Origin of the sequence: Thermosynechococcus vestitus BP-1, from assembly GCF_000011345.1 — a bacterium.
Classification (GTDB): domain Bacteria; phylum Cyanobacteriota; class Cyanobacteriia; order Thermosynechococcales; family Thermosynechococcaceae; genus Thermosynechococcus; species Thermosynechococcus vestitus.
Genome location: NC_004113.1, coordinates 908,337 through 966,007 on the forward strand (window position 1 = coordinate 908,337; position 57,671 = coordinate 966,007).

Annotated in this window: 49 protein-coding genes and 2 pseudogenes (2 of these 51 cut by a window edge); 27 read left to right on the forward strand and 24 right to left on the reverse strand. The window is 54.6% G+C overall.

Going from position 1 to position 57,671, the window contains the following annotated elements; genetic code table 11:
• Positions 1 to 423, forward strand: partial view of a hypothetical protein gene (locus tag TLL_RS04530; RefSeq protein WP_164920776.1) — the final stretch only. Its footprint begins 762 nt before the window's first position; only the last 423 of its 1,185 coding nucleotides appear in the window; its start codon lies beyond the left edge, outside the window; the stop codon is at positions 421 to 423.
• 9 nt (positions 424 to 432) lie between these two features.
• Here the strand turns inward: TLL_RS04530 and TLL_RS04535 are convergent, their stop codons facing one another.
• A complete protein-coding gene (locus tag TLL_RS04535) occupies positions 433 to 1,338 on the reverse strand; it encodes a 7-carboxy-7-deazaguanine synthase QueE (RefSeq protein ID WP_011056739.1) in 906 nt (301 codons plus the stop codon).
• Between TLL_RS04535 and TLL_RS04540 the strand changes: the two genes are divergently transcribed.
• The 3 genes from TLL_RS04540 to coaE all read left to right on the forward strand — a co-directional run bounded on the left by TLL_RS04540 (position 1,327) and on the right by coaE (position 3,515).
• A complete protein-coding gene (locus TLL_RS04540; protein ID WP_011056740.1) occupies positions 1,327 to 2,247 on the forward strand; it encodes a DUF928 domain-containing protein in 921 nt (306 codons plus the stop codon). The two genes, TLL_RS04535 and TLL_RS04540, sit on opposite strands and share 12 nt — an antisense overlap.
• A 100-nt stretch (positions 2,248 to 2,347) precedes the next feature.
• Positions 2,348 to 2,911 (forward strand): FxLYD domain-containing protein, encoded by a 564-nt coding sequence (locus TLL_RS04545; RefSeq protein WP_011056741.1) that lies wholly within the window; start codon positions 2,348 to 2,350, stop codon positions 2,909 to 2,911.
• On the forward strand, positions 2,904 to 3,515 hold the full coding sequence (gene coaE, locus TLL_RS04550; protein WP_011056742.1) for a dephospho-CoA kinase: 612 nt from the start codon (positions 2,904 to 2,906) through the stop codon (positions 3,513 to 3,515). The genes TLL_RS04545 and coaE overlap by 8 nt, the downstream gene beginning before the upstream one ends.
• Here coaE and TLL_RS04555 read toward each other — a convergent pair.
• The gene (locus TLL_RS04555; RefSeq protein WP_011056743.1) at positions 3,486 to 5,675 is read right to left on the reverse strand and encodes a hybrid sensor histidine kinase/response regulator; all 2,190 of its coding nucleotides are present in this window, start codon (positions 5,673 to 5,675) and stop codon (positions 3,486 to 3,488) included. The genes coaE and TLL_RS04555 overlap by 30 nt on opposite strands.
• Before the next feature lie 158 nt (positions 5,676 to 5,833).
• On the opposite strand from TLL_RS04555, the gene cobN reads away from it, so the two are divergent.
• Positions 5,834 to 9,517 (forward strand): cobaltochelatase subunit CobN, encoded by a 3,684-nt coding sequence (gene cobN, locus TLL_RS04560; RefSeq protein WP_011056744.1) that lies wholly within the window; start codon positions 5,834 to 5,836, stop codon positions 9,515 to 9,517.
• Here the strand turns inward: cobN and TLL_RS04565 are convergent.
• Positions 9,514 to 10,122: a biotin transporter BioY gene (locus TLL_RS04565; protein WP_231833829.1), complete on the reverse strand. Its 609-nt coding sequence runs from the start codon at positions 10,120 to 10,122 to the stop codon at positions 9,514 to 9,516. The genes cobN and TLL_RS04565 overlap by 4 nt on opposite strands.
• An 8-nt stretch (positions 10,123 to 10,130) precedes the next feature.
• Positions 10,131 to 10,505 carry an FHA domain-containing protein gene (locus TLL_RS04570; protein WP_011056746.1) on the reverse strand — a complete coding sequence of 125 codons (375 nt, stop codon included), beginning with the start codon at positions 10,503 to 10,505 and terminating at the stop codon, positions 10,131 to 10,133.
• 343 nt (positions 10,506 to 10,848) lie between these two features.
• On the opposite strand from TLL_RS04570, the gene TLL_RS04575 reads away from it, so the two are divergent.
• From TLL_RS04575 to TLL_RS04615, 9 genes are all read left to right on the forward strand, one after another.
• A complete protein-coding gene (locus TLL_RS04575; protein WP_164920777.1) occupies positions 10,849 to 12,129 on the forward strand; it encodes an HlyD family secretion protein in 1,281 nt (426 codons plus the stop codon).
• Between the two features lie 163 nt (positions 12,130 to 12,292).
• The gene (locus TLL_RS04580) at positions 12,293 to 14,128 is read left to right on the forward strand and encodes an NAD(P)H-quinone oxidoreductase subunit F (protein ID WP_011056748.1); all 1,836 of its coding nucleotides are present in this window, start codon (positions 12,293 to 12,295) and stop codon (positions 14,126 to 14,128) included.
• A 26-nt stretch (positions 14,129 to 14,154) separates the two neighbouring features.
• Positions 14,155 to 15,633, forward strand: coding sequence for an NADH-quinone oxidoreductase subunit M (locus TLL_RS04585; protein WP_164920778.1), 1,479 nt, complete (start codon positions 14,155 to 14,157; stop codon positions 15,631 to 15,633).
• A gap of 11 nt (positions 15,634 to 15,644) precedes the next feature.
• Positions 15,645 to 16,958, forward strand: coding sequence for a CO2 hydration protein (locus TLL_RS04590; protein WP_011056750.1), 1,314 nt, complete (start codon positions 15,645 to 15,647; stop codon positions 16,956 to 16,958).
• A 98-nt stretch (positions 16,959 to 17,056) separates the two neighbouring features.
• The gene (grxC, locus tag TLL_RS04595) at positions 17,057 to 17,320 is read left to right on the forward strand and encodes a glutaredoxin 3 (RefSeq protein ID WP_011056751.1); all 264 of its coding nucleotides are present in this window, start codon (positions 17,057 to 17,059) and stop codon (positions 17,318 to 17,320) included.
• Positions 17,320 to 18,276 carry a glutathione synthase gene (gene gshB / locus TLL_RS04600; protein ID WP_011056752.1) on the forward strand — a complete coding sequence of 319 codons (957 nt, stop codon included), beginning with the start codon at positions 17,320 to 17,322 and terminating at the stop codon, positions 18,274 to 18,276. The genes grxC and gshB overlap by 1 nt, the downstream gene beginning before the upstream one ends.
• Positions 18,277 to 18,710: 434 nt before the next feature.
• Positions 18,711 to 20,114 carry a 3-isopropylmalate dehydratase large subunit gene (gene leuC / locus TLL_RS04605; RefSeq protein ID WP_164920779.1) on the forward strand — a complete coding sequence of 468 codons (1,404 nt, stop codon included), beginning with the start codon at positions 18,711 to 18,713 and terminating at the stop codon, positions 20,112 to 20,114.
• Positions 20,115 to 20,257: 143 nt separating this feature from the next.
• Positions 20,258 to 20,659 carry a hypothetical protein gene (locus TLL_RS04610; protein ID WP_011056754.1) on the forward strand — a complete coding sequence of 134 codons (402 nt, stop codon included), beginning with the start codon at positions 20,258 to 20,260 and terminating at the stop codon, positions 20,657 to 20,659.
• A gap of 132 nt (positions 20,660 to 20,791) precedes the next feature.
• Positions 20,792 to 24,514 (forward strand): sensor domain-containing protein, encoded by a 3,723-nt coding sequence (locus TLL_RS04615; RefSeq protein WP_011056755.1) that lies wholly within the window; start codon positions 20,792 to 20,794, stop codon positions 24,512 to 24,514.
• Here the strand turns inward: TLL_RS04615 and TLL_RS04620 are convergent.
• The 5 genes and pseudogenes from TLL_RS04620 to TLL_RS04640 form a co-directional block, all read right to left on the reverse strand.
• Positions 24,511 to 24,960: a hypothetical protein gene (locus TLL_RS04620; protein WP_011056756.1), complete on the reverse strand. Its 450-nt coding sequence runs from the start codon at positions 24,958 to 24,960 to the stop codon at positions 24,511 to 24,513. The genes TLL_RS04615 and TLL_RS04620 overlap by 4 nt on opposite strands.
• Positions 24,961 to 24,968: 8 nt before the next feature.
• Complete coding sequence (locus tag TLL_RS04625) at positions 24,969 to 26,138, reverse strand: cysteine desulfurase family protein (RefSeq protein WP_011056757.1); 1,170 nt, start codon at positions 26,136 to 26,138, stop codon at positions 24,969 to 24,971.
• Positions 26,139 to 26,184: 46 nt separating this feature from the next.
• Positions 26,185 to 26,436: pseudogene (locus TLL_RS13500) on the reverse strand (winged helix-turn-helix domain-containing protein); the annotation flags it as partial.
• Positions 26,437 to 26,941: 505 nt separating this feature from the next.
• The gene (locus tag TLL_RS04635) at positions 26,942 to 28,165 is read right to left on the reverse strand and encodes a ribonuclease Z (protein ID WP_011056759.1); all 1,224 of its coding nucleotides are present in this window, start codon (positions 28,163 to 28,165) and stop codon (positions 26,942 to 26,944) included.
• Between the two features lie 2 nt (positions 28,166 to 28,167).
• Entirely contained in the window at positions 28,168 to 28,815 is a 648-nt protein-coding gene (locus tag TLL_RS04640; protein WP_011056760.1) for a DUF3386 domain-containing protein, read from the reverse strand.
• A gap of 162 nt (positions 28,816 to 28,977) precedes the next feature.
• Here TLL_RS04640 and TLL_RS04645 point away from each other — a divergent pair, with 162 nt between their 5' ends.
• Positions 28,978 to 29,511, forward strand: a complete 534-nt coding sequence (locus tag TLL_RS04645; RefSeq protein WP_011056761.1) for a P-loop NTPase family protein — start codon at positions 28,978 to 28,980, stop codon at positions 29,509 to 29,511.
• A 2-nt stretch (positions 29,512 to 29,513) separates the two neighbouring features.
• Here TLL_RS04645 and TLL_RS04650 read toward each other — a convergent pair whose 3' ends face one another.
• The 4 genes from TLL_RS04650 to TLL_RS04665 form a co-directional block, all read right to left on the reverse strand.
• Positions 29,514 to 30,380, reverse strand: coding sequence for an alpha/beta fold hydrolase (locus TLL_RS04650; protein WP_164920780.1), 867 nt, complete (start codon positions 30,378 to 30,380; stop codon positions 29,514 to 29,516).
• Positions 30,381 to 30,565: 185 nt separating this feature from the next.
• Positions 30,566 to 30,763, reverse strand: coding sequence for a hypothetical protein (locus TLL_RS04655; RefSeq protein WP_011056763.1), 198 nt, complete (start codon positions 30,761 to 30,763; stop codon positions 30,566 to 30,568).
• A 120-nt stretch (positions 30,764 to 30,883) separates the two neighbouring features.
• Positions 30,884 to 31,696, reverse strand: a complete 813-nt coding sequence (locus tag TLL_RS04660) for a carbon-nitrogen hydrolase family protein (RefSeq protein ID WP_011056764.1) — start codon at positions 31,694 to 31,696, stop codon at positions 30,884 to 30,886.
• Between the two features lie 60 nt (positions 31,697 to 31,756).
• Positions 31,757 to 31,942: a hypothetical protein gene (locus TLL_RS04665; protein ID WP_011056765.1), complete on the reverse strand. Its 186-nt coding sequence runs from the start codon at positions 31,940 to 31,942 to the stop codon at positions 31,757 to 31,759.
• Positions 31,943 to 32,231: 289 nt separating this feature from the next.
• Between TLL_RS04665 and TLL_RS13020 the strand changes: the two genes are divergently transcribed.
• The gene (locus TLL_RS13020; protein ID WP_269441368.1) at positions 32,232 to 32,354 is read left to right on the forward strand and encodes a hypothetical protein; all 123 of its coding nucleotides are present in this window, start codon (positions 32,232 to 32,234) and stop codon (positions 32,352 to 32,354) included.
• 32 nt (positions 32,355 to 32,386) lie between these two features.
• Here the strand turns inward: TLL_RS13020 and queA are convergent, their stop codons facing one another.
• Together queA and TLL_RS04675 are read right to left on the reverse strand one after the other, a co-directional pair.
• Complete coding sequence (queA, locus tag TLL_RS04670) at positions 32,387 to 33,451, reverse strand: tRNA preQ1(34) S-adenosylmethionine ribosyltransferase-isomerase QueA (protein WP_011056766.1); 1,065 nt, start codon at positions 33,449 to 33,451, stop codon at positions 32,387 to 32,389.
• Complete coding sequence (locus tag TLL_RS04675) at positions 33,451 to 35,391, reverse strand: PP2C family protein-serine/threonine phosphatase (protein ID WP_011056767.1); 1,941 nt, start codon at positions 35,389 to 35,391, stop codon at positions 33,451 to 33,453. The genes queA and TLL_RS04675 overlap by 1 nt, the downstream gene beginning before the upstream one ends.
• Before the next feature lie 283 nt (positions 35,392 to 35,674).
• Here TLL_RS04675 and TLL_RS04680 point away from each other — a divergent pair, with 283 nt between their 5' ends.
• A complete protein-coding gene (locus tag TLL_RS04680) occupies positions 35,675 to 37,996 on the forward strand; it encodes a diguanylate cyclase domain-containing protein (RefSeq protein ID WP_011056768.1) in 2,322 nt (773 codons plus the stop codon).
• On the opposite strand, the gene TLL_RS04685 is transcribed toward TLL_RS04680, so the two are convergent.
• Positions 37,980 to 39,251, reverse strand: a complete 1,272-nt coding sequence (locus tag TLL_RS04685) for an ATP-binding protein (RefSeq protein WP_011056769.1) — start codon at positions 39,249 to 39,251, stop codon at positions 37,980 to 37,982. The two genes, TLL_RS04680 and TLL_RS04685, sit on opposite strands and share 17 nt — an antisense overlap.
• A 57-nt stretch (positions 39,252 to 39,308) precedes the next feature.
• On the opposite strand from TLL_RS04685, the gene TLL_RS04690 reads away from it, so the two are divergent.
• Genes TLL_RS04690 through ftsY form a run of 3 tightly spaced genes read left to right on the forward strand, consistent with a single transcriptional unit; the run spans position 39,309 to position 43,305 of the window.
• Complete coding sequence (locus tag TLL_RS04690) at positions 39,309 to 41,039, forward strand: ABC transporter ATP-binding protein (protein ID WP_164920781.1); 1,731 nt, start codon at positions 39,309 to 39,311, stop codon at positions 41,037 to 41,039.
• Entirely contained in the window at positions 41,040 to 41,900 is an 861-nt protein-coding gene (locus tag TLL_RS04695; protein WP_011056771.1) for a 3'(2'),5'-bisphosphate nucleotidase CysQ, read from the forward strand.
• A 28-nt stretch (positions 41,901 to 41,928) separates the two neighbouring features.
• Positions 41,929 to 43,305 carry a signal recognition particle-docking protein FtsY gene (gene ftsY / locus TLL_RS04700; RefSeq protein ID WP_011056772.1) on the forward strand — a complete coding sequence of 459 codons (1,377 nt, stop codon included), beginning with the start codon at positions 41,929 to 41,931 and terminating at the stop codon, positions 43,303 to 43,305.
• 184 nt (positions 43,306 to 43,489) lie between these two features.
• On the opposite strand, the gene TLL_RS04705 is transcribed toward ftsY, so the two are convergent.
• Complete coding sequence (locus tag TLL_RS04705) at positions 43,490 to 44,482, reverse strand: IS481-like element ISTel1 family transposase (protein ID WP_165442179.1); 993 nt, start codon at positions 44,480 to 44,482, stop codon at positions 43,490 to 43,492.
• Between the two features lie 97 nt (positions 44,483 to 44,579).
• On the opposite strand from TLL_RS04705, the pseudogene TLL_RS04710 reads away from it, so the two are divergent.
• Positions 44,580 to 45,590 (forward strand): annotated as a pseudogene (locus tag TLL_RS04710) (LL-diaminopimelate aminotransferase); the annotation flags it as partial.
• A gap of 4 nt (positions 45,591 to 45,594) precedes the next feature.
• Here the strand turns inward: TLL_RS04710 and TLL_RS04715 are convergent.
• From TLL_RS04715 to TLL_RS04730, 4 genes are read right to left on the reverse strand one after another with little or no spacing between them, the layout of a single operon-like run.
• The gene (locus TLL_RS04715) at positions 45,595 to 45,756 is read right to left on the reverse strand and encodes a hypothetical protein (protein WP_164920782.1); all 162 of its coding nucleotides are present in this window, start codon (positions 45,754 to 45,756) and stop codon (positions 45,595 to 45,597) included.
• Positions 45,757 to 45,767: 11 nt separating this feature from the next.
• The gene (gene fabG / locus TLL_RS04720; protein ID WP_011056775.1) at positions 45,768 to 46,484 is read right to left on the reverse strand and encodes a 3-oxoacyl-ACP reductase FabG; all 717 of its coding nucleotides are present in this window, start codon (positions 46,482 to 46,484) and stop codon (positions 45,768 to 45,770) included.
• Positions 46,481 to 47,203, reverse strand: a complete 723-nt coding sequence (locus TLL_RS04725; RefSeq protein ID WP_011056776.1) for a M15 family metallopeptidase — start codon at positions 47,201 to 47,203, stop codon at positions 46,481 to 46,483. Before TLL_RS04725 ends, fabG begins: the two co-directional genes overlap by 4 nt.
• Positions 47,204 to 47,243: 40 nt before the next feature.
• A complete protein-coding gene (locus TLL_RS04730) occupies positions 47,244 to 49,295 on the reverse strand; it encodes a transglycosylase SLT domain-containing protein (RefSeq protein WP_164920783.1) in 2,052 nt (683 codons plus the stop codon).
• Between the two features lie 670 nt (positions 49,296 to 49,965).
• On the opposite strand from TLL_RS04730, the gene TLL_RS04735 reads away from it, so the two are divergent.
• From TLL_RS04735 to mreD, 5 genes are all read left to right on the forward strand, one after another.
• A complete protein-coding gene (locus TLL_RS04735; protein ID WP_164920784.1) occupies positions 49,966 to 50,556 on the forward strand; it encodes a hypothetical protein in 591 nt (196 codons plus the stop codon).
• Positions 50,553 to 50,912: a YtxH domain-containing protein gene (locus TLL_RS04740; RefSeq protein WP_164920785.1), complete on the forward strand. Its 360-nt coding sequence runs from the start codon at positions 50,553 to 50,555 to the stop codon at positions 50,910 to 50,912. Before TLL_RS04735 ends, TLL_RS04740 begins: the two co-directional genes overlap by 4 nt.
• Positions 50,913 to 51,100: 188 nt before the next feature.
• Positions 51,101 to 52,141, forward strand: a complete 1,041-nt coding sequence (locus TLL_RS04745) for a rod shape-determining protein (protein WP_011056782.1) — start codon at positions 51,101 to 51,103, stop codon at positions 52,139 to 52,141.
• 13 nt (positions 52,142 to 52,154) lie between these two features.
• A complete protein-coding gene (mreC, locus tag TLL_RS04750) occupies positions 52,155 to 52,919 on the forward strand; it encodes a rod shape-determining protein MreC (RefSeq protein ID WP_011056783.1) in 765 nt (254 codons plus the stop codon).
• Positions 52,885 to 53,412, forward strand: a complete 528-nt coding sequence (gene mreD, locus TLL_RS04755; protein ID WP_011056784.1) for a rod shape-determining protein MreD — start codon at positions 52,885 to 52,887, stop codon at positions 53,410 to 53,412. Before mreC ends, mreD begins: the two co-directional genes overlap by 35 nt.
• 326 nt (positions 53,413 to 53,738) lie before the next feature.
• Here the strand turns inward: mreD and TLL_RS04760 are convergent, their stop codons facing one another.
• A complete protein-coding gene (locus TLL_RS04760) occupies positions 53,739 to 54,263 on the reverse strand; it encodes an alpha/beta hydrolase (protein WP_011056785.1) in 525 nt (174 codons plus the stop codon).
• A gap of 129 nt (positions 54,264 to 54,392) precedes the next feature.
• Between TLL_RS04760 and rlmD the strand changes: the two genes are divergently transcribed.
• Positions 54,393 to 55,742 (forward strand): 23S rRNA (uracil(1939)-C(5))-methyltransferase RlmD, encoded by a 1,350-nt coding sequence (gene rlmD, locus TLL_RS04765; protein ID WP_011056786.1) that lies wholly within the window; start codon positions 54,393 to 54,395, stop codon positions 55,740 to 55,742.
• Here the strand turns inward: rlmD and TLL_RS04770 are convergent.
• Positions 55,725 to 56,387 (reverse strand): carbon dioxide concentrating mechanism protein, encoded by a 663-nt coding sequence (locus tag TLL_RS04770; RefSeq protein WP_011056787.1) that lies wholly within the window; start codon positions 56,385 to 56,387, stop codon positions 55,725 to 55,727. The genes rlmD and TLL_RS04770 overlap by 18 nt on opposite strands.
• 21 nt (positions 56,388 to 56,408) lie before the next feature.
• Positions 56,409 to 57,671, reverse strand: the 3' portion of a protein-coding gene (locus TLL_RS04775; RefSeq protein WP_011056788.1) for a ribulose bisphosphate carboxylase small subunit. 696 nt of this gene lie beyond the right edge of the window; the window shows 1,263 of its 1,959 coding nt (coding positions 697–1,959); the start codon falls outside the window, past its right edge; it ends in the stop codon at positions 56,409 to 56,411.

Below are 57,671 nucleotides of genomic sequence, written 5' to 3' on the forward strand. Positions count from 1 at the left end.
GATGGCAGTCGCGCCTTTTTTAATGTGGATCGCAACAATGGTCTGCCCTTTGTTAAGGGGGTTTCTCCCTATGAGCAGCAACGCTACTGGTATTTTCGGCAAGTGGCTGCCATTAAGGGCTACGGCAGCACCATTGAGAACAAAATTAATATTGAACCTGAGGTGACGTTTGCTGGAGATGTTTGGAATATCGGTCTTGGGCGAGTGGTGGTGATTGAAGATCGACGGGGTAAACCGCCCCAACTGCGCCTCGGGGTTATTGCCGATACAGGAGGGGCCTTTGCTCCCAATCTCTATCAGTTGGACTTTTTGGCAGGGATTTTTCGCGATCGCCCCACCTACCAAGCAGTTGCCCGGCAATTACCCAATTATGTCCGTGCCTACATTTTGATTAAAAAGCCTGTAAAAAGCAGGAATCAATAAAAAATTATCCTAGCGCTGGCCAAGAAATTTATGGGTTTGGGGGACAACCCGCACATGGGTTAGCCTTGTTTTGAGTTGCCCTTGCCACTTGAGGACTTGGTCAGGGGTGGGTGGGGGAGTACAGCGACCGGTACCTACGGGTGTCACCGGTTGGAGAAAGATGGGGATATGGGGGTTGACACTAGCGACAAGGGCACTGAGCCGATCCAGATCGGCGGGATCAGTAGTGCGGGAAACAATCACTTTGCAAAAGACCTCAACAGGGGCGCGATCGCACAGGCGCAAAAAGACCCCATGGGCTGACCAATGGCATTCACCGCTGACACTGGGGAGCTTGATGTCCATGCCAACACTATCGAGATAGGGAAGAATGAGTTGCAGCGCCTCTGGATGATGTCCGCCAGTCTCAAGGTAGAGGGGCAGGGAGCTATGGGCCTTGAGGAGGGGCAAAAATCGTGCTAGCGTTGCAGCATGGAGCAGGGGCTCGCCGCCGGTGAGGCTAATACTGTCGTGGATTGGCGGAGTATTGAGCCGCTGTACGGCTTCGAGAATATGGGCGGCAGAGACGGGGTTGGGGACGGTTTGAAAGTGGCGATCGCCAGTCTGCTTTTCAATCAGGGCATGGGAGGGAACAAACCATGTATGAGCACTGTCACAATAGGTGCAGCGTAGATCACAGCCTGCCAAGCGAATAAATATCTGCCGACAACCGACATTGGCGCCTTCCCCTTGAATGGCTGAAAAGATCTCCACCAAGGGAAGCGCAATTGCCCCAAGGGAGGAATGATCCTTCGTTTGGTACTCTTTTGCAGAAATCACAGGGGGTAAGCAAGCCTGATCACAATGGAGCCCTCTTCCCGATAGTACCTTAAAGATAGTTAGCGTGTTCAGTAGGTCAATGCTATGTCTGCCCATCGTTTTAGCCTTGCGTGGCTACTCCTCGGTACCTGGGCAATGGGGATAGGTGCCCTGCCAGTCATGCCATCGTTACCTGCTGTTGCCCAAAATTCCTCTAACCCAGCCAGTGAGTTCGATCGCTACATGCAGCGGGGGTATGAACTCACCGCCAAGCGTGACTATCAATCAGCCTTGGTGAATTTCCGCCGTGCCCTCAGTTTGCGTCCTAATAACCGTTATGCCCTCATGGCCATTAGTAATGTCGAGGCCTATCTTGCTCGCGATCGCTACGCTGCCCAATCGAGTCATCGTCTCACCTTTGTGCCCACAAATCGTGGGATGCCCGGGCAACGGATTGCCGGCGCCACTCGCTTTGGTGAATGTACCCAGGGTTCCATGACAAAAATTATTGCTCTTGTTCCCGATAACAACTTGGGTATGACCGCTGTGGCCAATCCCAGTCTCTTTTTCTTTGTCCCCCAAAGCACGGCCACATCTGCGGAACTGATACTCCTTTCAGAAGCTGGAGATCTGCTCCTCAGCCAGCAAGTCCCCCTGAAGGGTAAAGCCGGGATTTTGCCCGTAACTATTGATGCCAGTCAGGCGAAGCTACAACCGGGACAAAAATACCAGTGGATCTTCTCCCTCACCTGTAAGCCCAATGAACCGGATGCCAATCCCTTTGTGACGGGCTGGATTGAGCGGGCTGAGCTAGATAGTAACCTTGCTCGAGTGATGACCACCATGGCACCGGCGGATCGCCTCCCCCTTTTGGTCACCAGTCAACTCTGGAACGATACCTTGGCCACCCTTGTGGAGTTGCAGCAAAGGAATCCTAATAACCCTGTCATCAAACAGCAGTGGCAGGATCTGCTCAAGAGTGCGGGTATTGATCCACAAATTGCCAACATGCCGTTGTTGCAATAAGATCCCCCTGTGGCGGTATTGAGGGCGGCGGGCTGAGGGCAATCCTTAGATCAATGTTGCACTAGGATAGAAGGTAGGCTGCATTATAGGAGCGTGCGCCATGCTAAAGAGATATCGATCGCCATTTCCCCTTTGGCTAACCAGTATTGTGCTCCTTGGAGCGATCGCCCCTCTGCCGGCCTTGGCCCAACGGGCTGCGGGCGACATTGTCATTATTGGCAACTCCCCCTCTGAGTGGGGGCGCAACCAGCGCTACTGGAACCACTTGCTCAACCTGTCGGGAGCCGCCGCAGCCGCTTCTGCACCCACAACACCAGGAGCTCCCCAAGAAGTTGATCCCAAAGTTCTAGAACAACAGCTCCTAGGCAACATTCGCGTCAGTCAACCCCAGCTGGAGCCGGTCATTCGATTACCGGGGTCTTCAGTGGTGAAAGGCACAGTTACAAACAATAACCGCCAACCGGTAACCATCCAATCCATTAACTATGAGGTGGTGGGGCCCGACGGCCAAGTTCTGCAAACAGGTGCCGTGACGCCGGAACCCGCAACGGTAGGTCCTGGTCAGACGGTGACGTATCAACAAATGCTGCCTACGGTGCCAGCGGATATTGGGGCCCAGGTGCGCCTGATGCAGCCAGCAGTGCAGCTTCAAGGGGGTGTCTAGACTTCTTCGCCTCGGTATCACCGGGGGGATTGCCTGCGGTAAATCCGTGGTGGCGGGTTATTTGCAGCGGCAGTATGGGGTGCCCATTGTCGATGCTGATGTATTAGCGCGGCAGGTGGTTGCCGTGGGCACACCCATTTATCAAGCCATTGTCGATCGCTATGGGGATGGGATTTGCCGTAGGGATGGTACCCTGGATCGCTCCCGTTTAGGGGAAATTGTCTTTGCTCAGCCGCAGGAGCGCCAATGGCTAGAGGCGCAAATTCACCCTGCGGTGGTTGCCGAGATGGAGCAAGCGATGGCTACCTGTGATCAACCCCTGATGGCCTTGGTTATTCCCCTACTGTTTGAAGCCCATCTTGAAGGCTTGGTGGATCACATTTGGGTAGTCGCCACTCCCCCTGAGCAACAGTTAGCTCGTCTGCAGCAGCGCGATCGCCTCTCTGCCCATGCCGCTGGCCAACGCCTAGCCAGTCAACTGCCCCTAGAGGAAAAAATTCGGCGGGCAGATACAGTGCTCTGGAATACAGGTTCCCTTGAGGAGCTTTACCGTCAGGTGGATCAGGCCTTTTCCTTACTGGGCAGAGGTGGCAAGGGAGGTTAGCCCCATCGTGACCTGCTGTAGGAAACTTTCTGGATGGATGGGCAAGGGAATGTAGCGATCGACCCCTTGGTAATTGCCCTTTGATCCCAAGATGAAAATCTTGAGTTGCTCAGGGGTACAGCGTTGTCGCAACTGATCCACTAGCTCCTGCACATCGCCATAGCTAAAGGGCTCCGCCAAGAGAACGGCAATTGGTGTCAGTGCCAGCAAGCGTTCCACTTCACCATCCACCAGCCAAATGACTTGATAGCCTGCGGTGGTCAAAATCGAGCAGATCAGGGTGGATGTGGCTTCATCCTCACTCACAAGAACAATTCGCCCTTCAGGTTCAACCAACACCTCCGTTGTTGCCAGAGGCGGGACATCCAGCTTGGGTTTAGGGGGATCTGGCAGCGGGTCTGAAATTGCCGGCAGCCCCACTGTGAAGGTACTGCCTTTGCCTTCGGTGGAGTCAACATCAATCCAGCCATGGTGCAGATCCACCCACTGCTTGGTGAGGGCTAACCCCAAACCTGCTCCGGTATAGGCGCGGCCAAAGGAGCTATCCAATTGTTGAAATTTTTGAAATAGTAAGGATTGCAGGTGAGCAGGGATGCCAATACCAGTGTCTTGTACTTGGAAAATCAGCTCATCCTCTTTCCACCAAGCCCGTAGGATCACTTCCCCCATGGCAGGGGTGAACTTGATGGCGTTGCTGAGGAGGTTAATGAGAATTTGCTGGATGCGGCGATAGTCTCCCCAAAAGCGATCGCGAGTAGGGGGAATCATCAGTTGGTGGCGCAGGTTCACCTGATGGCGGTGGGCTTGGGGTTTGACGACTTCAAGGCAGTCCGCACACAGTTGCCGAATCGAAAAGGCGCTGCGATGGAGCTGCGATCGCCCCAATTCTGCCTCCGAGAGATCGAGAATGCTGTTGATTAACTCCAGCAGGTGGGTGCCACTCTCATGGATAATTTCCAGATATTCCCGCTGTTTTGCTGTCAATGGGCCAAGGGGCCAGCGCAGTAGGGTGGCAGAAACGCCAATGACACAGGTGAGGGGCGTGCGCAGTTCATGACTCATGGTCGCCAAAAAGTCGTTTTTAATGCGGTGGGCGGCTTCCATAGCACTTAGGGCTTCCCGCAGCGCTTGGGTGCGTTCATTCACCCGCTGTTCCAGGGTGGCCTTTTGCTGTTGTAATTCGCTGTAGAGTTGCGCTTGGTAAATGGCAATGCTCAGGTGTTGACTGAGGTGGGTGAGAAATTCAACCTCCTGGGGTTGCCACTGGCGGGGGCGATCGCACTGGTGGGCAATGAGCACTCCCCAGAGCCGATCTTGAACAATAATCGGCACAATTAGCCATGACTTGATCTGCCAGTGGGCGGCAAAGGACTGGAGGCAGGGCACCGCCCCATAGAACTGTTGAATGTCACTGACCACAATCGCCTCACCCTGACTCAGGCGCTGATAGCTACTGCTAGGTAACCCTGACCACTGCCAACAGTCATCCCATATCCCCAAGACCGAGGGAATTTCGCTATTGCGGCAGGATTCATAGGTGATTTGGCCGCGCAGTTCCCCTTCGGTCTGAGCGAATTGCCCCACCAGCAACCGATCCACATCCAAAAACTCGCGAATGCGATCCACGGCTATTTTCAGGAGTTCAGGCAACTCCAGGCTCTGGCGAATTTGGGTTGTCACCTGATGCAGCAGCCGTTCTTGGGCTTGGCGTTCATTGAGGGCCGCCGTGACTAGGGGTTGGCAACTTTGGCACTGGGCAGTCGTTTCTTCACCGAGGACTGCCATGAGGGCGATCGCCAGATCAGCGGGCAACATCTGTTCCTTGGCATTTAAGGGACTCAGTTGCTGCAAAACAGCACGGATCAGGGGGCGACGGTTCACAGGAACTTGGCTGCGGATTTTGCGCAAAAAGCGGGCGATCGCCCTAGGGTTAGTGAGAATTGCTACCCGATAGGTACTCATCTGCGGCACGGGTTCTGCCTGCAATAGCAGCGCAAAGCTCTCTGCCACGACAATGAGAAAGGGAGCATCAGTAGAGGCGATCACCTCTTCACGGGTGAGGACAGTTGCCCCGCGACGGCTTGCTTGTGCGAGGAGGACTGTGGCGATTCGCTCGTAGAGAAATGCTGGTAGAATTCGATCAAAGATGGGCTGGGGCATCGTTTCTTAAGTTCAATCCTTGATCGCTTCGTTGCAGGAAAGGGCATTGCCATGGGGCTTGCGATCGCTAGCGGCTTTTTCCATTAATTTCTGTTGTAGTGACTCAGGGGGTATAAGGGGGAAAGCCCACCAGTTTTTTTAATGATTGCTGTCAACCTATGCATCGAATTCTTACATTGAATGATCTCACTGTTGCTACAGATAACAGCAATGTTGCATTTCTACAGCAAAGCAGTGCTCCCATCGTTATTTTAACGGGAGCGGATACGGATATTGCTCTGCTGGCCCAAGCCTACCACCAACTGCCAAAGGACTTTCCCCCTTTGCGTCTTGCTAACTTACTTCATTTACAAGCGGCAGCGGCGATTGATGACTATGGCGATCGCGTTCTAGCCAAGGCCGATGTTGTGGTGATTCGCCTCTTGGGAGGACGGGGCTATTGGAGCTATGGCCTCGAGGTGGCGCAGCAAATGGTCAGCGATCGCGGCGGCCAGTTGATTTTGCTGCCGGGGGACGATCGCCCTGATCTAGAACTGATGAGCCTCTCCAGTTGGCCACTGGCGCAAGTTGATCGCCTCTGGCAATACTTTTGCGAGGGAGGACAGGAAAATATTCAGTGGGCCCTAGAGTTTATTGGTCACTACGGCTGCGGTTGGGGGGCTCCTCCCCGTCCCCCCCAAAGGATTCCCCGCTGGGGCACCTATCCAATTTCGGGGCAGATCCCCAAGGACTGGCCGCAGGTGGGGATTCTCTTTTACCGTGCCCATTACTTGGCGGGTAACACTGCTGTGATTGAGGCCCTTGCTCAGGCCTTGATGCAGCGGCAATTGGCACCTGTTGCCGTGTTTGTCTCCTCGCTCCAAGACCCAGAAATTCAACGGGGACTGCTGGCAGCGTGGCAGGGCAAGGTGGAACTGATTCTGAATACGACGGGGTTTGCGATCGCTAAAGCCAGCGAGGTTGATCTTTGGCAGCAGTTGGATGTTCCGGTGTTACAGGTCATTCTCAGCAGCAGCACCTACGAGACTTGGCAACAGCAGCCCCAAGGACTGACGCCCCGTGACCTGGCAATGCACGTGGTTTTGCCGGAGGTGGATGGCCGCATCATTACCCGTGCCGTCTCCTTTAAGGCGGTCTCCCAAATTCAACCAGAGGTGGAAACCGCCGTGACCACTTATGCCCCAGTGGGCGATCGCCTAGACTGGGTCAGTGATTTGGCGGCCAACTGGCTGAAACTCCGCCGCAAAGCCCCTGCGGAACGCCGCATTGCCCTGATTTTAGCCAACTACCCCTGCCGGGATGGTCGTCTTGCCAATGGCGTGGGCCTTGACACCCCCAACAGTACCGTGGAACTGCTCAAAGCACTTCAGGCCGCTGGCTACGATCTGGGTCCTGACCCTCTGCCTAGGGATGGCGATGCCCTAATCCAACACCTCAGCCGTTACCGCACCAACGACCCTGAAGGCAATCACTGGCGGCTGCCCCGCTATACCCTCTCCCTTGACACCTACCAGCACTATTTTCGCAACCTACCAAGGGCAGTACAGACGGCCATTAACCAACGCTGGCCGGCACCCACCAGCGATCTCCCCATTGCGGGTGACTGTTGGGGGAACATTTTTGTCGGCATCCAACCCAGTCGGGGCTATGATCGCGACCCCAGTTTGAATTACCATGCCCCCGATTTGGAACCCACCCCAGAGTATCTCGCCTTTTACTTTTGGTTGCGCCATGTCTTTGGAGCAGATGCGATTGTCCATGTGGGCAAGCACGGCAATCTCGAATGGCTCCCGGGCAAGGGGATTGCCCTCAGTGAGGCCTGTTTCCCTGAAATTGCCCTTGGCCCTGTGCCCCACTTTTACCCCTTTATCGTCAATGACCCCGGTGAAGGCGCCCAGGCCAAACGCCGTGCCCAAGCGGTGATTTTGGATCATCTGACCCCGCCCCTCACCCGTGCCGAGCTGTACGGTGGCCTAGAGACCCTCAGCCACTACATTGAGGAATACTACGCCGCTGAGCAGTTCGATCGCCCCCGTTTGACTGTGCTGCGGCAGCAGATTGAAGCCCTGGTCAAAGAACTCGATCTCGATCAAGAAATTAGCGCTCCCAATCCTGAGGAAACTTGGACCGCATGGCTAGCGCGCACCGATGGCTACCTCTGTGATCTGCGGGATGCCCAAATCCGCGATGGCCTGCATATTCTTGGCCAATGCCCCCAAGGACGACAGTTGCGGGATCTAATTCTTGCCATTGCCCGCAGTCCCAGTGACCAGCATAGGGGTCTCACTCGGGCTCTAGCACAGGATCAAGGGGTGGATTTAGACCCCCTCACCGCTGATCCAACCGCCCCCAGTCCTGTCCTCGGCTATCGCTCCGTGGGCCAGTGGCAAAATGCCCTCGAAGAAACTGCGGCAACACTGGTGGAGGGTTTATTGCGGGGCACCCCCAATCTCCCCGGTGGCAGTGCAACTCAGCAGGTACTGGATTGGATTCGCACGGTTCTCTACCCTGCCCTGCAACAGACCCGCCAAGAAATTGACCACTTTCTCCATGGCCTCAATGGTGGCTATGTTCCCAGTGGGGCTGCGGGTGCCCCTAGTCGCGGTCGTCCCGATGTCTTACCCACGGGCCGGAATTTCTATGCCGTGGATCTGCGATCGGTGCCCACAGAGGCTGCATGGGCCTTGGCGGAGCGATCAGCGGCGGCACTGATCGAACGCTATTGTCAAGAGCAGGGGGACTTTCCCCGTACCCTTGGTCTGTCGGTGTGGGGCACAGCAACAATGCGTACAGGGGGCGACGATATTGCCCAAGCCCTTGCCCTTTTGGGAGTGCGACCGGTCTGGGAAGGCGCCTCACGACGGGTGGTGGATTTAGAGGTGATTCCCCTGTCGCTGTTGGGACGACCGCGTGTGGATGTTATGCTGCGGATTTCTGGCTTTTTCCGCGATGCTTTTCCCAACCTCATTGCCCTCTTTGATGAGGCGGTGCAGCGGGTGAGCCAGTTGGATGAACCCCCCGATCAAAATCCCTTAGCGGCCCAAGTGGCCAAAGAAACGGCCTATTGGCAACAACAGGGTCTCTCCTTGGATCAAGCTCAGCAACGGGCACGCTTTCGCATCTTTGGTTCCAAACCCGGTGCCTATGGTGCGGGACTCCAAGGACTCATCGAAGCCCAAAACTGGCGGGGGGATGAGGATCTTGCCCGCGCCTACATCCACTGGAGTAGCTATGCCTACACCGGGGCAGCCCACAGCCACAATGCAGCGGAAGCCCTAGAGCAGCGGCTCAGTCAACTGCAAGTGGTGCTGCAAAACCAAGACAACCGCGAGCACGATCTGTTGGATTCCGATGATTATTACCAGTTTCAGGGGGGCTTGACCGTTGCGGTGCGATCGCGCTCAGGGCAGCAGCCCACGGTTTACTTTGGCGATCACTCACGGCCAGAGCAGCCGAAAATTCGCACTCTACAGGAGGAACTGTTGCGGGTCTATCGCTCCCGCGTCGTTAATCCCAAATGGCTAACAGGTGTCAAGCGTCATGGCTACAAAGGCGCCTTCGAAATGGCAGCCACGGTAGATTATCTTTTTGGCTATGCCGCTACGGCTCGCTGTGTACCCGATTATGTGTTTACAGGCATTGCCCAAACCTATTTGCTGGATAGCGAAATGCAGGCCTTTGTGGCGCACCATAATCCTTGGGCACTGCGGGACATGGCTGAGCGACTCCTGGAAGCTGCCCAACGCCAACTGTGGCAGCCACCTGATCCCCAGATGTTAGACCGCCTGCGATCGCTCGCCCTCGAGGCCGAAGGTTTAATTGAGGGCAACAGTGCCCCCTAGTACAGCAAAATCAAGCGCAGCACCCGCGCGACCGCTGCCACCAAGCAGACAGTCACCAACTGCCCCGGCAAGGCAAAAAGCGAATACTGCTCTAGTAGCTCCACCAAGGGGTGACTCAACTGCCCGGCAAGAGCCAGAGCACCGAGGTAGAGGGCACCGCAGACATGAATGAGCACCAGTCCCCCTAGGCTGCTCAAGGCAAGCCATTCTAAACTGACCCGTTTTTGGGGACGAAAGGCCAGCCAACCACAGACCCAGGCCCCCGGCACAAAACCCAAGAGGTACCCGAATGTTGGTTCACGCCAATAGTCTAGGCCGCCCCCTTGGGAAAAAACCTGAAACCCACTCAGCCCCAGAATCAAATAGGCCACCTGTGAGAGAGCTGCGGCTTGCCGTCCTCCCATACAGCCGACAAAAAGAACAGCGGCCACCTGGTAGGAGACCGGTAACGGGTGCACTGGAACCGCTGCCCAGGAGGTGGGTAAAACAACCTGCCCTTCCTCGTTGAAAAAGTTGGGCAAGGCGATCGCCGCTTCCATGAACGTTCCGGCAACGGTTAGGAGGAGGCCTAAAATCGCCCACAAAAATTCATCAAGGGGTGACAAGTCGTTTCTCAAAAGCGCTGCAACACATTCGGTGGGACTGAGGGGGTCGGACTCGTATAGCGAAATGTGAGATCTGTATCTCCCATCATGATAATGTCCCCATGGTGCAATACCCGCTCATCCGATAGGGGAGTACCGTTAAGCAATGTGCAATTGCGACTATTGTTGTCACGGATTAGGTACACTAGTGCATTGCCACGAGGCCGCAGTTCAATGGTTGCCTGATGTCGGGAAACATAGGGGTCATGAATAATAATGTCACAGTCACTGGCGCGGCCAATTTTCCAGAACGCTTTTCCTGAAAGGTGATACTTGCCTACCGCCGTGCCTTGGGAGTGCACAATCAGCCATGCTTGTTTGTCAAGGTCTGGAAAGCACGTCATAAAAGTTGACCACAGATACTTTTACTTTTATCATACGTACTCCATCCGTAGTTTTGCAGGTGGCTGAGATTCTGAAAACCTATGGAAATTCGAGATGAAATGCTTTTGATCTGCAGATGTCAATTTCAGTATTTTTACGGATAGCAAAAGGTTAGGGAGTGTGTTTAGATAGGGCTAGGCGAAAATTATTTCAAGTAAAAAAGTTTTTGGAGCAAGGCGTTCACACATCGATTAGATTCACAATCAGATCCATACATAAATTAGACAAGATGGCTTAGTAGTTTTTTACTTGCTTTAACTAGTTTCTTATAGGTTTCCTATGAGCAAGGGCGTTTCAGCTTCTTTGACCCAGATTAAAAATCAGGTTGTACCAGCTCAGCAACTGAAGCTACGGCGATCGCTCCTTGCTAATCTGTTAGTTTTCGCAGCCGGGTGTGGCATCCTTGCCTTTGCAGTCTTGTTTCTCTACCGCCATTTAACAACAGTGCGCAGTCGTGATGCAGTCATTAATGGCGTGATTGTGAACGTGCGGGCTCCAGAGGAAGGAACACTAGAGAAACTCCAGGCGCAGGTAGGGGACTTTATCGAACCCACGGATGCACCCTTGGCCCTCATAGAAAATGACTATGTCAGTCAAGGCAACGCTCGCGAAGTTGAAAAATGGTTAGAGCGGCGGCGGGGAGAATTAAAAGCTGCTCAGGTAAAGTTGGCTCAATTGCAAAGACTCCTCGCCTCTGCCCAAAGGGATGAACGCAATCAGCACAGACTAGAGGTGGAGCAAACCAATCGCCAAGTGGCTGCTGCTCAAGCAGAACTCGCAGCGGCTAAGGCCAAGCTTGCGGATGCCAAGGCGCGCTATCAACTGGCACAAATGAACTACCAGCGCTTTAGCCAGTTGGCCCGGCAGGGGGCGGTACCCCAAGCCCAAGCGGATGCGGCTCTAACGGAGTTGCAGCAAAGCCAAGCCCAAGTGGCTGCTCGTCAACGGGAGGTGGAAGCTGCGGCTCACACCGTTGAGGCCCTGAAGGCTGATGCCCGTGCTGCTGAATTGGGGCTGACACTGCGCAACACTCGCAGTAACTATGACCCCCGCCTAAGGCGGCAAGAGTTACAAACTCAAATTAGCGAACAGCAGGCGATCGTCCAAGGGATGCAACAGGAAATGGCTGCCCAACAACGACAAGTTGCCCAAGCCCAGCGGGAGGTTGCTCAGCGCAAAGTGGTGAAGGTGACTGCTCCCATTGCCGGTTATGTCTGGCGGGTGGATGCCCGTCCGGGGATGTTTCTCGGTAAAGGGGATCAAATTTTGCAATTGTTGGATTGTCGGCGTCGTTGGATCGATGTCTTTGTCGATGAACAATTACTGCGGCTCATTCCTCCGGGCACTCGGGCAAAAATTGAACTCTATGGGGCCAAAGGGAAAGTTCTTCAGGGCACAGTCACCAATATTCGCTCTGGCTTGGGTCGCCTCAACCCCGGCGATGATCAGGTGATCCCAATTCCCGAAAACTATCCGCGTCAAAGTCAAGTGCGTGTTGAGCTAGATTCTGACCAAGATTGGGGCGACGGTAACTTTTGCTATGTGGGCTACACTGCACGGGTGACCTTTCAAATTAACCCCTAGATTTTTATATCTATCCTAAAGAATGCTCAATCCTTCATAGTGGCCTTTTATCTCGGGGATAAGAGATATTGATGCAACTTGGCACTGATTCCCGTCAGGGCTGGTGCTATTCATAGATAAGATTAAATTTGATTAGTCTTGCCCATAGATGTAGGCGGGGTTTATGTTGCAATCGTTTGCAGATACGGTGTGGCTCATTCCCTTTTACTCCCTCGCGGGAATGGTGTTGTCCTTGATTTGGTCACCGGGGATTACACGGAAAACGGGGCCACGGCCAGCGGGCTATTTGAATATCTTGCTCACGTTTTTTTCCTTTGTGCATGCACTGTTGGCAACGGTGGCGATCGCCAACCAACCACCACAGTATTTGCACTGGACGTGGCTTGATGTGGCGGGTCTGCACCTTGACATTCCCGTTGAAATTTCGATTTTGACGACTACCGCCCTGATGCTAATCACAGCCTTGAACCTTATGGCTCAGGTGTTTGCGGTGGGCTACATGGAGATGGATTGGGGCTGGGCCCGCTTCTTTGCCCTGCTAGCTCTTTTTGAAGGTGGTATGGGAGCGCTGGTGCTCCTCGATTCTCTCTTTTTCAACTATGTGGTTTTGGAAATTTTGACCCTTGCCACCTATTTGCTGATTGGACTGTGGTTTAACCAACCCTTGGTGGTGACCGGTGCCCGCGATGCCTTTCTAACGAAACGGGTGGGAGACTTGGTACTCCTGATGGGGGTGTTGGCGATTTATCCTCTGGCTGGTTCCTGGAACTACGACGATTTGGCGGCTTGGGCAGCAACGGCTCAAGTAAACTCCACCCTCATTACCCTGATTTGTTTGGCGCTGATTGCAGGACCGATGGGGAAATGTGCCCAGTTTCCGCTACACCTGTGGTTGGATGAGGCGATGGAAGGGCCAATTCCGGCCTCGATTTTGCGGAATGCAGTGGTTGTGGCCACGGGGGCATGGGTGCTAGTGAAGCTGACGCCAGTGCTGAGCCTTTCCCCGGTTGCTCTAACCGCTTTGTTGGTGATTGGTAGCGTCACGGCCTTGGGGGGAACCCTGATTGCCATTGCCCAAGTGGACATTAAACGCGCCCTCTCCTATTTGGTGAGTGCCTACATGGGGTGGGTGTTTATTGCTGTTGGCCTCAAGGAGCCGGGCTTAGCTTTTGTCTTTATCCTCACCTATAGCCTGGCCATGGCAGTGCTAATGATGAGCATCGGCAGCATTATCTGGAATAGTGTTACCCAAGATCTGCGCTTGCTGGGTGGGCTGTGGTCCCGGCGCCCCATTTCGGGGATCTCCTTTCTCGTGGGTTCCGCAGGGCTGCTGGCGGTTCCACCCTTGGCCAGTTTTTTCCCCCAGGCAGAATTGCTGGATACGGCCTTTGCCCAACTGCCTTGGGTAGGGGGGGTGCTTCTGTTGATGAATACTTTTGCGGCTTTTAGTCTTGGGCGCACATTTTGCCTAGTTTGGGGCGGTGAGGTCAAACCGATGACGGCGCGATCGCCCGAGGTCTTTTGGCCGATGATTTTGCCGATGACCGTTGATCTAGGGCTGGTGCTGCACTTGCCAATTCTCATGGCGCGCTTTGATTGGGTGATTTGGACCCAACCTTCCTTGGCCACCGCTGCGGCACTGACTATCACTGCTCTTTTGGGCTGGGGGGTAGCCGCATGGGTCTATCTTGGCAAAGCAATTCCCAAACCCGTGCAGTTTCCCCTGCCGTCGGTACAGAATCTGCTGGCCTACGACTTCTATACGCCAAAGCTCTACAGAGCAACGGTGGTGGGAGTGGTGGATATGATTTCCCGCATTACCGCTTGGTTTGATCGCACATTTGTGGACGGGACCGGCAATGCCTTTGGCGTGGTCACTCTTTTGGGGGGCGATCGCCTGAAATATAGTACAACGGGGCAATCCCAAGCCTATATCCTCACCATCTTGATGGGCATTGCCATTTTAGTCATTGCCATTTGTTGGCCACTGCTGGCTTAGTGCTCCATTCATTGAGGTTTCTGCCTATGCTGACGCTGTTAATCGTGTTGCCGGTGATCGGCGCTCTCCTGATGCCGCTGCTGCCAGAGCGAGTCCTACGTTCGGTGGCTTTAGTTATCGCCGGTCTCACCTTTGCCCTGTCCCTCTGGATGCTGACGCAGTTCGATGTTCACCAGAGCGCACTGCAATTTACGGAATTTGTGCCGTGGCTGTTGCCTTTGGGATTGAACTATTCCCTTGGGGTGGATGGTCTCTCGCTGCCCCTGATTGTTTTGGGGACCTTCTTGACCCTTGGGGTTGTATTCACAGGTGAGAAAACTGGACAGCGGCTTTTTTATGCCCTGGTTCTTTTGGCCAATGCCGGCATTACAGGGGCCTTAGCGGCCCAGAATCTGCTGCTGTTTTTTCTCTTTTACGAACTTGAGTTGGTGCCCTTTTACCTGTTGATTTTGATCTGGGGGGGGCAGCGTCGTGAGCAAGCAGCGGTTAAGTTTCTGATTTATACGGCAGTGTCGGGCATTCTTGTCCTCGCCGCCTTTTTGGCAATGGGTTGGCTGACCCACGCCCCTAGTTTTGACTCTGCCGATATTCAAATCGCTGGCTTGGCACCGACGACCCAAGGGATTCTGCTGTTGCTGTTGATCTTGGGCTTTGGGATCAAAATGCCCTTGGTGCCCCTCCACAGTTGGTTGCCCGATGCCTATGTAGAGGCTTCAACCCCGACAGCAATTCTCCTTGGGGGAGCACTGGCAAAACTGGGTGCCTATGGCTTGGTGCGTTTTGCCCTGGGCTATTTTCCAGAGGCTTGGGCACAGTTTTCTGGTCTGTTGGCGATCGTGGCGGCGGTGGGCATTGCCTATGGTGCCCTTGCGGCCATTGCCCAAAAGGATATTAAACGGATGGTGGCCTACAGTTCCATTGGCCATATGAGTTATGTCCTTCTAGCGGCAGCGGCCCATACCCACCTCAGCATGGTGGGAGCGATCGCCCAAATGATAAGTCATGGCCTAATCTTGGCACTCCTGTTCTATCTGGTGGGTGTAATTGAAACGAAAGTCGGGACCCGGGAACTGAACGTGCTCAATGGCCTGCTCAATCCCCTGCGGGGCTTGCCGACCACCAGTGCCCTCTTAATTTTGGGCGGGATGGCGAGTGCAGGTATTCCAGGGCTTGTGGGGTTTGTAGCGGAATTTTTAATCTTCCAAGGCAGCTATGGGATGTTCCCCCTACCAACCCTGGTTGCTGTGGTGGGCACTGGCCTCACAGCGGTTTATTTCGTGATTATGATTAACCGCACCTGTTTTGGCCGCCTTGACAATCGCACAGCCTACTACCCACGGGTAGTCTGGTCAGAGAAAATGCCTGCCCTCGTCCTGACCCTGTTGATTGTATTTTTGGGGGTTCAACCCACCTGGCTGGTGCGCTGGAGTGAAACCACCAGTGCTCAGATCGTTGCTGCCGTCCCCCGTACCAATGAACTTGTTGCCACCTTAGCCAAGCGTTAGGAGAATTTCCCATGGTTCAAGCAATGGAGCGCCCCAGTTCTGCCAAGCTGCCACCCCTAGATCATCCCCTCGCCGATATTATTTACCGCCTTGAGGCAGGAGGTGCCCTGATTCCCGACACACCAGTGAACCTGATGAAAATTATCGGGATGTACAAGGCCTACTCCATTCCAATGGACTTCTACTGGCGGGACTTGCTCTATCTCGGTGAGCGGGTCTTTATTAATCCCTTTCCCTTCTTTAAGTATTTTCCGACCAAGGAATACTTTGAGTTGCCCAATCACTACGCCGGTGATACCGCCGATCTGCGGATTTGGCGCGGCCCTGCCCATGCCCATCCGGAACTCATGGAATTTATTGAAAAAGGGGAGACCGGCAAAATGCCCCGTCTGCTCCACCACCTCTGGCATGACCGCATCAACATGGAATTTTCCGAAGATTTGGCGCGGGCAATGATGTGGCACCGCATGGGCGGTCAGTTGGATATTTACCTTGACTCCGAGGAGTACAAAGCGGCAGCGGATAAGGCGATTCGTGCTTACTTCAAGCGCAACCCATTGATGCTCGGGCTATACAAACTCTTTCCCGACCTTTTTTTAGAGCAGGCTCGCCAAGCCACGTACATGAATGTGCTGGGACTCTTTTGGGAAGTGATGGCACCTGTCTTCTTTGAGATTAGCGATCGCTACGATGAGGGCAGTATTACCAGTGTCAAGGATGCCATGAACTTCTTGGTCAATGGAATTTTTGCCATTGCCGGTCGTCCCATTTACCACCATGTCTATATTGATGACGAGGTTCATGTCCTTGTGCCCAAGGAAAAGGGCTTTATGTGGCTCTACGAGGCAGCCTTCCCCTATGTGGAAGCGGTCTTCTACCGCACCTCTCCTTTCCGCGGCACAAAGTCCTACAACGCCCAAGCCAATCAGGTGCCCACTGATCAGGTGGACTTCCACTATGGCATTCTCTTTGCCGATAAATTCCCTGTGGGGACGGCGGGTATTCCACCAACGTTGCTCCACCAAGATATGTATCATTTCTTACCCCAGTACCTAAAGGATTACTTCCACCAGCACTGTCGCGGTGAGGATGATATTTTGGTGCAGTTGGGTATTGCCTTCCAGCACGCTATGTACACCGTGACCTCCGCCGTTTTGCAAGCCACCCGTGCTGCCTTCTACTACCCCTTGGATGATCCCAATCCAGAGCATTTAATGGCGAATCGGCGCTTCTTTGTCGCCCAGATGGATCGCTTTTTGCGGCCCCAGTACGGCATTGCCGAAGCCTGCAAAATCCGCAATGTTCAGGATCCCAATTATTTGTAGGGAGTTGTAGGGCAAGGGGAGGGAGAGGGGGGTGTATCTCTTCTCCCTTTTTGCTAGGCTGGAGGCAAAGTGAATTTTTGTAACGAGGTGTCACTGCTGTGGCTAAGGTCGAAATCTATACGTGGTCTCGTTGTCCTTTTTGTATTCGGGCAAAGCAATTGCTGACGCAAAAAGGAGTGAAGTTTACAGAGTACGTCATTGATGGAGATGAAGTAGCCCGTGACGCGATGGCAAAACGAGCCCATGGCCGGCGATCGCTCCCGCAGATTTTTATTGACAATGAACACATTGGCGGCTGTGACGATCTCTATGCCCTGGAGGCGCAAGGAAAATTGGATGCCCTGTTGCAAGGGGTAGCTTAGTGGATATTGCCTTTATTATTGACCCGATCGCCAGCCTTGACCCCGGCCACGATACCAGTGTGGCCTTGATGGAGGCTGCGCAAGCGGCAGGGGCACGGGTGTGGGTAACGGAAATTTCCCAACTGCTGATCCGAGAAGGTCAGGTATGGGCGGCGCTGACTCCCATCCAGTTATCGCCAGTGCAACTGGTGGACGGCCAGTGGCAGATTCCCCAACCTTGGTTTGAGCTGGGTGCACTCGAATGGCGCCCCCTCAACACCTTCAGAGCAGTGTGGATGCGCAAGGATCCGCCCGTCAACACCGCCTACCTCTATGCTACCTACTGTCTTGATTTAGTCGATCCCCAAACCACCCTTGTCCTCAACTCGCCAGCGGGGTTACGCCATGCCAATGAAAAGATGTATGCCCTGCAATTTACCAGTGTGATTCCCAAGACCATTGTGACTGCAGACAAGCAGCGCATCCGTGAATTTGTGCAGCAGCAGGGTATGGCGGTGCTCAAACCCTTGGGGGGCAAAGGGGGCGAAGGGATTCTCTTTCTGCAGGCGGGCGATCGCAACCTCAACTCCATGATTGAAATCAGTACCCAACGGGGACAACTGCCCGTGATGCTGCAGGAGTACCTACCCGCCGCTAAGGAGGGGGACAAACGGATTATTCTTCTCAACGGCGAACCGATCGGTGCTGTTAACCGGATTCCCACAGGGGATGAATTTCGGGGCAATATGGCCACCGGTGGGCGCGTGGCAGCCGCAGAGATTACGGAGCGCGATCGCCAGATTTGTCAAACCTTAGCCCCTGCCTTGCGGCGCGATGGCCTCTATTTTGTAGGGATTGATGTTATTGGCGGCTACTTAACAGAAGTGAATGTGACTAGCCCCACCGGTGTTCGCGAAATTGATCGCCTCAATGGGACTCGCCTCGGTCAACAGGTGATGGCTTGGCTATTTAGTTAATGTTCAATTCTATTCAATTCTATGAATCAGATGAAAGTGTTTTTGCCGCAATTTTGCTAACTGCATAGGAGGCTCAGGGAACTCAGATAGAGGTTCAATAGGGTAAATTTTTGCCAACAGAGGTCCTAGATTGGGATGGTTTAACAATTGGGGCTTTGGGTTCGGCTCAAATCCAGATGACCCACTCTAATGATTGAAGAATAAACTGTGGCTACTCCCCCAAGCAGTAAATGCTTAGATGGTGTGACCCGTTGTCTGACTACCCCCGTGAAATCAGCACAATTGAGGTTAGTTGCCATACTTTGCAACACTGCGGGCGTTTTAGCTATAGGGATTAAAGCCCTTTTGACAGGAGCCAGCGTCTTAAGCAAAACTGCTGTACTGAGTCTCCTACTTTTCCCTATAATTAATCATCTAGATTGTTTAGCATGTCTATGAGTCGCGGCACGCTCTTCGATAAGGTTTGGGAACAGCACACAGTGGCTACACTGCCTTCAGGGCAAACTCAACTCTTTATTGGCCTGCACCTAATCCACGAAGTGACGAGTCCCCAAGCCTTTGCCATGCTGCGGGAGCGGGGGTTGCCAGTGCTCTATCCCCAGCGAACCATAGCGACAGTGGATCACATTGTGCCTACAGATACGCTGGCGCGTCCTCTCCAAGACGCCCTTGCTGAAGAGATGCTGCAAGCCCTTGAGGCGAACTGCCGTGCCCACAATATTCCCTTTTTTGGGATTGGCTCCGGTCGTCAGGGCATTGTCCATGTCATTGCCCCGGAGCAGGGGTTAACGCAACCGGGGATGACGATTGCCTGCGGCGATAGCCACACCTCTACCCACGGTGCCTTTGGGGCGATCGCCTTCGGTATTGGCACCAGTCAAGTGCGGGATGTTTTGGCCACCCAGACCCTTGCCCTCAATAAGCTGAAGGTTCGCAAAGTGGAAGTCAATGGCTCCCTTGCGGCTGGCGTCTATGCCAAAGATGTCATTCTGCACGTTATTCGCCACCTGGGTGTCAAGGGTGGTGTGGGCTATGCCTATGAATTTGCGGGTACCACGTTTGGCCAACTTTCAATGGAAGAACGCATGACCGTCTGCAATATGGCCATTGAGGGAGGTGCCCGCTGCGGCTATGTCAACCCCGATGAAACCACCTTTGCCTACCTTAAGGGACGGCCTTTTGCCCCCCAAGGAAAAGCCTGGGACGAAGCGGTGGCATGGTGGCGATCGCTAGCCAGTGATGCCGATGCTGAATACGATGATGTTGTGACATTTGCGGCTGCGGATATTGCACCGACGGTGACCTGGGGCATTACCCCCGGCCAGAGCGTTGCCGTGGATGAAACCTTGCCCACCCTAGAGAGCTTGCCGGTGGCAGAACGGGCGATCGCCGCCGAAGCCTATGCCTACATGGATCTACAACCAGGTCAGCCCATTCAAGGAACCAAGATTGATGTCTGCTTTATCGGCAGTTGCACCAACGGTCGCATCAGTGACCTGCGGCAGGCGGCCAAAGTTGTTGAAGGGCGCAAAGTCAAACCCGGTGTCAAAGCCTTCGTTGTCCCCGGTTCAGAACGAGTGAAAGCGCAAGCCGAAGCTGAAGGCCTAGATGTCGTTTTCAAAGCCGCGGGGTTTGAATGGCGCAACCCCGGCTGTTCAATGTGCCTTGCCATGAACCCCGACAAACTGCAAGGGCGTCAGATCAGCGCCTCCTCCTCCAATCGCAACTTCAAGGGACGCCAAGGCTCTCCAAGCGGGCGCACTCTCCTCATGAGTCCGGCGATGGTGGCAGCAGCGGCAATTGCCGGTGAAGTGACCGATGTGCGAGCGTTCCTTTAGACTCCCGCTGAATTCCCGATCAGCCCCTTGACCTCACTGTTTTTCAGGGCAGTTCTTCAGATGAGAGACAGGGAGCAATAGTCTCGTCTAGGATCATCATAGATGTTCGCTGAGAGGTTCGATGGTCTAGAGGAGGCGTTCCTATGAAGGCGTTACAGGGCGTGCTGGGCGCTCTAGTGTTGGGTGCGGCCTCTGCCTTGCCGGCTGCCGCTGAAACGCTGATTTCCGATAGCGGTCTGACCCGCATTTATGACTATCGGTTCAGCCACGCCCCAGGGGATGTCTTGACCTACACCACAGAGGTCAATGGGCGACTTTATGAGGGCACAATTACCCTAACGGCAATTGGCAATGGATTTGTGCGCGGCTTTTTTAGCGATCGCGATCTAGGGGGTAATTTTGGCTGTAGTGGTGAAGTAACCATTCAATGGGTGCGTAGCGATCGCTATATTTCCGTCTGGCGCATTGGCGGCACCTATGCCCCGTACCTGCGGTGTCCACAGGCGGGAACCACGGCTCGCTTAAATATGCGCCGTTATCCCTGAGGGGTAGTGCCAACTGGCGGGAAGTTTCCTGGACAAGTAATTAACAAATTAAGAATTAGCAACATTGAACTGTAATCATGAATTAAAATAAGTTTTGGTACCTTGGGTGCCGGCAGAGAGACATTTTCAGGAATGATCATTGACGAATTTGAGCACTTTACCGAATTATTGGTGAACTACACCGATGATCTGATTTGCCTGCACGAAACCGATGGCAACTACCTATACGTGACTCCCTCCAGTCAAACGCTTTTGGGCTATTCTCCTGAAGAGCTGATTGGTAAAAATCCCTATACCCTGTTTCACCCTGAGGATGCTGAGCGAATTCGCAGTGGCGCCCACGCCCTCGCCCTACAGGGCAGCGCCAATTTGACAGAAACCTATCGCATGCGCAAAAAGAGTGGTGGCTATGTTTGGTTAGAAACCCTCACTCACCCCATTTGCGATGAAGCGGGAAACGTTTTATTTTTAGTGACGACATCGCGGGACGTGACTCGTCGCCGTCAACTGGAACTAGAACTAAAAGCCAACCAAGAACTCTTAGAAGCCTTTTTTCAGCAGTCCCTTGAGGCCTGCTTCTTCATGATGTTGGATCAGCCCATTCGCTGGGATGACACGGTCAATAAAGAGGACATATTGGAGTATGTCCTAGATCACCAGCGGATGACGCGTGTCAACAATGCCTTTGCCCAGCAATATCAATTGCCACCCCAAGAGTTGATTGGCTTGACACCGCGCCTTTGGTTTAAGGAGGATCTGGAACTGGCTAAACGGTTGTGGCGCGCCCTCTTTGATTTAGGCTATTTTCACACTGAACTTGAGCTGCACCGCCATGACGGTAGCTCTTTTTGGATTGAAGGGAATTACGTTTGTCTGTACAACGAAAATCAGGAAATTATTGGCCACTTTGGTGTGCAGCGGGACATTAGCGATCGCATCCGTCTGCAAGCAGAAATTGTCCAAAAGACGGCTGAACTAGAGTATTTCTTTGGCTCTTCCCTAGAGCTATTTATGATCGCCGATAGTGAGGGACGGCTGCGGCGGGTGAATCACCATTGGCAAACCTGCCTAGGCTATGACCTGAATCGGGTGATGGGGGCAAAGTTTGAGGAATTTCTGCATCCGGGCGATCGCCCCCGCCATCGACAAATGCAGCAACGTCTCCTTGCCGGCGAGCAAATCACGAACCACACAATTCGCCTGCGCACCCAAGGGGGAGACTACCGCTGGTATGAATGGCAAGGACTACTGAGCCAGGGGCAAATTTACGCAGCGGCGCGGGATGTCACTGAGCAGCGGCAATTTAGCGATCGCCTGCAAGCGGCCTACAACCAAGTGACCGACATTTTAGAGAGCATGTCCGATCACTTCTTTGAGGTCGATCATGATTTTACAGTTATTTATGTCAATGGCAATCTCTGCCGCTTAGTGGGCAAATCCGCCTCACAAATGTTAGGAAAAAACCTCTGGGAGCTCTTCCCCGATGCCCGCAACTCGATTTTTGAGGAGCAATGTCGGCGGGCAATGACACAGCAGACTCCCGTCCAATTTGAAGCCTTTTATGAGGGGCTCAACCAGTGGTTCGCAGTACGGGTCTTTCCCACCAGCCGTGGTTTGGCCATTTTCTGCCAAAATATTACGCTGCAAGTGGACTCCAGTACCTCGTTGCAACGGCGGCAAACTCAAGCTGAACTCCTCCATCGCCTCACCATTAAGATTCGCCGCTCACTAGATCTTGAAACCGTTCTCAAAACTGCCCTTGAGGAAATTCGCCAACTCTTGAACGTAGATCGCACCCTCATTTTCCAGTTCTGCGCTGACGGCACAGGGGAAGTGGTGGCCGAATCTGTTGCGGCACCGCCGTTTTCTCTGATGCACCGCACCTTCCATGACCCGTGTTTCCACCGTGAGTCTGCTGAAGCTTATGTTCAGGGGCGGGTACTGGCGATTGCGGATATTAACACCGCCACCCTCGCTCAATGTCACCGCGATTTTCTCAGCCAATTGCAGGTGCGTGCCCTATTAGCAGTACCGATTATTCAGGAGGAACGCCTCTGGGGATTATTTCTGTGTCACCACTGCTCTTCTGCGCGGCCTTGGGCCAATGATGAGGTGGAACTGATCCGCCAACTGGGGGAACAACTGAGCTTTGGGATTCACCGCGCTGAATTAGTGAGTGCGCTACATCAGGAAAAAGAGCGCTATCGGCGGGTTCTCGAGGCGCAGACAGAACTGCTCTACCGCTGCACACCGGAGGGACATCTGACCTTTGGCAATCCCGCCTTCTTTCGCTATCTAGCTGAAGCAGGGATGAATTGTGACTTTGGGGACGTGATCCGGCATCCCTTTGATCCTGTGACGCAGCAACGCTTTCAACAGCATCTGCAAGCCCTCAGCCCAGCACAGCCCATCAGCACTATTGAATGCGCTGTCACCCTCAGTGGCGGACAGCTTGCCTGGTTTGAATGGACCACGCGCGCCTTTTTTGATCACCATGGACGCTGTGTGGAGTATCAATGTGTGGGTCGCGATATTACCTGCCGCAAGCAAATGGAGGAGCAGCTTATTCACGATGCTCTCCACGATGCCCTGACGGGACTCCCGAACCGTACACTGCTTCAAGAGCGCTTAAAACACTGCTGGCGCCAGTATCAACGCCGTCGCGATCGCCCCTTTGCTGTTGTTTTTATTGATATTGATCGCTTTAAGCGGGTTAATGATAGCTTGGGACACCAAGCCGGTGACCAGTTACTCATCACCCTTGCCCAGCGAATGCAGACTGTGGTGCGTCAGGGGGATACCTTGGCTCGCTTGAGTGGGGATGAATTTGTCGTCCTCTGTGAAGACCTTGATCCCCAGCAGATGGTGGCCCAGGTGCAAGCGCAGGTTACTGACCTAGAGCGGGTCATTCAGGAACCCCTGATCATTGATGGTCACTTGTTAAGCGTGAGTGCCAGTATTGGCGTCGCCTTTAGCGATCGCGAGGCCACCTCTGCCGCTACCCTTCTGCGGGATGCTGACATTGCCATGTACCAAGCAAAAAAACAAGGACTGGGGCAGTGGTGCATCTTTGACCCGCAAATGCACACCCAAGCCCAAAGTTGCTTTACCCTGGAGAGCCAATTGCATCAGGCGATCGCCAACAGTGAGTTACAGGTGTATTTTCAGCCCATTGTTGAGATGAAGACGGGGGCAATTGTAGGGCTGGAGGCCCTCAGCCGATGGTTTGACCCCGAAAAAGGTGAAATTTCTCCCAGTGAATTCATCACCCTGGCGGAGCAGGCAGGTCTCATTGTTAGCCTTGGCCGGCAGGTCCTTGAACGCGCGATCCAGGAATTCAGCCAGTGGCGGCAACAGGACAGCCGTCGCCAAACCATGACCTTGGGCATTAATATCTCGCCGCAGCAACTGGTGGATGCCAACTTTGTCAGTGATATTTTGGCGGCGCTGCGCCGTGCCCAATTGCCCCCCCATCTCCTCCATCTGGAGATTACTGAAACGACAATGATCCGTAACCTTGAAGCCACATTGCAGGTGGCTGAGGAACTGCAACAATTGGGGGTTGCCCTCAACATTGATGATTTTGGTACGGGCTATTCCTCCCTGAGTCGGTTGCATCAGTTACCCATCCACGCCCTGAAAATTGATCGCTCCTTTGTCCAGAGCTTAGAGGAAAGTCAAGCAGCACAGGAAATTATTGGTGCTGTGATTGCCCTAGGCAAGAGTCTACGTTTAGATGTGGTTGCAGAAGGCGTGGAAACGGCGGTTCAAGCCGCCCAATTGATGGATCTCGGCTGTCTGTATGGCCAAGGGTACTTCTTCTATCCGCCGTTACCCATTGATCGCCTGCCTTAGGATTTGCTGCTGGCATCCTCATGGGGAAGAAAGGGGAGGCTTTCCCACCAACTTTGATAGTTTTTGCTGATTTCCTGCCACAAATCGGCGGGCTGTTGCAGTGTCTGCTGCAGGCGATCGCGCTCCTGTTCGAGGCGTTGCAGATTCATCTCCAGTTGGTGATAGGTGGCTTCTAGGGTGGTGAGTTGATCACTGAGGCTTTGATGCTGCTGTTGCCAGTAATCACGCTCTGCTCGTAATTGTTGATTTTCCGCAGTGATTGCCTGAAGTTGCTGCTGGAGTTGAATGCAGTCATTTTGTCGCTGTGCCAATTCGGCTTCAAGGGTGGCTTTTGGGGACAGCTGCCGTCGCGATCGCAGAATCGTCCACAGCAGAACCAGTGTGGCCACCACACCGTAGCTCGCCAGTGCCCAAGTTCCCTGTGCAGATAACGCCGCCCACACCATGATGCCTCCTAAGGAATGGATACCACTAAGGGGGGAGCGATCGCCTCTGCAAGATATTGCCGCAGCACCATGGCTAGCCAATCCACATCGGCAGCGGTGGTCTCTCGCCCCAAGGTAATACGAATCCCTGCTTTGGCGGTTTCAGGATCGTAGCCCATGGCCAAGAGGGTTGGACTCGGTTGGGTTTGGCCACTTTGACAGGCAGATCCCGCACTAATGCCAATGCCTGCAAGGTTGAGTTGCCGGACAACGGTTTTGCCATTCAAGGGCTGGCCGTGGCGATCGCGCACAATCAAACTCAGGTGATGGGGCAGTCGCTGCCAGGGGTGCCCCGTTTGTTCCACTTGGGGATGATCCTGTAACTGCTGCCACAGGCGATCGCGCAATTGAGCAAGGCGCATGGGTTCTGTTGCCAGTTCAGTGGCTGCCCACTCCGCCGCCACTCCAAAACCCACCAGGGTCGGCACCGCCTGCGTTCCTGACCTCAGGCCAAGTTCCTGTCCACCGCCGCGCAAAAGCGGTTCTAAGGCCACCCCTGATCGCACATAGAGCGCCCCCGCCCCCTGAGGGCCGTAAATTTTATGACTAGACAGAGAGAGTAAATCCACCCCCAAGCGTCGCACATCCAAGGGAACTCGTCCCGCCACTTGAACCGCATCTGTATGGAAAAGCACCCCTACCTCTTGGCAAATGGCGGCGAGTTCAGTAATGGGTTGGAGGGTGCCCACCTCACTTTGGCCGTAGATAATGGAGACCAAGACCGTATTCGGTTGCAGGGCCTGCCGCAGTTGAGCAGGTTCCACCTGTCCCCAGTGGTTGACCGGCAAGCGTGTCACCTGCCAGCCTTGGGCTTCAAGGGCAGCCGCCGGTTTAGCCACCGCCGAATGCTCAACCGCTGAAATAATGAAATGCTGAGGTTGGCGGTAACGCTGGCAAACTCCCCACAGGGCAAGATTATCGGCTTCTGTACCCCCAGAGGTAAAGATGATCTCATCGGCTTGGGCATGAATCAGTGCCGCCACCTGCATCCGTGCCTGTTCCAAGGCGATCGCTGCCCGTTGTCCCCACTCGTGAGTACTGGATGGATTGCCCCACTGCTGCTCATAGGCCGCCGCCATGGCCGCAAGGGCCTCCGCTCGACAGGGGGTTGTCGCACCATAGTCAAAATACAGTTGCATGGGCAGGAGCAGCTTCCAGAGACCAACGGTGGAACTATCTTAAAACTCAGTCCCTTAAGCCCATTGTAGCTGATGGTTCCCTCGGTCCTTTGTGCTGCCAAAGGGCTGATTTTAGGAAATATCCCTCAGCAGCCGCCTGTAGAAACCTCTGCAGGGTTGCCTTAGACCCTATCATGGGCTTGCAGGTTTCAGATCCCTTTTCCGAGATCTCCCAGGCGCCATCGGGGCTGTCGCTCTTGAGAAGACCCGCTTTGGCCATGGAGTTCCTTGCCCATTGAGCGAAATTTTGCCAACGCGGCTGCTTGTTGGAAAGTAGGGGCTAAGGTCCACCTCTCGCAGGATGCCGTTCATCTCCTTGTACACTTCCTTAAGCACCTCTGCAACCTTGCCAGAACCGCCACGCCGAGCGAGGACGGGCAGGATCGGCAGGTAGGATGCATCCTCCGGTGGGCGGCGACCACGGGGCAGCCGACCTCGATGGCGACGGCTCACCTTTATTGCGGCTGTGTTGGCCGCCTCTGTCTCTTTGTCTTCCAGTAGAGCGAGATGGTCCCATTCACGCTGCAAGGCGACCGCTTTCTCACGAGATGCAGTGAGTTTCTCTGCCTGTTTAAGGGCTTTCTTAGCACCGTTGTGGTCGTGAGCCTTAAGGGCACAGACGGCAACCTGATTGCTAGAGTCGATCGCCATCTCAATTGTCTCTAAAAGAAGGTCCAAGGCAGCGGTCACAGGGGTTAGATGGTTCTGTATCACCTCCATATGCTCCTAGGGGTTCCAGGGAGAAGCCGCCTCACTATCGGTCTTTAGAAGAGGACATTGAGGGCTGACCAATCCACTTGGGGGTAGAGGCGTTCAAGTTCCCCGAGGCAGGTAAACTTTTGCTGTCGCCGCCGCTCTAAAATTGCATTGGCTGTGGTGGCGTCAATTCCTAGTTTTTGTTGCATCTGTTGGCGAGTAGCACGGTTGATGGCGATCGCCGGCGCATTTTTTGCATCCGCAGCAACGGTTTGCGCCTCAAGTGGCTCTAGGGTTGCCTCCAAAGTGTCTATATTAGCTGCAGCAGGACTGTCGCTAGGGGGCATTTCCGCGCAGATCTGACCATCGCGGGGAATCGCGTAGTGGAGAAAATCCTGCGCCAAGCGGGTATTTGGGAAAATGGCTTGGGCTTCTGCCAAAAGATCTTCCACCTGCACAGGGTTACCGGGAGCGTAGCGGGCGCTAAAGTGGGTGAGAAAAAGCAATTTCACTTGGGCAAAAGCGGCTACCTGCGCCGCCATAGTGGATGTGGAGTGGAGGCGGGCAAAGGCCAGATTCGCCTCCTGATGGGAAAAGGTGGCTTCGTGAATGAGGACATCCGCCTGCTGGGCCAGTTCCACAGCACTATCACAAAAGACGGTATCGGTGCAATAGACCATACTGCGTCCTCGCTGCGGTGGATCGCAGAAGTCACGACCATCAAAGGTGCGGCCATCCTCTAAAGTGATAGTTTTTCCCTGCTTGAGTTGACCATACAGGGGTCCAAAGGGAATCCCCAGGGCTTGGGCTTTTTCCACATGAAACCGACCGGGGCGATCGCCCTCCGTCACCCGGTAGCCAAAGGCGGGAACGCGATGATGCAGCAGCCGACAGGTCACGGTAAACTCGCCATCGCTAAAGACTTCCCCAGGCTCCACCGTATGTACTTGCAACTTGTAGGGAAGTCGCATCACGGACCAGCGCAAACAACTGGCAATGTAGCGATCCAAGGTCGGTGGGCCATAGACATCAATTTGACTCACAGTTCCCGCAAGGCCACAACTGGCCAGCAAGCCCATTAGGCCAAAGATGTGATCGCCGTGCATGTGGGTAATGAAAATCCGGCGAATCTGACTGGTTCGCAGGTCGCTGCGCAGCAATTGGTGCTGGGTGGCTTCACCGCAGTCAAAGAGCCAAATTTCCTTGCGCTGGGGCAGCCGCAGAGCCACACTGGAAACATTGCGTGTGCGGGTGGGCACCCCAGAACTAGTGCCTAGAAATGTGATTTCCACGCTTAGTCGTCTAGGAGTTGCAGATCATCAAAACGGATTTCCACAGTGCTGGTTTGGCCATTTTCATGGGTGTGCACCACCTGCCGACTCATGAGATAGTAGTTGCCCACGGGCACATAGGTATCCTCAAACTCCATTTGCCGCACCACTTCGTTAGTCTGGGGATTGCGGAAGACGGCCACATAGTTGGTGGAAATGTAACCTGAGCCAGTGTCAAGGGCTTCACGGTGGGTAATGGCAAAGGCGACACGGCCCATGACACGGCTAACATAGACAATTTGATTGTCCCTGACTTTGTAGTTGGAGCCCATAGCATCGCCACTGACTAGGATCTCCACGGCACCGCTGGCATCGGTTTGGCCAATTTGAAACGTGTTTTTGCCGTGGGCCGCCTCAAAACTGTTGCGCTTGCGGTGGACAATCACATCCCGCAGTTGATTGTAGAGGGATTCGCGGACATGTTCATCTTCGATCCCGCTCACCTCAACGCTGTAGTCGCGGCTAACTTTGACCTGCCCTTGATAGGTGCGATCGCCCTCAATGAGTGTCACCTTTGCCGTAAACCCGGGAAAATTTTCATCCCATGTGTAACGATTTTCGTAGGCAGCGCGAAAGAGCGCCTGTGCATCAAGGGTCTGTGTTGCTGGCATCGGTACATCCTCGGTAACAGTTACTGTGTTTTAAGATAACTGATTCTTACTCCCCTTGACGGCCACGTATATCTAGTGTTCACTAGGGTTAAATCACAGCGTACTACACTAGATGTATGATCCCTAGGGGATCGTTGTTCATTTTGACTGGACAGAAACACTATGGTGGCACAACTCTCGGTTTCCGCGTCTGAGGCAAGCTTGCCCCTAACCTATGGTATTGAGGGAGTGGTGCAGGTGTTTACCTGTCCGCAGCGGCACTTTTTCACCACAGTCATCGCCCAGGCGTTGCGGGTTGCTGCCCAGGGCAGTGGCGTTATGATTGTTCAATTCCTCAAGGGCGGCATTCAAATGGGGGTTGAGCACCCAATTCAGTTGGGGCAGCATCTCACGTGGTGGCGACCGGCGCTGCAACGCTGTTTAGGCCAAGGAGATTCGATCACTCCCCAAGAAAAGGCAGCAGTGCGTGAGCTGTGGCAGCATTTGCAAACCAAAGTGCAGGAGGGACAGCACCGTTTGGTGGTTTTAGATGAGGTCAGTGTGGCCATGCAACTGGGGGTGCTAACGGAAGGGGAGGTACTGGACTTTCTCAAGAATCGCCCCCGCACCCTCGATGTCATGTTGACGGGGCCTGAAATGCCAGAATCGCTGCTGGCGATCGCTGACCAAATTACGGAGTTACGTCGTTTGATTTAGGTTTAATTGAGGGGGGCAGAAACGGTTTCTAACCACTCGAGTAGATACTCATTCACCAAGTCGGGTTGCTCCTGCTGCACAAAGTGCCCACAGTAGTCCAAGTATTGAATTTTCAGTTCCTTAACGTAGGCTTCGGTGCCGTAGGTGAGTTCAATGCCCAAGGTAGGGTCTTGGCGCCCCCAGAGCATCAGCGTTGGTACGTCGAGTACGCCCCACTCGCGACTGTAAAGACTTTGTAACCCCGCACGGTAGTAGTTGAGCATTCCCGATAGGGCACCCCGCTGAGCGGCGGCATCCTGATAGCGGGCAATGTCCAGGGGGCGGATGGCCTGCTGGTTCACAGCTGCCCAGCGAAAGATTTGGGCGATCGCCCCATAGCCTCCCCACTCCAAGAGAATCTCTGGTAGCCACGGCAGCTGAAAGAGCAGCATATAACTACTGCGCAACCATTGCTCAAAATTCAACTGTTGAAACTTGGCAGGATGGGGACAAGCCAGCACACTCAGGGTTTGCATCCGCTCAGGTACGGCATAGGCGACTCCCCAAGCCACCATTCCCCCCCAATCGTGCCCCACCAAGTGACATCGCCGATAGCCAAGGCCGTCAATGACACCGACAATGTCAAGAATTAACTCATCGAGAACATAGCTAGCGGTATCCTGGGGTTTATCACTGAGATGATAGCCCCGCAAATCTAGGGCAACGACTTTGTGCTTTTGCGCCAATACCGGAATTTGATGTCGCCAAGAATACCAAAACTCTGGAAAACCATGGAGCAGCAGCACCAACTCCCCTTCTCCTTGGGTGACATAGTGGAGACGGATACCATTGGAAACAATAAACTTATGGATCCACGGGCCTTCAATCATATGCACCTTGGGGGCTGGCACTTTTCACTATAGCCAAGGAAACCCTGAAGGAGGGTATTGCCGCAGCCTCAAGAATAAAACCCCCAGATAGAATGCGCCGTGGGGGTAATTATGTGAACTAAGGAGTCGGGATGCTCTTAGTATAGGGGTAGTATAGGGGCAAAGCTGACAATGCCTACTCGGTTTTAATAGGCAAGGGTTTCGAGGGCCTGACGCAGGTAAGCGGTAACGCAAGCATCCAAATCCGTGGGCTGCTCAATAACAACACTCGCCTGCTTTTCGCTCAGCCAGCGCTGAAAACCCGAGCTGTGGGCGATCGCTTGCTTTAGGGAGTTCCAAACCTCGGCGGAGGCTTGCGGGTTGGGAACCGTAACGCTTTCCATAGATACTCTCCTAGTCGGTTTGGAGTTAGGGGAAGGATTCAGCTATGGTTCTACGATAGCGTAGGAAACTCTCCCCGTTTGTATGGGATGTTACGATTTATTTCACAATTGGGCCAAGAATCAGAAAAAGACGCGGTGTTGCAGGCAAGGCATCTGTTGACGCACTTGCTCAAGGCGGCTGGGTTCAATGGCCGCAATCGCGAGGCCAGGGCGATCGCCCGCATCTGCGAGGATGGTTCCCCAAGGATCCACAATCAGTGCATGGCCGTGGGTTTGCCGCCGTGCATAGTGAACCCCCGTCTGGGCCGGCGCAATGACATAACAGGTATTTTCGATGGCCCGAGCTTGCAGTAGAACCTGCCAGTGATCCTTACCCGTGAAGGCGGTAAAGGCAGCGGGCACAAACAGGACCGTTGCCCCCGCCTGGGAGAGGGCACGGTAAAGTTCTGGAAAGCGGACATCGTAGCACACCGACAAGCCAATATTGCCGAGTTCCTTACTGGGATAGACCGAGGGCAACTGCTGTCCGGCGAGCACTGTGCCCGATTCGTGGTAAATATTGCCATCGGGCAAATCGACATCAAATAAATGCACCTTTTGGTAGCGGCTCAATTCTTCCCCCGTCGGGCCGATCAATACCGCTGTGTTATAGACCTTGCCTTCCGTTGCCGGCACCGGATAGCCACCCCCCACCAGCGTAATCTGGAATCGCTGGGCCATCCGTTTCAAAAAGGCCTCAGTCCGCTCAGCGATCGTTGCTGCCTGGGCAACTTTCTCGCGATCGTCACCGAGAAAAGAAAAATTTTCTGGCAACCCAATGAGTTCTGCCCCTCGTCTCACCGCCAATTCAATGAGTTCTTCTGCCTGAGCCAAATTTGCTTCAAGATTGGGTTGGCTCGTCATTTGGACTGCGGCAGCGAGATAGGATTTCATGTCTGTTGCAAAAAAGACAGCAACCCGTTATTCTAGCGCTGCAATCTGCCTAGGGCAAGTCTAGGGAGAACGTAGGTTCCGCAAGATCGGATTGCGTTGGGTAGGGAGCTGATGCTCATGGGCGGTGCGATAGGCCCAAAAGACATAGCCGGCAATAAAGAGGTTCAACAGCACAACCAGCAGTAGCTTGGTACGACTAATGGGATGTAAGCGCGGCGTTTTTTGGGGTAGAAATGGGACGGCCATGGCTGCTCTCAGAATGCAACAGTTCCAGCGTCCACCATCATGAGTCGTTGTTCACTCTCAATTTGTTTTCTGTGGTCAACGATGGCGAAGTTCCGGTTGCCTCTACTATAGATCGCTGCCTCAGGGGCAACCCCGCATCTGAAATGTCTTTTAATGGTTGATCATAAAACTACATGATTGCTCAGACATGCCCAGGTACCCCTCAAAAGCCATCCGCCCCCAAGGAAGGCCCCAGGGGCGGTCTGGTGGTTATCGTGGGTATCAACTGCTAGGAGAAGCGGCCTCCTAGATGCTGATTTCAAATCAACAGATGGAGAACAACTCTTCCCTAGAGCTGAGTGACTCCAAAACGACGACCCAAGCGTTTACTACTATCTGCCATGGGCATCACCTCCATCTCCCTGAACGGTAATTTGCAAAACAACTGGCTTTAGAATAGCACACTCAAAGGGTATTGTGGCAAGCGCTGGGCAAAATTAGCATGGCATCGCCAAAGGAATAGAAACGGTACTGGCGATCGATGGCCTGTTGGTACAATTGCAGCAACCGTTCACGGCCAATAAAGGCACTGACGAGCATCATCAAGCTAGAGCGGGGGAGATGAAAGTTGGTAATGAACCCCTCGACAATCTTGGGCTGATACCCCGGATAAATATAGAGATCACTCTTGCCGCAAAAGGGTTGCAGGGTGCCTGAGTGGGCAGCTGTTTCTAGGGCGCGAATAACGGTGGTGCCGACGGCAATGATCCGTCCTCCGGCGGCTTTGGCAGCCTGAATCCGTTCGACAGTGGCAGCCGATACCTCAAGCCATTCTTCGTGGAGATGGTGGTGACGAATATCCTTGGCCTCCACAGGACGAAAGGTGCCAATGCCTACATGGAGCGTTAGAAAACAGTGATCAATGCCGCGATCGGCCAACTTGCTAAAGAGTTCGGGGGTAAAGTGCAAGCCAGCGGTTGGCGCAGCCACAGCACCAGGACGGCGGGCATAGACGGTTTGGTATTGCTCAGTATCCGCAAGGGGATGATCAATGTAGGGAGGTAAGGGCACTTCCCCTAGGTGATCTAGGTATGACCACAGGCGATCGCCCGGCGGCAGGTCGAATTCAATCACCCGTCCTCGGGTTTCCTCATCAATGGTCTGTACCGTTGCTTGCAGCGGGCCGATTTGAATCACTGCCCCAGGGCGCAATTTTCGACCGGGTTTGACCAAGGCCAACCACTGGCGATCGCTCAACTCTTCAAGGAGAAACACCTCAACGGTGCGGCCGGCGGCGCCCACTTTTTGACCTATTAGCCGCGCTGGAATCACCCGCGTATCATTGAGCACCAGCAGATCCCCTGGCGCCAACAGTTGCGGTAGCTCATAGAAGTAGTGATCGGCGGCGGTGTCGCGGGTCACCACCATCAGGCGGGAGCGATCGCGGGGGGAAACCGGCTGTTGGGCAATCCGCTCCGGGGGTAGCTGATAGTCGTAGGCGTCGAGGGAAAAATCGTCAGGATGAGGCATTATTGCGGTGGGGTCAACGGTGAGGGGGATGACTCTACCACAGAGCGATTCATAGAACTCATCACAGCCAGAAAGCCCAGGGCAGCAGCGGCAATGCCCACAGCAATCAGCAGGAGTAGCCACGCTTGGGAACGAGGCCTTGGGGTTGGCTGCAGTTGGGGTTGAGGGGATTCCAGAACTTGGGAAACCGTCAGATCGAGTTCTGATGGCTCGGGTGGGGGGACGTAGCCCATTGTAATGTCTGTCACCTCCGGCAGCTCCCCTTGGCAGACCATGTCGCTGTAATCGAAGTCAAGGACACCGGCTCTATTCTTGACCCGACAGTGAATGAGCACGACTGTTACATTGTCATGGCCATTGAGGCGATTGGCCAGATCAATCAGTTGTTCAGCAGCAGCACTGAGGGAAAGCCCACCTTGGAGTACAGGCAGGAGGTACTGTCGCCAGTAGGTTTCGACACGGTTAAAGTCGCTGAGACCATCGGAACACAGCAGAAGAACTCCCTCTTCATCCAGCAAAAAGCGTTCGACCGTGGGATGGAGATGCTGGGAGGGTGCCATCCCCAAAGCTTGCACCAAGGAACCACCATAGGGCAACTCCAAGGCTTGATGGTAGGTACTCATCCCCAAGCGCACATCGCGGCTGGCCACATCGTCATCGAGGGTGAGTTGGTAGCAGCCCCAGCGGTTGATCCAGTAAGCGCGGCTATCCCCAATGTGGGCAAGGTAAAGATAGGCCTGTTCAATCAGGGCACCGACGACCGTGGTTCCCATGCGCTGGCGCTCGTGGCGCTGCTCCGTATCATTGCGTTCATTGATTGCATCATTAGTGGCCTGAATGGCCGTTTGAATGGCTTCCTCAACTGTGGCGGGAGGGGTCTCTAGAAGATTCAGGGGCTTGAGGCTTTCCGCCAGCATGTTAATGGCTAAGCCTGAGGCCACATCGCCACCTTCGTGGCCACCCACACCATCACACACCAAAGCCAAAACCCATGACTGATTGGCGAGGTCAGTCTGGGGCAAGCATTTATCCTCATTGCGACTACGACTGGGCCCTTGATCGGAGCGGCTGGCAATATCGTAGTGGTACTCATAACCGAGGTCATCGAGAGCCTGTTGAAAGAGGGTCTCTAGGGTTTGGCGCACGGATTCAGGGGTGGTTTCCTGAGTCTCCTGCATTTGTTGGCACAGAATTGTGAAGGCCTGCTGAAAGTTTTCCCCTTGATCGCTAAAGCTGAAATGGGTTTGCCAGAATTGGCCAAGGTCAGCCAAGGTAGGATGATGGCCTGCTTGCAGTTGCAGCAGCCGCACAAGGGAACCCTCGGCTCGCAAAAGCTGGGGATTGAGGAGTGTAGGAGCGACATTTTCTGCCACCAGCGCTGGCCAAAGGGAGATGATTTGCCATAACCAGTTGAGGCGGCGCACTAAATTGGCTTTGTTCCAGATGGTGGTGAGGGGAGCGGCATGGGTAAGGCCGGGGACAACTTTGGCATCGGCAATGTCAATGCAACTGACGGGGGCATGCTCAAGGAGCAACAGGTCTCCTTCTGGGAGAGAAAGCGCGCCAAACAGTTCTGGAACATGGGGACGCTTGGGAAATAGGCGCAGGTAGGGACGGTAGAGTTGGGCAGTATTGTCCACACTGGGGGCTGGCTCCCCCGGCATTAGGTCTAAGAGTAAGTGTTTGCCTTGCACCAAATAGCGATCGCCCATCAGCTCGCCGAGGCTGTAGTGATCTAAAGCGGAGCCAATGGCCCACAAATAGCGTTTTAGGAGTGGCACCTGACAGTGGCAACATTCAACTTCGTGAATGGAATTGGCGGTGCCACACTCTGGGCAAATAAGATTAGGGGCAGGGGGATTCATCGCTTCAATCCTGAGATGGCCGCCGCAGTCATCATCACCCGCAGCAGGTACGCATAAAGTCGCTGAGCCAGTCATTCGCTAGTCCATAGCAGCGGCGAACAGCATACATTCAATCCCTATCCTAGCTTTTCTGCGGCAACAGCGGCATTGTGGGGTAAGCCGATAGATGGCTACGGCAGCCCCCAAGATAGAATTGAATAAATCAAGATAGAATTGAATAAATAAAGTCAATCTTTAGGCAAGAGCATCAAAACCAGGGGTGCAAATTTTTGTGAATTTTAATGTTATTTGCTACAGCGCTTATCAATAAACGCATAAATAAAGTCTTAAGGAATCATCGAGGTGAGAGGGAGAGACTGTGGAGCAGTTGAGTTCAGACTTAAATTTGCAAGCCTTAGTGCAAACACCCTTGGTTTCAATTGCTCCAGGGGATTCCTTCAATAACATTCTCCAAGGCTTACAGAAAAATCAGGGTGCTGGCCTGGTTGTAGAGGAGCAGGGGCAGTTTCGGGGATTGATTACCCAACGGGAAGTGATCCGCGCCCTGGGCAAGGGCTACTCTCCCCAGGAGATAACTGCTGAGCGGATCATGCTGCCATCGGACTACTGTTTGAGCCTTAAGGATCTTGATGATCTCCTGGGGGTTCTAGGGCGTTTTCGTCACTTGGGCGTGGATGCCCTGGCAGTGGTCAATGAATCTCAAGGGGTTGAGGGACTGCTGACCCGCCCAGCTCTGCGTGAGCGCTTGCGCCCTGCGGATCTGCTGCGGATCAAGCGGGTAGCGGAGGTGATGGTCTGTGATGTGGCCACCATTGCGGCTGAGGCTTCGTTACAGGAGGCGGTTGTTCTGATGAGCGAACGGGGTGTCACCAGTTTGGTGGTTCCTGAAGAAACATCCTCTGGTGTGCTGCCGCGCGGCATTGTGACGGAAAAGGATATCTTTGAGGCACTGCATCGCCAAGGGGGAGTGCTCACAGGAACCGTCGGCAGTATAATGTCTCAGCCTGTGCTGACCGTGAAGCCCGATCAAAGTTTGTGGCAGGTGAATCATTTGCTCAAGGAGCATCAAGTGCGTCGCGTCGTGGTCGTGGACGATGATGGCCAGATGGTGGGAATTGTCACCCAGAGCAATCTTTTGGCGGCCATTGACATCACTGAGGCTCAAGGGGTGATTCAGGTGCTCACCCAGGAACTCAGCAAGGCAACGGCGGAACTGCACTGGCAACTGTCGCGGCAACAGGCCATTACGGCAGCAATTACGGAGAGTGAACAGCGCTATAACACCCTCATTAGTCACTTACCGGTTGCCCTCTATCGGCGCGATCGCGCTCGCCTGTGGCACTTCAACTATGTCAGCGACCAAATTTACCAGCTCACGGGTTACTTTCCCCAAGATTTACCCGACTGGCGGCAAATTGTCCCACCGCCGGATCTGACCCTGGCTGAACGGGAGATTGAGCAGGCCATTCAGCAACAGCGGGCCTACAGTACCACCTACCGCATTCGACATCGGGATGGCTGTTTCCGGTACTTGAGCGATCGCGGGCAGTTTGACCCCTACAGTCAAATGCTCCATGGCGTCCTTGTGGATGTATCGGATCAAAAGCGCACAGAGGAGCGACTGAAAACTTCCCTAGAGCGGGAAATGATTGTCAGCACCATTATTCAGGACATTCGCCAGTCCATTCGCCTAGAGGAGATTTTGCAGCGGGCGGTAAATAGCATCCAACAACTGCTGCTGAGCGATCGCGTGCTGATTTACCGCTTTTTAGGGGATGGCAGTGGCATAGTTGCCGTGGAGGCCACCACCTTACCCCAGTACTCGATTTTGGGTCAAGTGATCCACGATCCGTGTTTTACCAAAGAAACAGCGCGGCGGTTTTTGGAGGGACGCACGCTGAGTATTAGCGATGTCAACCAAGCGCAACTCCAGGATTGCTATCGTGAGTTACTGACTCGCTTGCAGGTGCAGGCCAATCTGGTGGTGCCCCTGCTGCAGGGCCAGCACCTGTGGGGACTCCTCATTGCTCACCATTGTCGCAGCCCTCGCCTGTGGCAGCGGGAGGAGTTGTTCCTGCTCCAGCGGATTGCCGAACCCTTGACGGTGGCCCTACAACAGGCGGAGATGTACGAAGCCCTAGAGCAGGCCAATACCAATCTCCAGGAAATGGTGTATATCGACAGTCTCACAGATATTGGCAATCGCCGCTGTTTTGATGAATTATTCCTAAAGGAATGGCGACGCTGCCAGCGGGAGCAAAAACCCTTAAGTTTAATCATGCTGGATATTGATTGCTTTAAGGCCTACAACGACCACTACGGTCATTTGCAGGGGGATGAGATTCTTAAGCAGGTGGCACGAATTTTGGAAAGCCATTTGCAGCGGGCAGGGGATTTGGCCACCCGCTTTGGCGGGGAAGAGTTTGCCCTGATCCTACCCGATACCGATCAAAGGGGAGCCATTCATATTGTTGAGAAGATCCAAGGAGCACTCGCTGAAGCCAATATCACCCATGCAAAAAGTACAGTGGGGCCAAAACTAACGGCCAGTTTTGGGATTGCAACAACCATCCCTACCCTTGACCATACCCCAGAAATGCTGTTGCATCTCGCGGATCAGTGCCTCTATGAAGCAAAAACCCACGGCCGCGATCGCTGGGTCGCTAGGGAGCTATCGTGAAGGTGAGGGGTAGGTAAATTCGCAGCCATGCTCCCCCATAATCAGGATGATTGGCGGCTTCGATATAGCCCCCATGGCACTCAACAATTTGGCGGGCAATGGCTAATCCTAAGCCGCTGCCACTGCCCACGGGAAGCAGCCGCCCTTCATGATCCGTGGGAATGACAAAGCGCTGCCGCCGTACCTGTGCCCGATAAAACCGCTCAAAGACATAGGGCAAGTCCTTAGGGGGAAAACCACTGCCCGTATCAATGACTTCGAGACAGAGATACCCCCCCTCGCGATCGCTCCGCAGCCGCGTCAGGACCTGACCGCCGCCAGGGCCGTGTTTAATGGCGTTGTCGTAAAGATTCACCAGCAGGCGCAGCAGTTGCGATTCATTCCCGCAGTAGGGAAACTGCTCTGGGCCAGTGTACTCGTGGTGAATGTCTTTGGTCGCAGCAAGGGGGGCGAGGGATTGCCACGCCGTTTCAATGAGTTGGACAAGGTCGAGGGGGTGCCGCTCTAGGCCATCGGCGGGGGTGTGACTGAGGCGGTTTAACTCTAGGAGTTCTTGGACGAGGAGACTGAGGCGAATAATTTCCTCAAGGAGGCGATCGACCCAGTCCCGTAACGACTGCGGCACCCGTTGTTGCAGGGTTTCAGTGACTAGACGCAGGGAAGTCAAGGGGGTTTTCAGTTCATGGGCCACATCTGCTGCCCAGCGATCGCGCTCATCCCGCAGCCGCACCACCTCTTCGCAGTCCTCAATAAATACACCCACATGTCCTTCCTCAAGGAAGAGTCCCCGGGCCCGCAGGGGTTTGCGCTTGGTTTGCCCCGTTGGTGTGAGGTAAGCGTAAAGCCATTCCTGCTCGGTTATCGTTTGCGCTTGGCGCACCTCCTCAATGAGACAGTCCAGTTCATAGGAGCGCACCAGTTCTAGAAAAAGGCGGCCTTCAGGCGACCTGAAGCCAAACAGCGATCGCGCCGCCGCGTTACAGCAGACCACACAGTTGGCCTCATCCACCTCCAAATAGGCAATGGGGGCATATTCAAGGATCCTTTGAGAGCGCAGCATTTGCTGACGGCAGCGTTCCTGTTCCTGAAGCTGTTGGCTGAGGAGGGTCTGTAGGCGGTGCCACGGTGAGGATTTGAAGGGACGGGCAGCGTAGGGCTCAAGGAGCGTCTGCAAAGCATATCGTACTTGTCGCCACTGCCAGAACCAAAGGATTAGCCCCAACAGCAGTCCAGCCCCAAAAAAGATCAACTCCATGCTTGAATGCCAGAATCGCCTCTATTCTATGGTTATTCCGAGTTGGTTTGCTCTGCGATGTCATCACCCCTTTTGCGTGTCGAGGCCCTCACCGTTGACTTTCCCCAAGCCAATCAAACCCTACGGGCAGTGGATGGGATTTCCTTTTACTTGGAGCGTGGCCAGACCCTTGGCCTTGTTGGTGAGTCGGGTTCAGGGAAATCGGTGACCTGTTTGGCGCTGTTGCAGTTGCTCTTGCCGCCGGCACAGATCAGCCATGGCCAAGCGTGGTTTCAGCCAGAACCCGAGGGGACAGCCATTGATTTGCTGCGCTGCCCCCCCCGCCAAATGCAGCAGATTCGGGGTCGCCAAATCGGTATGGTCTTCCAAGAGCCGATGAGTTCCCTCAATCCGGTCTACTCCATTGGCTTTCAACTGGCAGAGGCCATTGATCCGCAGCAACGACTTTCCCAAGGGCAATGTCAACAGCGGGCGATCGCCCTCCTTGAGCAGGTGCATCTCCTCAAACCGGAAGACCCCCTTGAGGAGAAAAAGCGGTTTCTCGGTCGCTATCCCCATCAACTCTCCGGGGGGCAAATTCAGCGACTGATGATTGCCATGGCTATGGCGGCTTCGCCAGCGCTCTTGATTGCTGATGAGCCCACTACTGCCCTCGATGTTACTGTGCAGGCGGCGATCCTGCGGCTATTGCGAGAATTACAGCAGCAGTATCATCTGTCATTGATTTTTGTGACCCATGATTTGAATCTGATTGCGGAATTGGCGGATCAGGTCGTTGTCATGTACCAAGGGCAGATTGTTGAATCGGGGACGGTGCAGCAGGTTTTTCGCCACCCCCAACATCCCTATACCAAGGGGCTACTGGCCTGTCGTCCCCGCTTGGATCAGCGCCTGGCGATTCTGCCAACAGTGGCGGATTTTCTAGGGGACACCCCCCCGCGATTAGAAGTGATTTCCCCAGGGCAGCAGCAGGAACGCCTAGGGCATTTGGCCAGCCAACCCCCCTTGGTGCGGGTGGAGCACCTCTGGGTTAAGTATCCGATTGCGGGGGGGCAGCGCTCGGTAACCGCCCTCAGGGATATCTCATTTACGATTCGCACAGGGGAGACCTTGGGCCTTGTGGGGGAATCGGGCTGTGGCAAAACCACCTTAGCACGCACCCTCTTGCGCCTCCTAGAACCGACCCAAGGCCAGATTTTTTTTGGCGATCGCGACATTAGCCATCTATCGCCTCGCCAATTGCGTCCCCTGCGGCAACGCATGCAACTGATTTTCCAGGACCCCTACAGTTCCTTGAACCCACGCATGACCATTGGCGAGTTGGTGGCCGAACCGCTGCGGATTCACCGCCCTCAGCAATCGCAACGGGAACACCGAGAGCGGGTGGCCTATCTCCTTGAGCGGGTGGGCATTGACCCCCAAGCTCAAAATCGCTATCCCCATGAATTTTCGGGGGGGCAGCGGCAGCGGATTTGCATTGCCCGTGCCTTGGCCTTGAATCCCGAGTTTGTCGTCTGCGATGAGTCGGTGTCCGCCTTGGATGTGTCGGTTCAGGCGCAGGTGCTGAATTTACTCAAGGAACTGCAGCGGGAATTTCAACTCACCTACCTCTTTATTTCCCACGACCTCAGTGTTGTTAAATTCATGAGCGATCGCCTGATGGTTATGTACAATGGCGAAATTGTGGAAATGGGTGAGGCGGAAGCCGTTTACCAACAGCCACAGCACGAGTACACTCGCACATTAATTGCCGCGATTCCCCGTGGTCTTTCCCTTGAGGCAGCCTAGATGTTCTCCTCCCTTGATCTTAAGAAGACCCTTGCCACCCTGCGCCCCATTCTTTGGCAGGCCCTTGAGCAACTGCGCCAGTTTTACCGCCAGGTGAAGGATCTAACGGTGCAGGATAAAGGCGGTGATCCCGTCACCCTAGCGGATCAGCAAATTGATGCCTTTTTGCGCCATGCCCTCCAAGAGCATTTTCCGGCCTCGGAGTTTGGCTATCTCACAGAAGAAACCTACACAGCCGGTCAGTCCCTATCGCAGCCCTATGTGTGGATCATTGATCCTTTGGACGGCACCTCCGACTTTCTGCAACAGACGGGGGAGTACGCAATTCACGTTGCCCTTGTCCGTGAACACCGCCCCTGTTTAGCTGCTGTGGTCTGGCCCGAACAGGAGGTGATCTACACCGCCATTGCCGGTGGTGGCACCTATCGAGAAACCCGCCACCGTTCAACACGCCTGCAAGTTCAGCCCCCCACCCCTGACCAGCCCCTGCGGGTGGTGATGAGCCGTAGCCATGGGGGCGATCGCCTCGAGGCCTTTTTAAGCAGCTTAGGATCAGTACAGCTAATGCCGATGGGGAGTATGGGCTGTAAAACGGCTAGCATTTGCCAAGGGGATGCCCATCTGTACGTTAGCCTTGCAGGGCGCACTGCCCCAAAAGACTGGGACTTGGCAGCACCGGATTTGATCATGCAGGAGGCAGGGGGCGCCTTTACCTATGCCAATGGCAAGTTACCCCACTACAATCGCACTGATGTGCAGCACTGGGAACCGTTGGTGGTGTGTCATCCTGCCTTGAGTCGCAGGGTGGGCGATCGCCTGCAAGCCTTTTTACAGGAAAATCAAGGCTATTCTGGAAAATAGGCAAGTTCAGTCGGATAAAGGACAGGGCATGGTTTTTAATTGGTTTCGACGCAAGTTTGGCGGCAGTGGTGAGGAGCCATCGCCCGCTGCAGAAAGCCCAACGGAAGTGCCACCGGCAGAATCCACCGCATCGACTGCTTCCCCCGGCATCCTCAACTGGGCCAAAACGGCACTCCAGTCCATTCAAGCGCGACAGCAATCGCAGCGTCCTACAACCGTTGAAACCACCGAAGAAACTCAGGAGACACCGACTGCTGAACCAGTGGCGGCTGATGCCTCTTTTCCCGTCTCTACAGAGTCTACCGAGACCGCTGTTGCTGAACCTGCTCCTATCCAGCCCCTTGTTGAAGCGGAGCCTAGGGAACCAGACCCCCCCCTTCTTCTTGATGAGGGCTTTTTGTGGTCGGCGGCGGTGCTTGCCGCCCAAGGCCGGCGCCCAGAGGAGGTGGATCTTGAGGAAATTACTTGGTTGCAACGCCTGCGCCAGGGTCTGGGCAAAACCCGTCGCGGACTGGTGCACCAATTGCGGGCGATCGTCGGCCAAGGCCCCTTAAGTCGGGATGCCGTCGAAGCAATTGAGATGTTGCTGTTGCAGGCGGATGTGGGGGTCAAGGCCACAGAGCAAATTATTGCGGCGCTGCAAACAAAAATTCGCCAAGAAACACTCCCTGCCGATCAGGCGATCGCCTACCTGAAGGAGATTCTGCGGGACATTCTTGATCGCCCCTTTCAACAGGGCTACCGCCGCAACTGTGCCCCGAAAAAGGGCACGCTGAATATTTGGTTGATTGCCGGTGTCAACGGTGTCGGCAAAACCACCACCATTGGCAAGCTTGCCCACATTGCTACCCAGTCGGGCTATCGCTGTTTGATTGCAGCAGCAGATACCTTTCGGGCAGCCGCCACCGAACAGGTGAAAATTTGGGGACAGCGCTCCAATGTTGAGGTGATTGCCAACCCCGGCAAAAATACCGATCCCGCTGCCGTGGTCTTTGATGCCATTGGTGCTGCCCAAGCCCGGGGCACAGAATTGCTCCTGGTGGATACCGCTGGCCGCCTGCAAAACAAGGCCAACCTGATGGAGGAACTCAAGAAAATCCGCCGCATCATTGATAAAAGGGCGGGCGATGCCCAAATTGAATCGCTCCTGGTGCTCGATGCGACCCTCGGCCAAAATGGCTTGCGTCAAGCACAGGTGTTTGCAGAAGCAGCGCAACTCACTGGGGTGATCCTGACCAAGTTGGACGGGACGGCAAAAGGGGGGGTGGCCTTGGCGGTGGTGCAGGAATTGGGGCTACCCATCCGCTTTATTGGTGCTGGCGAAGGAATTAAGGACTTGCGTCCCTTTTCCAGTTTTGAATTTGTTGAGGCACTCCTCTCCAGTGATGCGGAGGTTGCAGCATGAGGCTGGCCGATCGCCTGCGGTACTTCCAAGGCAATGTTTTTGATGCGATGGATCGGGCAAAGGCAGCCGTGGCGGCTACTGGGCGGCCGATTGTGGATCTCTCCCTTGGTTCTGCGGATTTGCCCGTCGCCGATCACATTCTTGCGGCCATAGAAGCGTCGGTGCGCGATGCCAGCACCTATGGCTATCTGTCAAGACCCGTGACATTATCTACCCTTGAAACGAAGAGGTCTGGTCGCTCAGTTTGCCACCATCGCAGTTTCTCAATGGGAGTCATGTGGCCCAAAACGCGTTGGGGAATGCGGTGATTGTACGCCCAAAGGTATCGCGTGAGCGTCTCTTGCAAGTCGGCTGCCGAGACAAAGCGTTCAGCGCGCAGAATCTCCGCAATGCGGCCGTTGAAGCGTTCCACCATCCCGTTGGTTTGCGGATGGCGGGGTTGGATGAGCCGATGGGTGATGCGCTTTTCACGACAGAGCTGATCAAACGGATGGTGTCCCGTGGGTTGGCGTTCGCCTGCGGAGGAGAAACGGTCGGTAAACTCCTTGCCGTTATCAGTCAGCACCGTACGCACCACGAAAGGAGCGTTGGCAAGGACATTTGCAAGAAAGCGCGTTGCCGATTCTGCGCTCTTCTCCTCGTGGATTGCCAAATAGACCCAGCGCGTTGCCCGATCAATCGCGACAAAGAGGTAGCGGCGCTGCTCCTCATCCGGCATTTGTGGCAGGTATTTGACGTCGATGTGGATGAACCCAGGTGCGTACGCTTTGAACTGCCGCGTGGTGCTTTTGGGACTGCCTTCGAGGCTTTCGCGTTCCTTTTGCAGTATCCTGAGGTTCGAGACTCCGTGGCGACGCAGGCAGCGATCCAGCGCTGAGCGGCTCAGATTGGGGTTGAGGAACGTCCGGGCAAGAACGAGAAGGTCATCAAGAGGCAGCAAAAGGAGCTTACGCACCTCAACGATCACAAGCTCTTGCGCTTCCGTAAGCGTCGTTTGCAGGCGGTGCGGGCGGGTGCTTTTGTCTTCAACGGTTGCGCGCTTACGCCATTTCGCTACCGTGTGCCGGTGGATCCCGTAACGTCTGGCAAGCTCGCGATGACTGATCGAAGCCGGTGCTTGTTGGATTTCACGGCGAATTCGGGGTGTCGTTCGGGCGTTGGCATGAATACGTGGCATGGTGATACTCCATCGTTGAACGCTTTCCGACCTTGGAACAAGCACTCAAGGAGCCGGTACGCTTCGAAGAGTTTAGCACGACTTCTGGGAATATAATGATGCGGGACCTGACAGCTATCAACTCTTTGCCAGTACAGCGGCCTTTCGCCAAGCCGTAGCCATTTGGTTTGAACGCCGCTTTGGCCTCAGGGTAGATCCCGAGCGGGAGGTGCTGATGCTCATTGGCTCTCAAGAGGGAACGGCACACTTGCCCCTTGCGGTGATGAATCCCCAAGAGTATGCACTGGTGCTCGATCCGGGGTATCCCTCCCATGTGGGTGGGGTCTATCTTGCGGGTGGACAAGTGTATCCACTACCCCTGCGCTCAGAGGATCACTTTTTGCCAGATTTGGCGGCGATTCCCCTGGCGGTACGGGAGCAGGCCAAACTTTTGATCCTCAGCTATCCCCACAATCCCACCACGGCGGTGGCGCCCTTGGACTTTTTCAAGACGGCGGTTGAGTTTTGCGATCGCCACGGCATTTTACTGGTGCATGATTTTCCCTACCTTGATCTGGTGTTTGACGGGGAGCGGGCACCCTCGATCTTTGAAGTGGATCGCGATCGCCAAGTGGGGATTGAATTCTATAGCCTCTCCAAGTCCTACAATATGGGCGGGTTTCGCATTGGCTTTGCCATTGGCCGTGCTGACATCATTGCCGCCCTGCGTCAAATCAAATCGGTGATTGACTTTAACCAATACGCCGGCATTCTACGGGGGGCCATTGCCGCCCTCACGGGGGATCAAACCTGTGTCCAGCAGACGCGGGAAATTTTTCGGCAGCGGCGCGATGTCTTTGTCCAAGCCCTCGGCGATCATGGCTGGCCGGTGCCCCTCCCGCCAGCGACAATGTATGTGTGGGCGCAACTGCCGGCGCCTTGGCAGCGGGATTCCCTTGGCTTTTGTCAAGCCCTTGTTCAGGCAACGGGGATTGCAGCGGCTCCCGGATCGGGTTTTGGTCAGGGGGGAGAGGGCTATGTGCGCTTTGCCCTAGTGCGCGATCGCCCCTGTTTAGAGGTGGCCGCTGCCCAAATTGCCGCATTTAGCCAAACGGTCCCTAAGGTGTAGCGTCCTAGTCTCCCATGATCCACGCCAAGAGCAGAATTAGACTGCCCCAAAGGACGATGGCAGGAATATGAATGGCGCGCACCACTTCTAGGGGAGTTAAAACTAGCACCTTGGTCAAGAGATTGGTAATTGTACAAAGAAAAATCAGCAAAATGATAAAGAACATGGCAACTCGCCCTAGGCATTGCCATAGATGGGAATCACGGCGCCACTAATGGCCGCCGCTCCCTCGGAAATGAGGTAGGCAATCAGCTCAGCGATCGCCGCAGGACTCACCCAATGTGCTGCTTGTGCTTCCCCCATTGCCGCCCGATTGGCGGGGGTATCAATAATGCTAGGAAGGATCACATTGGCAGTGATATTTTTGCCTTTGGTTTCGGCAGCGATCGCCCGCGTGAAGGCCACGACTGCTGCTTTGGCAGCACAATAGGCAGCCAGCTCCGCTGCCGGTTCGACGGCACCGCGGGACCCAATGGTGACAATGCGTCCGTATTGCTGTGCTTGCATGCGTTTAAGGGCGTGCTTACAGACTAAGAAGGTCGTCTCAACATTGAGGCGAAAACTCTGCTGCCAATCGCTGAGGGCAAATTGTGCCGTTGCCCCCATACTAAAGCCACCCACGAGGTGAACCACAGCATCTAATTGCGGCATTCGCTCCACAAGCGCTGCTACTTCACTTTCATTGTTCAAGTCCGCTGCCACAAACCGCACATTGGCCAATTCCGCCGCCGCCAATTGCTTTTCGAGAGCAACACGGGCAGTCCCATCAATGTAGGGAATTGTCAGGGTATAGCCGTGGCTCAAGAGAACAGGCACCACCCCTTGGCCCAGCCCCCCTGTGCCACCGGTCACTAAAACTGCACGATGTTGGAATCCTGAGGGAAATCCTGTCATGGGGCATTCCTCAATCGGAGTTGTCGGGCTCTGTAGAAGGTTTGCAAACTGTGGCGATCGCCAACAAATCGCCAGTGCCACGGTTCATAACTCACTCCCTGGGGGTTATTGCGAGGAAAGGACAGCTCAAAACTAAAACGAGCCGCATTCTTTGCCAACCAGCGAAAGGCAGGAGTATCCTCAAAGGTTTCCTTGAGATGGGTTTGGGGCTGGGCGCCATCGCCAATATCAACGGCATAGCCGGTGTGGTGTTCACTATAGCCAGGGGGCGCACTCACCAATGCCCGCTCACTTGCCCGCTGTGCCCGATGCTCCTTGACCTCAAAAAAAAGATAGTCCTGATCCTGTGTGGAGCGAAATCCAGAAAGGGGGATCAACACCACCCCCTCTTGCTGCGCGGCTGCTACCATTGCCCGAAACCGCTCTGCTGCCGCTCGCCGTAACTTGATTTGGCCATCGGCGCTTACCGGTTCCAGTTCTGAGAGGGGAGCCTCTTCATAGGGCAGATGTCCCAGCAGATTTTCAGTTGGCGTTACCGTTGACGCCCTTCCCGTGGCTGTGGGGGATGTCGCGGGACGACTGAGGAACCATGCTGCTCCTACCCCCATAAAACCCACGAGCACAATGGCGCTGGCGATCGCCCATCCCCCTTGCCGAGGTTTCTCCTTCCCCTGGGGGATAGGTTGTAGCCGCTCCGCAACAGGAATATCTTGATCCATGATTCAACCCTGTTCTTTTGTAGAGAATAGACGATTTTTCCTAAGGCTGGGCATAGAGTTGCCAGTAGTTCCAGTAGTTTTCCAAAACACTCTTGACATAGCCATAGGTCTCAGGAAAAGGAATCGATTCCACAAAGCGATCGCTATCGCCAATATCGAACCGCTCTAACCACTGGCTGACATTGCCGGGGCCGGCATTGTAACTGGCCAAGGCTAAGAGCGTGTTTTGATTGTACTGATTGTGGGTGTAGTCAAAGTACCACGTGCCCAAGCGGATATTGTGCTCCGGATCCACAAGGGAATAGTCCTCTAGGTTCAACTGCTGGGCAATCCAAGCGGCCGTCTCTGGCATCAACTGCATTAACCCCGTTGCCCCCACCACTGAGCGGATATCCTTTTCAAAGCGAGATTCTTGGCGAATCAGGGCCATTACCAATAGGGGATTTAAGTTGTGGGCCAGTGACCACTTTTTGACCAATTCCCAGTAGGGCAAGGGGTAAAGGGCATACCAGAAGCGCAGATCACGGCGAATGGGCGCAAAGAATGTGGCCACCTGCGGTTCCCGGGCGGCCCGCGTAAACAAGTTTTGCAGCATAAAGATGCCATCGAGATATTCCCCCACACCAAGGCGAATCAGGCCATCCGTGAGTTGCTCTGCCGCTGTTGGTGTCACTCGGTTCTGGAATTCCCACTGCCAGCGCTGCCAAGCCTCCTGAAATTGCCGCAGGAGATACAGTTCTTGCAGTGTTGGGCTGCCCGTTGCTAGAGGGAGTAGGGGTTGGCGATCGCCCGCCACTGAGGGACGCTGCTGTCGCAGGGTTGTAAAGGTGCCCACGGGTTTCTGAAGCAGACTGGCAGCTCGCCAAGCATAGTAGGTGTGGGGATAGCGCTCCGTCACAAGTTGCCAGGTTTGGCGTTGCGCTTGGGGTTGTCCTGCTTCCCCTTGCCATTTTCCTTGCCAAAAGGCGGCTCGGGCAGCAAGCTCACTCTCAGGGTTGAACTTGAGAATCTCCCTAACCCACTGTTGTGCCTGAGACCACTGCCGTTTTTGGGCAGCCCCTTGGGCCAGTTGCCAGCGCAGTTCGGCGGCGGCGCTGCTTTGGGGATAGGTCTTGAAGAGTTGTTGCTGGCTTTGTTGTGCCCCTTTGGTATTCCCCAGTTCCCTATAGGCTTGGTACTGTTCCAGAAGGGCATCGGCAGCGATCGCTGGCGCTTGATTTTCAGTGGCTAACTGAAGGCACTTCGCCAGCAAAGGGAGACGCTCCGCTGCGGTTTTGGCTAAGCGGGCCAGGCGCAATTGGGCAAGGGCGGCTTCTGAACTGTTGGGAAAGCGTTGGATCAGGGCTTGATAGGCAGCGATCGCCCCAGTTCTCTCGCCGCTCAGCTGCCGTCCTCGGCCCACACGATAGAGATTCAAAGGCGTTGGTCGTGCCTTGGCGTAGGCCTCTGCTGCCGGGGCATACTGCATTTTTTCCCAATAGCCAAAGGCGATCGCTTCCCAATCGGCTGGCGTGAGTTGATCGGCGTAGCGCTGACGCAAAATTTCGAGGTAGGTGCCGTACCCTTGAAGAAAAAGACCGTAGCGTGCCACCAACTTCAGGTAAGGGACTTGATCGGGATTTTTCTCTAACTGTTGTGCCACATAGTGGACGACGGCAGGATGTTGCGGAAAGCGAGCGATCGCCCGTTGGGGTTGATTTAAGCTCAGTAGAGCAATTGCCGCCTCAGGTTCGCTGCCATAATCCCGCAGCAACTGTTCCCACGTTTCCTGGGCTCTGCGGCTGTCCCCCTGTTGGCGATAGGCCTCAGCCCGCAGTAGGAGAATAGGTGCTGCCATCGGCCGGTAGGTCTGTTCAAGGTTTTGGAGCCATTGCAGCGCTACTTGGGGTTGCCGTTGACTCAGGCTTTCTACGGCCAAAAGATAGCGGGCGCGATCGCGCTTAAGGAGATCCGCAGACTGTGCCCATTGCTCCAGTTCTGGCAAAGTTTGGGGGGGTGCCTCAACGGTGAGGGTGTAAAGGGGCTTCAATGAGGGCGATCGCCAGTGGTACCAACTGAACAGCCCACCGCCAACAAGCAGTGCCGCTAGCACCAGCGACCCCAGCCAAAGCCGTATTCGTTGTCGATGCTTTCCCTTTGGGAATGATTTAACCATAATTTAGAATTCCAGCCAGCAACCCCGTTCTCCAACCTCTAGAGGGAAACACAACCCCATTCTTACTTTAAGTATTCTTATTTTTTAGTAACTGATGATTGACTAAGTAGGGGGCCGTCTTCGATGCAGCGGTGGCAGGGGGACCTTAAAAAGACCGACCAAGGGGCGATCGCTCTTAAGGAAATTGGAGACCAGCACTTCAGTGGCCAAACGGTTTACTATTTACCACAGCTAGGGCAAAGGGTTGATGACTCCCTCCAACATCGGGTTGAGCGCTCATGAAGTGTCATTGATTTTAATCTGAATGACTTTAAGAAGGTCGGTGGCTGGGTGAGTCAAGACAGGAGTAACCTGAGGAGGCCGAAATCCTCGCCAAACTAACGCCAAACTAACGCCAAACTAAGTGTTATTGAATCTGTGGTTAGTCCTATCGCCCACCCCAGCAGCCGATGCCCACCATAGCAGAGATAGATGGCATCATCGTCACCGATCCCCCTACCCTGAAGACTCAAACCTCAGTCACGGCGCAAAATCACAGTAGCAAAACCGGTAGGACTCATTTTGGGGAACGCTGGCAGGCACCACAGGTCCAGATTGCCAGCAACCGGTGGTTCAGCAGTTGCACCCCCAGGGCAACCATGGGGCGATCGCTGTTCGCTGGTTGTTGATTCTGGTTTTCATTCCCCTGTTTGTTCAAGGGATCCCGCGTAACCTTACCTTTGAGGCACTGCGGCAGGAAGACTGGCATCGCTTTCCCAATCCGGTGGCGCTACAGAAAAATTCAGAAATGAGTGCTGACTTTAACTATCTCCCCCCCATCTTCCCCGCCGCTGTGGCACCCTATGAAAAGATGAATCAGTCGCTGCGAACGCCAATGTCCCCTATGCCACGAATGGTCTGGATTGTGATTGGCTGCAATTGCCTGATTGCGCTGATTGCATTATGGTTGGCGTGGCAGTTAGTCAAGCTACGGCAGATTCTGCGGGGGGTCTCCCGGGCGCTACTGGATGCGGAGCGGAGTACCCACGGCGTCTTAGGTGGTGCTCCTGAGGTGATTATGATTGGCCAGCGGGGCGTGTCAGGCCTGCGATCGCAATTGCCCAAATGGCGTCGGCAACAGCGCAATGTCCGTCTGTTTTTAACCTTGATAAGCTGGATAGGGCGGTACGGTGTCCGCCTACGAAGGAGAAAGCGATGAGTCAGCAACAGGGTGGCGGTGGTGCTTTTTTAGGAGGTTTGCTCCTAGGGAGTGCGATTGGCACCGTTGTGGGGCTATTGATTGCTCCGCGCTCCGGTAAAGAAACCCGACAACTGCTACGCAAATCCGCTGATGCCCTACCCGAACTGCTCGAAGACATTACCACCAGTTTTGAGCAGCATCGCGATCGCCTCTCAGAGGCTACCCAAGAGCGCTGGCAGGCCACCTTAGAACGGCTCAAGGAAGCGATCGCCGTCGGTATTGAAGTCACCCAGCAGCAGCGGCAAACCTTTCAGCGTGAAGCCAACGGCAGGGCCTTGAGCGACCCTGATGAGGAGGATGCTGTCAATCAATAGGCTGCTTTTGGGTCACCAGCCCAGGAAGATGAGCCAGGAAATGTAGGAATCATCCCCTTAGCCAACACTCTCGCCAGAGGGAGAATCCGCCGAGATTTTCCAAAGAAAACGTAATACAATCTTGCCATCATGTTTTTTGGTAACAACACTGTTACGACCAACAGGATTCAAAGAAGGGGTACACCATCGTGGGACTATTTAGTCGGCTATCACGAGATATCGGCATTGACTTGGGCACAGCTAACACACTGATTTATATGTCCGGACGGGGTGTGGTTTTAGAGGAACCCTCCGTTGTTGCCATTGACCAAAACACCAAACAACCCCTTGCCGTTGGCGCTGAAGCGAAGCGAATGCTGGGGCGGACACCGGGGAATGTGGTGGCCGTACGTCCACTGCGGGATGGTGTGATTGCCGATTTTGAGCGTGCCGAACTGATGCTGAAGCACTTTATGCGCCAAGTGCACGGCGGTAAGAATTTGTTTGCCCCCCGGGTGGTGATTGGTATTCCCAGTGGCGTTACCGGTGTCGAACGCCGGGCCATTGAGGATGCTGCTCGAGGTGCTGGAGCGCGGGAAGTGTACTTAATTGATGAACCCGTAGCCGCCGCCTTTGGGGCGGGTTTACCCGTCGAAGAACCGACGGGCAACATGATTGTCGACATTGGTGGTGGCACGACCGAGGTGGCGGTTCTCAGTTTGCAGGGCACCGTTTTAAGTGAATCGGTCCGGGTGGCTGGGGATGAAATCTCTGAGGCGATTGTCCAATATTTGAAAAAAGTGCACAACCTGATTATTGGCGAACGTACGGCTGAGGAGATCAAGATTCGCATTGGCTCTGCCTACCCCAATGACAGCTATGACTCCGAATCCATCGAAGTGCGGGGCCTGCACCAACTCTCTGGTCTACCACGCACAGTTGTGGTCAAAGCAGAGGAGATTCGCGAAAGCATGGCTGAACCCCTCTCGGCCATTATTGAAGCAATTAAGCGTACCCTTGAGCGAACTCCGCCGGAACTAGCTGCAGATATTGTTGATCGCGGGATTATGTTGGCCGGCGGCGGTGCGCTGCTACGGGGTCTGGATACCCTCATTAGCCATGAAACGGGCATTGTCGTCCATGTGGCAGCGGATCCCCTGCGGTGTGTGGTCATGGGTACTGGTCGTGTCCTGGAAAACTTCAAAGACTTGGCTCGTGTCTTTTCCACACAGCCGGCAGTGATTGGCTAAGGATTCAGTAGCTATGGCTTTTTTACTGCGCTGGTGGGGGCGCTATGCAGGTGGCCTAGTCCTTGGCGCTTTGGTGCTCACCAGTGCTTGGATTGTGCGCCAAACCAATGGGGCAGCGATTCGTGAACTCTACCGCCTGCTCAGTTTGCCCTTTCAAGGCGCGGTGGATGATCAGCAAGCCTTGATTCAAGCCCGCACATGGCAACTGGAGCAGCAACTGGCGGCCGTCCAAGCGGAAAACCAACGGTTGCGGCAAATGCTACATGCACCAATGCTCCCCAATTGGAATGGCCTCATTGTTCCGGTGATTGGGCGCAGTTCCGATCAGTGGTGGCGATCGCTCCTCTTGGGGGCAGGCAGTCGCCAGGGTCTCACCATTGGTTCAGTTGTGGTGGGCAACGGTGGCCTTGTGGGTCGCATTACAAGCATTACCCCCAATACCAGCCGGGTGACGTTGCTCACGGATCCCGCCAGTCGCGTCGGGGTTGTGGTCGGTCGGACGCGGCAGATGGGGATTCTGCGGGGACAACTGAACCAGCAGGTCATTGTCGAGTTTTTAGAGAAGGACCCCAAGGTGCAGCCCAAGGATGTTCTTTATACCTCAGCCCTGAGTAGTCTTTATCCAGCAGGCATTCCCATTGGTGAGGTGCAATCGGTGGAACTGAGCGATCCCACCCGTCCCCATGCCACCGTTATTCTTGGCGCACCGCTTGATCGCCTTGAGTGGGTCACCGTCATTCCCTATGCTGAACCGACAGACACGTTTATACCAAACTAGCCTCAACTGGCTAATTACCATTGGCTCTGTAGGGTTCTGTGCCCTGCTGAGCTTTATTCACTTACCTAACTTGCCTCTTTTGGTGCCGGACTGGTTTTTAATCTGGGTGGTGGCGTGGAGTGTCAAGCGCTCCTGGAGTCAAGGGGTCCTGGCGGGCATTGCCCTCGGCTGGATTCAAGATGGGTTGGTCAGTGCTCATCCTAGCCACGCCGTCAGCTTAGCTTTCGTGGGGGGGCTGACCGGCCTGATGCAAAAGCAGCGCTTTGTTTCTGAGGATTTTATTTCCGTTGCTCTGATTACCTTTGCAATGGCCATCCTGCAGCAAACCGTTATCGCACTCCAAATGACCCTTGGCAGTGGCTTTCCCCTAAAAGAGATTTGGCAGCACTATCAGCAAGTAGCGCTTAGCTCAGCTATTATGAGTAGTCTTTGGGCACCCTTGCTCTATGCCCCCTTGAATCGTTGGTGGACAGGGTTGCGAGAGCAGGAGTAGCTGATGAAAAAATGCAGGCGTCTCTTTACCCCTGCACCGAAATTATTAATTTTACATCTCATTGACATCCTTCCTACCCTCAAGGCCAAAGATTCCTTCCGCGCTCAAGCGTGACATTGAACCGCTTCTGAGTCGCTTCGGTGGATTCCTGGGCCGAGGGCGTAACCGCTGCTCGTATCTGCCCAGGCGCTGCTTCCGACGTGTCCTGCCGTCGATCAGCGTGGTTGTTACTGACAAATCCATTGTAGCAAGGCACCCCGTCGGCGCTATCCTTGCCTGCCCTCAACGGTGGGGATTGTCGCGCGTCTTGGTCAATATGTTTCGCGCTATGGGCGCAATTTCCCAAGCATGCCCATAATCCCATCTTGTTTGGTGAGCATTTCCCTGAGCTTGCGCAAATCCAAGTTAATGGTTTCACCAGGATAGTTTTTCAAAAACGACATCATACTCAAGCCTTCTGGGGAGGCAGCGGCAGTGATCATGGCACCGCGAAGGGCAACTTCCCCAGCTTGATCACGGCGAATTGTCACCTGAGAAAATTGTTTGAGCAAATCTTTACCAATGGGGCTGGCAAGAATTTGATCGGTTTGTACAACGTTAAAGGGCAACCGCATACCCAAAAATTCAAGAAGCTTAGCTTGGTCGTCTTTGGAAACCAGTCGCATCAATCCTCGCAATTGTCCCGTGGCTTCTTTGGTGGACACAAATTCTTCTAGCTCCGACAGGGGGAAGGAGCGCTGAAAAGGACCATAGGTGAGGGAGACAAAGTTAGCTGCTTTGGCAGGGGAGGTGAAAAGGGTACCTACGGGTAGTGCCAGTGCCAGTAACCAAGGTGAAAGACGCTTCAGCATAGGGGATCGACTCCAAAATCACTTTAGTGCAGACGTCCGATTGCACCGCTAGCAGTATAGCAGCGAAAATAGAGCTTGCTGGTTTTCCTTAACTTATTCCTAACGTTTAGTAATTTTAGACGTCAATTGATGAGCGTTTGGCAGCAGGGCGCCACTATTGAGCTAAGGATTGACTCCTTAAGCCACACGGGGGAGGGGGTAGGACGCTGGCAGGATCGGGTGGTCTTTGTGGCCGATACGGTTCCGGGCGATCGCCTGCGGGTGCGACTGACCCATGTCAAGCGACAATATGCCCACGGCAAAGTCTTGGAGGTGGTACAGCCCTCAGGACAGCGGGTGCGCCCAAATTGTATTGTGGCCGATAAGTGTGGCGGCTGTCAGTGGCAGCGGGTGGCCTATGCAACTCAACTGGCAGCCAAAGAACAACTGGTGAAGGACGCGATCGCCCGCATTGGCCATCTTGAACCCCAAGCGTTTCTACCGATTTTGGCTGCCCCTAACCCCTTTGGCTATCGCAATAAAGTAACGTATCCCCTCGGTCGCCGCCACGGTGCCGTGGTTGCCGGCTATTACCAAAAAGGCTCCCATCACTTGGTGAACCTCAATCAATGTCCAGTGCAGGATCCCCGCCTCAATCCCCTCTTGGCTGCCCTGAAGCAGGCATTACAACCTTGGCCGATCTACCGTGAACAGACCCATGAACCGGGGTTTCGCCACCTTGGCTTGCGCATCGGTCAGCGCACAGGGGAGCAGCTCATTACCCTCGTGCTTGCCGGGCCATTACCCGCTGGTTTGGCGGCAGAAGCAGAAGGTTGGTTACAGCGGTTTCAAGGGGTGATAGGGGTCTGTGTCAACTTCAATCATCACGTGGGAAATCGCATCTTTGGCGACGAGACACAGGTGCTGGCCGGGCGGCCCTACCTTTGGGAGGAAATGGCAGGGGTGAGGTTTCAGATTGCCTCAACCACCTTTTTTCAAGTCAACACAGCCCAAGCGGAGCAACTGGTCACCACCCTGCGAGACTGGATTGCCCCAACGGGTCAGGAACGACTGGTGGATCTCTACTGTGGCGTGGGGACCCTCAGCCTACCCCTTGCGGGCGCCGTGGCTGAAGTCATTGGTGTTGAAGTGCATTCTGCCTCGGTACAGCAGGCGATCGCCAACGCCCAACACAACGGTATTAACAATGCTCACTTTGTCTGTGCCAAGGCAGAGGAGTGGCTGCCCCGCTACGATCAGGCCGTGGATGTGCTGATTCTTGATCCACCACGTAAAGGGTGCGATCGCGCCGTTCTTGACGCCATTCTCCACAACTGTCCGCCACGCCTTCTCTATGTCAGTTGTCACCCTGCCACCTTGGCCCGGGATCTGGCTCACCTCTGCAGTACCGGTACCTATCAACTAGCAAAAATTCAGCCCCTCGATATGTTTCCCCAAACAGCTCATGTGGAAACCATTGCATTACTGACTACTTCCTAGGGCAGAATTATCCCCCGTGGGTGGGATGGGCGCTACGCGAAACATCTTAGCAAACATCTTACTAACGTAGGCTTGACCATAGACCACGCTTGCCTTAGGCCTTGTGGCAGTGCTTGTCTCTGGTGGTGCGGCGGCTGGACTTTCCTGATGGTTAGGGGGAGAGTCGGTAGCCTCCTGCTCCTGTTGTGGGGAATTCTCTGAAGTATGGGCAGTTGTTGCTGGCTCTTGCCAAGGATCTTCAGGAAAGACAGTCCTCTGTTGGGGATGACTCGTTTCTGCGGCAGGGGGCCAACGACGACTCCGATCCCCCACAAGAGAACCGGCGGCCACCACCGCCCCAGCGGGAATCGTTGTTTGCATCACCGTGGTACTGGCACCAATACAGGCATGGGGTTCAACCGTCACCGCCCCAATTAGCAGCACTCCCGCACCAATGTTGACCCCTTCGCCAATTGCGATGGTGCCGCCGTGGGCGTGAATGATGCAACCCATGCCAATGCAGACACCTGAGGCAATCCGAATGGCAGCCCCTGCTTCTGCCCAAAGCAACACCCCCGGTGCCAAAACGGCTTGGGGATCTACCACCACATCACCAACAATGCGAACCGCAGGTGAAGGGGGCAGGGCTAAGGGCGGCAGGGGCATGGGGGCACCTCGCCGGGAGGGCTACTTAGCAGCCTGTTGGAGTAGGATTTCGGCCACCCGCTGCTTGCCGGCAGGATTAATGCCAATCAGCCGCACATACTCGCCACTGTATTCTTGGAGGCAAGCCTGAATCGCAGCAAGGGCTTCATTGAGATTTTTCGCCTCAATGCGGGGGCCGCTTTGCCAAGAGTTGGTGCGGTAGCGACGGGCATCTACATGTTCTAAGCCGAGGGTATAGCCCTGTTGCAGGAGTTGCCGCACTTGTTCAATCACCTCTTGACTGAGGCTATGAGTGCTAGGGCTCCCTTGACTGGAGGCAGTTGGCCGCGGTGTGAACCCTTGACCACGGGTGCTATTGCCATTGCTGGCGGCTTTGCCATTGGGGCGGTGAATAATGGTTTCCAAGACCCGCTGTTTGGCTTGGGGATTGACGCCCACAAGGCGGATATAATCCCGCTGATGCTCAGCAAGGAAAGACCTCAGATCATTGATTTGCTGGGCAGAAGTAATTTTGATGCCGCTTTGCCAAGAACTGGTACGGAAGCGGCGCTGGTCGGCATACTCGGTGATGACTTGGCAGCCTTGGCGCAACAGGTCTTGAATTTGGTTCACCAGATCGGCACTGAGAAGAGTGTCATTGCCACCAGAGCTGACGGAGGCATGACTGGTAGCCACTGGCGTGGGTGTTTTTGGGGCGATCGCCACCGGTCCCTGCGGGCGCTGAATAATTTGCTCGAGGACGCGCCGCTTTTGCTTTTGATCAATGCCAATCAGGCGCACATATTCACCCGCATGTTCTTGGAGGCAGGCCTCAAGGGCGGCCAACACCTCCGGCTCCTGTTTGGATTGAATGGGAGCACAGCTTGTCCAAGAACTGGTGCGATAGCGGCGGGCATCGGCGTGCTCGGTGCCGATTTGATACCCCTGTTGGAGCAACTGCCGCACCTGAGCCACAACGGCGGCATCCAAGGAGCCCACTGGAGATGCATTCACCGTTGCACTGGGACGAGAGCTACTGCTACTAGCCACCGCTGCTTGGCCGGGACGTTGAATGATTTCCTCGAAAACACGACGCTTGGCCTTGGGATCGACACCGATCAGGCGCACATACTCGCCCTCATGTTCCTTGAGTAGTTGCGCGATCGCCGCCATCACTTGAGACTCCTGCTGCCCTGTTAAGGTCGGGCCACTTTGCCAAGAGCTAGTGCGATACCGCCGCGCATCTGCATATTCCAAACTGATCTGGTATCCCTGCTGCAAGAGTTGGCGGACATGAGTCCCATA

Bases quoted from the DNA above. Each gene is read 5' to 3' on its own strand.
- TLL_RS04540 (WP_011056740.1), top strand. From the start codon at position 1,327: ATGTCTGCCCATCGTTTTAGCCTTGCGTGGCTACTCCTCGGTACCTGG.
- TLL_RS04535 (WP_011056739.1), bottom strand. From the start codon at position 1,338: ATGGGCAGACATAGCATTGACCTACTGAACACGCTAACTATCTTTAAG.
- TLL_RS04545 (WP_011056741.1), top strand. From the start codon at position 2,348: ATGCTAAAGAGATATCGATCGCCATTTCCCCTTTGGCTAACCAGTATT.
- TLL_RS04555 (WP_011056743.1), bottom strand. From the start codon at position 5,675: ATGCCCCAGCCCATCTTTGATCGAATTCTACCAGCATTTCTCTACGAG.
- cobN (WP_011056744.1), top strand. From the start codon at position 5,834: ATGCATCGAATTCTTACATTGAATGATCTCACTGTTGCTACAGATAAC.
- TLL_RS04570 (WP_011056746.1), bottom strand. From the start codon at position 10,505: ATGACGTGCTTTCCAGACCTTGACAAACAAGCATGGCTGATTGTGCAC.
- TLL_RS04580 (WP_011056748.1), top strand. From the start codon at position 12,293: ATGTTGCAATCGTTTGCAGATACGGTGTGGCTCATTCCCTTTTACTCC.
- TLL_RS04585 (WP_164920778.1), top strand. From the start codon at position 14,155: ATGCTGACGCTGTTAATCGTGTTGCCGGTGATCGGCGCTCTCCTGATG.
- TLL_RS04590 (WP_011056750.1), top strand. From the start codon at position 15,645: ATGGTTCAAGCAATGGAGCGCCCCAGTTCTGCCAAGCTGCCACCCCTA.
- leuC (WP_164920779.1), top strand. From the start codon at position 18,711: ATGAGTCGCGGCACGCTCTTCGATAAGGTTTGGGAACAGCACACAGTG.
- TLL_RS04610 (WP_011056754.1), top strand. From the start codon at position 20,258: ATGAAGGCGTTACAGGGCGTGCTGGGCGCTCTAGTGTTGGGTGCGGCC.
- TLL_RS04615 (WP_011056755.1), top strand. From the start codon at position 20,792: ATGATCATTGACGAATTTGAGCACTTTACCGAATTATTGGTGAACTAC.
- TLL_RS04620 (WP_011056756.1), bottom strand. From the start codon at position 24,960: ATGGTGTGGGCGGCGTTATCTGCACAGGGAACTTGGGCACTGGCGAGC.
- TLL_RS04625 (WP_011056757.1), bottom strand. From the start codon at position 26,138: ATGCAACTGTATTTTGACTATGGTGCGACAACCCCCTGTCGAGCGGAG.
- TLL_RS04640 (WP_011056760.1), bottom strand. From the start codon at position 28,815: ATGCCAGCAACACAGACCCTTGATGCACAGGCGCTCTTTCGCGCTGCC.
- TLL_RS04645 (WP_011056761.1), top strand. From the start codon at position 28,978: ATGGTGGCACAACTCTCGGTTTCCGCGTCTGAGGCAAGCTTGCCCCTA.
- TLL_RS04650 (WP_164920780.1), bottom strand. From the start codon at position 30,380: ATGATTGAAGGCCCGTGGATCCATAAGTTTATTGTTTCCAATGGTATC.
- TLL_RS04655 (WP_011056763.1), bottom strand. From the start codon at position 30,763: ATGGAAAGCGTTACGGTTCCCAACCCGCAAGCCTCCGCCGAGGTTTGG.
- TLL_RS04660 (WP_011056764.1), bottom strand. From the start codon at position 31,696: ATGAAATCCTATCTCGCTGCCGCAGTCCAAATGACGAGCCAACCCAAT.
- TLL_RS04665 (WP_011056765.1), bottom strand. From the start codon at position 31,942: ATGGCCGTCCCATTTCTACCCCAAAAAACGCCGCGCTTACATCCCATT.
- TLL_RS13020 (WP_269441368.1), top strand. From the start codon at position 32,232: ATGCTGATTTCAAATCAACAGATGGAGAACAACTCTTCCCTAGAGCTG.
- queA (WP_011056766.1), bottom strand. From the start codon at position 33,451: ATGCCTCATCCTGACGATTTTTCCCTCGACGCCTACGACTATCAGCTA.
- TLL_RS04675 (WP_011056767.1), bottom strand. From the start codon at position 35,391: ATGACTGGCTCAGCGACTTTATGCGTACCTGCTGCGGGTGATGATGAC.
- TLL_RS04685 (WP_011056769.1), bottom strand. From the start codon at position 39,251: ATGGAGTTGATCTTTTTTGGGGCTGGACTGCTGTTGGGGCTAATCCTT.
- TLL_RS04690 (WP_164920781.1), top strand. From the start codon at position 39,309: ATGTCATCACCCCTTTTGCGTGTCGAGGCCCTCACCGTTGACTTTCCC.
- TLL_RS04695 (WP_011056771.1), top strand. From the start codon at position 41,040: ATGTTCTCCTCCCTTGATCTTAAGAAGACCCTTGCCACCCTGCGCCCC.
- ftsY (WP_011056772.1), top strand. From the start codon at position 41,929: ATGGTTTTTAATTGGTTTCGACGCAAGTTTGGCGGCAGTGGTGAGGAG.
- TLL_RS04705 (WP_165442179.1), bottom strand. From the start codon at position 44,482: ATGCCACGTATTCATGCCAACGCCCGAACGACACCCCGAATTCGCCGT.
- TLL_RS04715 (WP_164920782.1), bottom strand. From the start codon at position 45,756: ATGTTCTTTATCATTTTGCTGATTTTTCTTTGTACAATTACCAATCTC.
- fabG (WP_011056775.1), bottom strand. From the start codon at position 46,484: ATGACAGGATTTCCCTCAGGATTCCAACATCGTGCAGTTTTAGTGACC.
- TLL_RS04725 (WP_011056776.1), bottom strand. From the start codon at position 47,203: ATGGATCAAGATATTCCTGTTGCGGAGCGGCTACAACCTATCCCCCAG.
- TLL_RS04740 (WP_164920785.1), top strand. From the start codon at position 50,553: ATGAGTCAGCAACAGGGTGGCGGTGGTGCTTTTTTAGGAGGTTTGCTC.
- mreC (WP_011056783.1), top strand. From the start codon at position 52,155: ATGGCTTTTTTACTGCGCTGGTGGGGGCGCTATGCAGGTGGCCTAGTC.
- mreD (WP_011056784.1), top strand. From the start codon at position 52,885: ATGCTGAACCGACAGACACGTTTATACCAAACTAGCCTCAACTGGCTA.
- TLL_RS04760 (WP_011056785.1), bottom strand. From the start codon at position 54,263: ATGCTGAAGCGTCTTTCACCTTGGTTACTGGCACTGGCACTACCCGTA.
- rlmD (WP_011056786.1), top strand. From the start codon at position 54,393: ATGAGCGTTTGGCAGCAGGGCGCCACTATTGAGCTAAGGATTGACTCC.
- TLL_RS04770 (WP_011056787.1), bottom strand. From the start codon at position 56,387: ATGCCCCTGCCGCCCTTAGCCCTGCCCCCTTCACCTGCGGTTCGCATT.